The 55332-nt window shown below is 67.7% G+C and carries 54 protein-coding genes and 1 tRNA gene (1 of these 55 only partly in view); 21 read left to right on the top strand and 34 right to left on the bottom strand.

Annotation, left to right across the window (positions count from 1 at the left end):
• Positions 1–177: 177 nt before the first annotated feature.
• Positions 178–1656 (bottom strand): amidase, encoded by a 1479-nt coding sequence (locus QZM35_RS37175; protein ID WP_089424249.1) that lies wholly within the window; start codon positions 1654–1656, stop codon positions 178–180.
• Positions 1657–1737: 81 nt separating this feature from the next.
• Positions 1738–2430 (bottom strand): dienelactone hydrolase family protein, encoded by a 693-nt coding sequence (locus tag QZM35_RS37180; protein ID WP_089424250.1) that lies wholly within the window; start codon positions 2428–2430, stop codon positions 1738–1740.
• Positions 2431–2653: 223 nt separating this feature from the next.
• Between QZM35_RS37180 and QZM35_RS37185 the strand changes: the two genes are divergently transcribed.
• Both QZM35_RS37185 and QZM35_RS37190 read left to right on the top strand, forming a co-directional pair.
• A complete protein-coding gene (locus QZM35_RS37185) occupies positions 2654–3733 on the top strand; it encodes a nitronate monooxygenase family protein (RefSeq protein ID WP_089424251.1) in 1080 nt (359 codons plus the stop codon).
• A gap of 417 nt (positions 3734–4150) precedes the next feature.
• Complete coding sequence (locus QZM35_RS37190) at positions 4151–5293, top strand: branched-chain amino acid ABC transporter substrate-binding protein (RefSeq protein WP_089430459.1); 1143 nt, start codon at positions 4151–4153, stop codon at positions 5291–5293.
• A gap of 91 nt (positions 5294–5384) precedes the next feature.
• Here the strand turns inward: QZM35_RS37190 and QZM35_RS37195 are convergent, their stop codons facing one another.
• Entirely contained in the window at positions 5385–6602 is a 1218-nt protein-coding gene (locus QZM35_RS37195; protein WP_179255029.1) for an MFS transporter, read from the bottom strand.
• Positions 6603–6851: 249 nt separating this feature from the next.
• Here QZM35_RS37195 and QZM35_RS37200 point away from each other — a divergent pair, with 249 nt between their 5' ends.
• The 3 genes from QZM35_RS37200 to QZM35_RS37210 all read left to right on the top strand — a co-directional run bounded on the left by QZM35_RS37200 (position 6852) and on the right by QZM35_RS37210 (position 9569).
• Complete coding sequence (locus QZM35_RS37200) at positions 6852–7511, top strand: HugZ family protein (RefSeq protein ID WP_174976284.1); 660 nt, start codon at positions 6852–6854, stop codon at positions 7509–7511.
• 365 nt (positions 7512–7876) lie between these two features.
• Positions 7877–8170, top strand: coding sequence for an H-NS family nucleoid-associated regulatory protein (locus QZM35_RS37205; RefSeq protein WP_006491875.1), 294 nt, complete (start codon positions 7877–7879; stop codon positions 8168–8170).
• A 241-nt stretch (positions 8171–8411) separates the two neighbouring features.
• Entirely contained in the window at positions 8412–9569 is a 1158-nt protein-coding gene (locus QZM35_RS37210) for a cation diffusion facilitator family transporter (protein ID WP_089430462.1), read from the top strand.
• 48 nt (positions 9570–9617) lie between these two features.
• On the opposite strand, the gene QZM35_RS37215 is transcribed toward QZM35_RS37210, so the two are convergent.
• The 3 genes from QZM35_RS37215 to QZM35_RS37225 all read right to left on the bottom strand — a co-directional run bounded on the left by QZM35_RS37215 (position 9618) and on the right by QZM35_RS37225 (position 11468).
• Positions 9618–10088 (bottom strand): Lrp/AsnC family transcriptional regulator, encoded by a 471-nt coding sequence (locus QZM35_RS37215; RefSeq protein ID WP_011882933.1) that lies wholly within the window; start codon positions 10086–10088, stop codon positions 9618–9620.
• Between the two features lie 79 nt (positions 10089–10167).
• Entirely contained in the window at positions 10168–10827 is a 660-nt protein-coding gene (locus tag QZM35_RS37220; protein WP_089424255.1) for an exonuclease, read from the bottom strand.
• Positions 10824–11468 carry an MBL fold metallo-hydrolase gene (locus QZM35_RS37225; protein WP_043185095.1) on the bottom strand — a complete coding sequence of 215 codons (645 nt, stop codon included), beginning with the start codon at positions 11466–11468 and terminating at the stop codon, positions 10824–10826. The genes QZM35_RS37220 and QZM35_RS37225 overlap by 4 nt, the downstream gene beginning before the upstream one ends.
• Before the next feature lie 657 nt (positions 11469–12125).
• Here QZM35_RS37225 and QZM35_RS37230 point away from each other — a divergent pair.
• Positions 12126–12734, top strand: coding sequence for a septal ring lytic transglycosylase RlpA family protein (locus QZM35_RS37230; protein ID WP_089424296.1), 609 nt, complete (start codon positions 12126–12128; stop codon positions 12732–12734).
• A 108-nt stretch (positions 12735–12842) separates the two neighbouring features.
• Here QZM35_RS37230 and rsmI read toward each other — a convergent pair whose 3' ends face one another.
• On the bottom strand, positions 12843–13724 hold the full coding sequence (gene rsmI / locus QZM35_RS37235) for a 16S rRNA (cytidine(1402)-2'-O)-methyltransferase (RefSeq protein WP_089424256.1): 882 nt from the start codon (positions 13722–13724) through the stop codon (positions 12843–12845).
• A gap of 46 nt (positions 13725–13770) precedes the next feature.
• Between rsmI and QZM35_RS37240 the strand changes: the two genes are divergently transcribed.
• The 5 genes from QZM35_RS37240 to QZM35_RS37260 all read left to right on the top strand — a co-directional run bounded on the left by QZM35_RS37240 (position 13771) and on the right by QZM35_RS37260 (position 16229).
• Positions 13771–14199, top strand: a complete 429-nt coding sequence (locus QZM35_RS37240; RefSeq protein ID WP_174976294.1) for a YraN family protein — start codon at positions 13771–13773, stop codon at positions 14197–14199.
• Positions 14200–14325: 126 nt separating this feature from the next.
• Positions 14326–14910 (top strand): SIS domain-containing protein, encoded by a 585-nt coding sequence (locus QZM35_RS37245; protein WP_174976283.1) that lies wholly within the window; start codon positions 14326–14328, stop codon positions 14908–14910.
• A gap of 17 nt (positions 14911–14927) precedes the next feature.
• The gene (locus QZM35_RS37250) at positions 14928–15728 is read left to right on the top strand and encodes a BON domain-containing protein (RefSeq protein ID WP_089424297.1); all 801 of its coding nucleotides are present in this window, start codon (positions 14928–14930) and stop codon (positions 15726–15728) included.
• The gene (locus QZM35_RS37255; protein ID WP_089471954.1) at positions 15725–16087 is read left to right on the top strand and encodes a c-type cytochrome; all 363 of its coding nucleotides are present in this window, start codon (positions 15725–15727) and stop codon (positions 16085–16087) included. The genes QZM35_RS37250 and QZM35_RS37255 overlap by 4 nt, the downstream gene beginning before the upstream one ends.
• A 66-nt stretch (positions 16088–16153) precedes the next feature.
• Positions 16154–16229, top strand: a tRNA-Ala gene (locus QZM35_RS37260).
• Between the two features lie 120 nt (positions 16230–16349).
• Here QZM35_RS37260 and QZM35_RS37265 read toward each other — a convergent pair.
• The 4 genes from QZM35_RS37265 to QZM35_RS37280 all read right to left on the bottom strand — a co-directional run bounded on the left by QZM35_RS37265 (position 16350) and on the right by QZM35_RS37280 (position 19919).
• On the bottom strand, positions 16350–16661 hold the full coding sequence (locus QZM35_RS37265) for a hypothetical protein (RefSeq protein WP_089424259.1): 312 nt from the start codon (positions 16659–16661) through the stop codon (positions 16350–16352).
• A 126-nt stretch (positions 16662–16787) separates the two neighbouring features.
• Positions 16788–18191, bottom strand: a complete 1404-nt coding sequence (locus QZM35_RS37270) for an enolase C-terminal domain-like protein (RefSeq protein ID WP_301777753.1) — start codon at positions 18189–18191, stop codon at positions 16788–16790.
• Positions 18192–18252: 61 nt separating this feature from the next.
• Positions 18253–19593, bottom strand: a complete 1341-nt coding sequence (locus QZM35_RS37275) for an MFS transporter (RefSeq protein ID WP_301777754.1) — start codon at positions 19591–19593, stop codon at positions 18253–18255.
• A 128-nt stretch (positions 19594–19721) separates the two neighbouring features.
• Entirely contained in the window at positions 19722–19919 is a 198-nt protein-coding gene (locus QZM35_RS37280) for a hypothetical protein (RefSeq protein ID WP_301777755.1), read from the bottom strand.
• Here QZM35_RS37280 and QZM35_RS37285 point away from each other — a divergent pair.
• Positions 19909–20562 carry a DUF2239 family protein gene (locus QZM35_RS37285; protein WP_089424261.1) on the top strand — a complete coding sequence of 218 codons (654 nt, stop codon included), beginning with the start codon at positions 19909–19911 and terminating at the stop codon, positions 20560–20562. The genes QZM35_RS37280 and QZM35_RS37285 overlap by 11 nt on opposite strands.
• Entirely contained in the window at positions 20559–21890 is a 1332-nt protein-coding gene (locus QZM35_RS37290; RefSeq protein WP_089430469.1) for a carotenoid oxygenase family protein, read from the top strand. The genes QZM35_RS37285 and QZM35_RS37290 overlap by 4 nt, the downstream gene beginning before the upstream one ends.
• A gap of 19 nt (positions 21891–21909) precedes the next feature.
• Here the strand turns inward: QZM35_RS37290 and QZM35_RS37295 are convergent, their stop codons facing one another.
• The 4 genes from QZM35_RS37295 to QZM35_RS37310 are packed head-to-tail and all read right to left on the bottom strand — an operon-like array spanning position 21910 to position 26172.
• Complete coding sequence (locus QZM35_RS37295) at positions 21910–23076, bottom strand: ABC transporter permease (protein ID WP_301777756.1); 1167 nt, start codon at positions 23074–23076, stop codon at positions 21910–21912.
• A gap of 8 nt (positions 23077–23084) precedes the next feature.
• Entirely contained in the window at positions 23085–24239 is a 1155-nt protein-coding gene (locus QZM35_RS37300) for an ABC transporter permease (protein ID WP_089424264.1), read from the bottom strand.
• Between the two features lie 21 nt (positions 24240–24260).
• On the bottom strand, positions 24261–24959 hold the full coding sequence (locus QZM35_RS37305) for an ABC transporter ATP-binding protein (protein ID WP_089424265.1): 699 nt from the start codon (positions 24957–24959) through the stop codon (positions 24261–24263).
• A 7-nt stretch (positions 24960–24966) separates the two neighbouring features.
• Entirely contained in the window at positions 24967–26172 is a 1206-nt protein-coding gene (locus tag QZM35_RS37310) for an efflux RND transporter periplasmic adaptor subunit (RefSeq protein WP_089424266.1), read from the bottom strand.
• A 360-nt stretch (positions 26173–26532) separates the two neighbouring features.
• Here QZM35_RS37310 and QZM35_RS37315 point away from each other — a divergent pair, with 360 nt between their 5' ends.
• Positions 26533–26766: a hypothetical protein gene (locus QZM35_RS37315; RefSeq protein ID WP_089424267.1), complete on the top strand. Its 234-nt coding sequence runs from the start codon at positions 26533–26535 to the stop codon at positions 26764–26766.
• A gap of 82 nt (positions 26767–26848) precedes the next feature.
• On the opposite strand, the gene QZM35_RS37320 is transcribed toward QZM35_RS37315, so the two are convergent.
• The gene (locus tag QZM35_RS37320) at positions 26849–27610 is read right to left on the bottom strand and encodes a Mut7-C RNAse domain-containing protein (protein ID WP_089424268.1); all 762 of its coding nucleotides are present in this window, start codon (positions 27608–27610) and stop codon (positions 26849–26851) included.
• 9 nt (positions 27611–27619) lie between these two features.
• Between QZM35_RS37320 and QZM35_RS37325 the strand changes: the two genes are divergently transcribed.
• Both QZM35_RS37325 and QZM35_RS37330 read left to right on the top strand, forming a co-directional pair.
• Positions 27620–28576, top strand: a complete 957-nt coding sequence (locus QZM35_RS37325) for an NAD(P)-dependent oxidoreductase (RefSeq protein WP_226124041.1) — start codon at positions 27620–27622, stop codon at positions 28574–28576.
• A gap of 76 nt (positions 28577–28652) precedes the next feature.
• Complete coding sequence (locus QZM35_RS37330) at positions 28653–29294, top strand: LysE family translocator (protein WP_301777757.1); 642 nt, start codon at positions 28653–28655, stop codon at positions 29292–29294.
• An 87-nt stretch (positions 29295–29381) separates the two neighbouring features.
• Here QZM35_RS37330 and QZM35_RS37335 read toward each other — a convergent pair whose 3' ends face one another.
• Positions 29382–30677, bottom strand: coding sequence for an MFS transporter (locus QZM35_RS37335; RefSeq protein WP_301777758.1), 1296 nt, complete (start codon positions 30675–30677; stop codon positions 29382–29384).
• Positions 30678–30774: 97 nt separating this feature from the next.
• Here QZM35_RS37335 and QZM35_RS37340 point away from each other — a divergent pair, with 97 nt between their 5' ends.
• A complete protein-coding gene (locus QZM35_RS37340) occupies positions 30775–31704 on the top strand; it encodes a LysR family transcriptional regulator (protein WP_089430473.1) in 930 nt (309 codons plus the stop codon).
• A 184-nt stretch (positions 31705–31888) separates the two neighbouring features.
• Here QZM35_RS37340 and QZM35_RS37345 read toward each other — a convergent pair whose 3' ends face one another.
• The 7 genes from QZM35_RS37345 to QZM35_RS37375 form a co-directional block, all read right to left on the bottom strand.
• Positions 31889–32722 carry an OmpW family protein gene (locus QZM35_RS37345; protein WP_089424272.1) on the bottom strand — a complete coding sequence of 278 codons (834 nt, stop codon included), beginning with the start codon at positions 32720–32722 and terminating at the stop codon, positions 31889–31891.
• Positions 32723–32740: 18 nt separating this feature from the next.
• Entirely contained in the window at positions 32741–33991 is a 1251-nt protein-coding gene (locus tag QZM35_RS37350; RefSeq protein ID WP_089424273.1) for a DUF2957 domain-containing protein, read from the bottom strand.
• A 148-nt stretch (positions 33992–34139) separates the two neighbouring features.
• Positions 34140–35546: a DUF2957 domain-containing protein gene (locus tag QZM35_RS37355; protein ID WP_089424274.1), complete on the bottom strand. Its 1407-nt coding sequence runs from the start codon at positions 35544–35546 to the stop codon at positions 34140–34142.
• Between the two features lie 435 nt (positions 35547–35981).
• Entirely contained in the window at positions 35982–36932 is a 951-nt protein-coding gene (gene argC / locus QZM35_RS37360; RefSeq protein ID WP_301777759.1) for an N-acetyl-gamma-glutamyl-phosphate reductase, read from the bottom strand.
• Between the two features lie 142 nt (positions 36933–37074).
• Entirely contained in the window at positions 37075–37647 is a 573-nt protein-coding gene (locus tag QZM35_RS37365) for a flavodoxin family protein (protein WP_069246909.1), read from the bottom strand.
• Between the two features lie 213 nt (positions 37648–37860).
• Entirely contained in the window at positions 37861–38454 is a 594-nt protein-coding gene (locus tag QZM35_RS37370) for a YbhB/YbcL family Raf kinase inhibitor-like protein (protein ID WP_089424276.1), read from the bottom strand.
• A 255-nt stretch (positions 38455–38709) separates the two neighbouring features.
• Entirely contained in the window at positions 38710–39396 is a 687-nt protein-coding gene (locus tag QZM35_RS37375) for an orotate phosphoribosyltransferase (RefSeq protein WP_011350651.1), read from the bottom strand.
• A 460-nt stretch (positions 39397–39856) separates the two neighbouring features.
• Between QZM35_RS37375 and QZM35_RS37380 the strand changes: the two genes are divergently transcribed.
• Entirely contained in the window at positions 39857–42127 is a 2271-nt protein-coding gene (locus tag QZM35_RS37380) for an NADP-dependent malic enzyme (RefSeq protein ID WP_174976272.1), read from the top strand.
• 148 nt (positions 42128–42275) lie between these two features.
• On the opposite strand, the gene QZM35_RS37385 is transcribed toward QZM35_RS37380, so the two are convergent.
• Positions 42276–45866: an indolepyruvate ferredoxin oxidoreductase family protein gene (locus QZM35_RS37385; protein WP_301777760.1), complete on the bottom strand. Its 3591-nt coding sequence runs from the start codon at positions 45864–45866 to the stop codon at positions 42276–42278.
• 331 nt (positions 45867–46197) lie between these two features.
• Here QZM35_RS37385 and QZM35_RS37390 point away from each other — a divergent pair, with 331 nt between their 5' ends.
• Positions 46198–46392: a hypothetical protein gene (locus tag QZM35_RS37390; protein WP_301777761.1), complete on the top strand. Its 195-nt coding sequence runs from the start codon at positions 46198–46200 to the stop codon at positions 46390–46392.
• A gap of 132 nt (positions 46393–46524) precedes the next feature.
• Here QZM35_RS37390 and hppD read toward each other — a convergent pair whose 3' ends face one another.
• Positions 46525–47622: a 4-hydroxyphenylpyruvate dioxygenase gene (hppD, locus tag QZM35_RS37395; protein ID WP_089424279.1), complete on the bottom strand. Its 1098-nt coding sequence runs from the start codon at positions 47620–47622 to the stop codon at positions 46525–46527.
• 212 nt (positions 47623–47834) lie between these two features.
• Between hppD and QZM35_RS37400 the strand changes: the two genes are divergently transcribed.
• Positions 47835–48359 carry an Lrp/AsnC family transcriptional regulator gene (locus QZM35_RS37400; protein WP_011655746.1) on the top strand — a complete coding sequence of 175 codons (525 nt, stop codon included), beginning with the start codon at positions 47835–47837 and terminating at the stop codon, positions 48357–48359.
• Between the two features lie 60 nt (positions 48360–48419).
• Here the strand turns inward: QZM35_RS37400 and QZM35_RS37405 are convergent, their stop codons facing one another.
• From QZM35_RS37405 to paaA, 8 genes are all read right to left on the bottom strand, one after another.
• Entirely contained in the window at positions 48420–49067 is a 648-nt protein-coding gene (locus tag QZM35_RS37405; protein WP_039366876.1) for a GNAT family N-acetyltransferase, read from the bottom strand.
• 233 nt (positions 49068–49300) lie between these two features.
• A complete protein-coding gene (locus QZM35_RS37410; RefSeq protein WP_006482923.1) occupies positions 49301–49906 on the bottom strand; it encodes a TetR/AcrR family transcriptional regulator in 606 nt (201 codons plus the stop codon).
• 16 nt (positions 49907–49922) lie between these two features.
• Positions 49923–50747 (bottom strand): DUF1835 domain-containing protein, encoded by an 825-nt coding sequence (locus tag QZM35_RS37415; RefSeq protein WP_301777762.1) that lies wholly within the window; start codon positions 50745–50747, stop codon positions 49923–49925.
• 128 nt (positions 50748–50875) lie between these two features.
• On the bottom strand, positions 50876–51964 hold the full coding sequence (gene paaE, locus QZM35_RS37420) for a 1,2-phenylacetyl-CoA epoxidase subunit PaaE (RefSeq protein WP_089424282.1): 1089 nt from the start codon (positions 51962–51964) through the stop codon (positions 50876–50878).
• 5 nt (positions 51965–51969) lie between these two features.
• Entirely contained in the window at positions 51970–52530 is a 561-nt protein-coding gene (gene paaD, locus QZM35_RS37425) for a 1,2-phenylacetyl-CoA epoxidase subunit PaaD (RefSeq protein WP_301777763.1), read from the bottom strand.
• A gap of 32 nt (positions 52531–52562) precedes the next feature.
• Entirely contained in the window at positions 52563–53366 is an 804-nt protein-coding gene (gene paaC, locus QZM35_RS37430; protein WP_089430479.1) for a 1,2-phenylacetyl-CoA epoxidase subunit PaaC, read from the bottom strand.
• A 10-nt stretch (positions 53367–53376) separates the two neighbouring features.
• A complete protein-coding gene (gene paaB / locus QZM35_RS37435) occupies positions 53377–53661 on the bottom strand; it encodes a 1,2-phenylacetyl-CoA epoxidase subunit PaaB (protein WP_010092957.1) in 285 nt (94 codons plus the stop codon).
• A gap of 47 nt (positions 53662–53708) precedes the next feature.
• Complete coding sequence (gene paaA, locus QZM35_RS37440; protein ID WP_069246920.1) at positions 53709–54707, bottom strand: 1,2-phenylacetyl-CoA epoxidase subunit PaaA; 999 nt, start codon at positions 54705–54707, stop codon at positions 53709–53711.
• 199 nt (positions 54708–54906) lie between these two features.
• On the opposite strand from paaA, the gene QZM35_RS37445 reads away from it, so the two are divergent.
• Positions 54907–55332, top strand: partial view of an SGNH/GDSL hydrolase family protein gene (locus QZM35_RS37445; RefSeq protein WP_301777764.1) — the start only. 843 nt of this gene lie beyond the right edge of the window; 426 of the gene's 1269 nt are visible here — the first part of the coding sequence; its start codon is at positions 54907–54909; the stop codon falls past the right edge of the window.

Consider the following 55332-nt stretch of genomic DNA (forward strand, 5'->3'; position numbering starts at 1 on the left):
CTCACGGAACCCAGCGTGGCCGGACTCGTACTCCTCTGCAATGGATACCTTGAACTGCTCCGTGTACTTGCTCATGAAAAACACCCCAAAGGTTGGATCGATGTCCAACTTTTGGGGTGCAGTTCATTGTGCCGGCGGGGCTTTTTTTTCGATGTCGGCGGCGCGCGGCTGCGTGCGTCAGCGCTGCGCCTGCATCAGCGGCGGGCGGCGCTCGAACCACGGCCGCGCCTGTTCGAGCTGGCGGGCGAGCCGGAGCAGCAGCGCGTCGTCGGCATGACGCGCGGCGAACTGCACGCCGATCGGCAGCCCGCGCGCGTTCCAGTAGAGCGGCACCGACATCGCCGGCTGGCCGGTCAGGTTGAACAGCTCGGTGCAGCCGGCCCACGTGAACGCCTTTTCCGACGACCTCGCGAGCATCTCCTTCAGCAGCGGCTTCACCGGCAGCGCGGCGAGCACCTTCATCTGCGCCGCTTCGAGCGGCGTCGGCTGCAATTCGCCGATCTTCACCGGCGGGCCCGCGAGCGACGCGCACAGGATTGCGTCGTAGCGCGACACGAGGCCGGCCACCTGCACGGTGAGCTGGCGCTGCCATTCGAGCACGTCCGGCAGGCGCGTGCGCGCGAGGCGCCGGCCGATCACGGCCATCGCCCACGTCGCGGCCTCGAATTCGCCGCGCTTCGGCGTGCGGCCGGTCAGTGCGCGCGCGCCGAGCACCATCTCCTCGGCGATCGTTGCCCATAGCGTGAGGAAGGTTTCGGCCGCGCGCGCGTAGTTGACGTGCAGCGTCGCCGGCTCGACATGGTGGCCGAGCGATTCGAGCAGTGCGGCCGCGTCGTCGAGCGCCGCGCGCGTGTCGTCGGCGAGTGCCGGCGCGAGCATCGGGTCGAGCACGAGGCCGATCCGCAGCGGGCCGGGCGGCGTGTCGAGTTCGCCGAGGAATGTGCCGGGCGCGCCCGGTGGCAAGGTCTGGCCGGTCGTCACGTCGAGCAGCAGCGCGCTGTCGCGCACGCTGCGCGTGACCGCATGCTGGACGACCAGCTCGCCGTTCGACGGCAGGTCGACGAGTACCGGGTTGCGGCTCGGCTTCAGGCCGAACAGCCCGCAGCACGACGCCGGAATGCGGATCGAGCCGCCGCCGTCGGAAGCATGCGCGAGCGGCACGATGCCGGCCGCGACGGCCGCCGCCGCACCGCCGCTCGAGCCGCCGGGCGTGTGATCGAGATTCCACGGGTTGCGGCACGCGCCGAACAGTTCGGGTTCCGTGTACGGCATCTGGCCGATCTCCGACGTGTTGGTCTTGCCGAACACGTTGAGACCGGCCGCGCGGCTGCGCGCGATCACCGGCGAATCGTCGGCGGGCACGAAATACCGGTAGTGCCGGCTGCCCATCGACAGCGGCAGCCCGGCGACCGCCGCGCCGAGATCCTTCACGAGATAGGGAACGCCGGCGAACGGCGCGTCGGTGCCGCCGTCGGGTGTGGCGGCCGCGCGCTGGCGTGCGGCTTCGTAGTCCTGCAGCACGATCGCGTTGATCGCGCCGTTGACCGCTTCGGCCTGGCCGATCGCGGCGTCGAGCAGTTCGCGCGGGCTCGCCTTGCGTTCACGTACCAGTGTGGCGAGGCCGATCGCGTCATGCGCGAGATAGTCCGAGTGCATCGCTGTCATCCCCGTTGTGGTTCGTGGCGATGACAGCAGCATAACGCGGGCCCGGTGCGCGGGGCCCGCGGCCGGCCGTTTTTAGAGGTGCTCGGCGAGGAAGGTCAGCGTGCGGCCGTGCGCGAGCGCCGACGCGCGCTGGTTGTACGACGCGCGGTCCGTGCAGTTGAAGCCGTGCTCGGCGCCCGGATAGTCGTGGAACGACGCGTGGCCGTGGCCGGCGAAAGCGGCCTTCACCTGGTCGACGGCCTCGGGCGGGATCGCGTGGTCGTGTCCCGCGTAGTGGAACAGGATCGGCTGCTTGATCTGGCCGGCCAGATCGAGCGCGTTCTGGATACCGCCGCCGTAGTAGGCCACGGCCGCGTCGATCTTGCCGGTCGCGGCCGCGCGGTACGCGAGCTGGCCGCCGAAGCAGTAGCCGATCGCGGCAACCTTGCCGGCCACTTCCGGGCGCGCGCGCAACGCATCGGCGGCCGCGCCGATGTCCGCGACCGCGAGGCCCACGTCGGTCTTTTTCATCAGCTCGATGCCCTTGTCGCGATCCGCGCCTTCGTAGGTGAGCTCGACGCGCGGCTGCGTGCGCCAGAACACGTCCGGCGCGAGCGCGACGAAGCCGTCGGACGCGTACTGGTCGGCCACCGCGCGGATGTGCGCGTTCACGCCGAAGATCTCCTGGATGATGATGACGGCAGGGCCTTTGCCGCGCTTGGGCAGCGCGAGATAGCCGCCGAAGCTGTCGTTACCGGCGGGGATGTCGATCCATTGGGCAGTCACGTTCTGAACTCCTGGCGAACGGGGTGCGCGATGCGCGCCCCGGGGTGGAAGAGGGCGGCCTAGTGTGCCATCGATCGTGTGACGGTGCAGCGCATGCGCCCGCTTCTCGCGCAGCGATCGTTTCGATCTCGATTATTCATTTTTCGGCGCTGCGCCGCTTCGATAGAGTCGATGTGCCGGCCTTTACAAAGCGCTTTCGCGTATCGTCATCGAAGGATTCGCCATGTCTGCCCGTCTGTTTTCCACGCCCTTTTCCGAACGCTTCGGCCTGCGCCTGCCGCTCGTGCAGGCGCCGATGGTCGGCGCGACTACGACCGCGATGGTCGCCGCCGCGTCGAATGCCGGCGCGCTCGGCAGTCTCGGCGCCGCCGCGTTCGCGCCCGAGCGCCTCGCGACCGAAGTCGAAGCCATCCGCGCGGCGACCGATCGCCCGTTCGCGATCAACCTGTTCGTGCTGCCGGACGCGACGCCCGACGCGGCGACCGTCGCCCGCGCGCTCGCCGCGATCGACCCGCTGAACGCGGTGCTCGGGTTGCCGCCGGGCACCGTCCCCGCGCGCTATGCGCCCGACTTCCGCGCACAGCTCGATGCGCTCGTGGCGCTGCGCGTGCCCGTTGCGAGCTTCACGTTCGGCGTGCTCGATGCGGCCGACGTCGCGCGCCTGAAGGCGGCCGGCACCTACGTGATCGGCACGGCGACGCACGTGGCCGAGGGCCTCGCCTGGCAGGCGGCCGGCGCCGACGCGCTGTCCGCGCAGGGCGCCGAGGCGGGCGGCCATCGCGGCACGTTCATCGGTTCCGCCGACGATGCGCTGATCGGTACGCTCGCGCTCGTGCCGCAACTGGTCGACGCGACCGGCCTGCCCGTGCTCGCCGCGGGCGGCATCATGGACGGCCGCGGGATCGCGGCCGCGCTCGCGCTCGGCGCGCAGGGCGCACAGCTCGGCACCGCGTTCCTCACCTGCACGGAAAGCGCGATCGCGGCGGACTGGAAGGCGCGCCTGCTCGCGAGCACCGACACGTCGACGCAGGTCACGCGCGCGATCACCGGCCGCCACGCGCGCGGGCTGCGCAACACGCTGATGGCCCGGCTCGGCGAACGCGTGGCCGACGCCGCGCCGTACCCGGTGCAGAACGCGCTGACCCAGCCGCTGCGCCAGGCCGCCGCGCGCGCGAACGACGGCGACTACCTGTCGCTGTGGGCCGGGCAGGGCGCGCCGCTCGCGCGGCGGCGCGGCGATGCGCTGACGACGTCGCAGCTCGTCGCCGCGCTCGATGCCGAATGGCGTGCGGCGGCTGCCTGATGCGTTCATGTCGGACGACGAAACGCGCGTTGTCACGCGCGTTTCATTCAATGATCACGGGCACAAAATACCGAATCGAAATGCCCCCGGATTGTTTTAAAACGACCTTTCAGAAAGCCACCTGGAATTAGCGGAAACCCTTATCCGGCGGGGCTCACGGCGATATTCGAGTCGTCATTCCAAAGCGTGCATATCGGTAGTGTTACCACTACCCCAAAAAAGTCCCACAAATTAATTTGATCACCTACACTTGCGCGCAAGTACGGACGGGCGGCTGCTAAAAGCGGCGGTTTTCACGTGCTTGAGGCCAAGTGCATGAACGATGCAACCGGCGAATCGTCCAGTGATTGCAAACACAGGGATGGCAGCGGGGCACCGGGCGATGGCGTTTTATTGGGACCGAAACTGGAGACTTACATGAATATCAAGATGCAAAAGCTGTTGCCGATCACCGCGGCCGCGATGCTGTGCGCTGCAGCTGCGGGCAACGCAGCGGCCGATCAAGTCGTCAAGATCGGCCACGTCGCGCCCTTGACGGGCGGCATTGCACACCTGGGCAAGGACAACGAAAACGGCGCACGTCTCGCGGTTGAAGAGATCAACGCCAAGGGTCTCACGGTCGGCGGCCAGAAAATCACGCTGCAACTCGACCCGCAGGACGACGCGGCCGACCCGCGGCAGGCCACGCAGGTTGCGCAGAAGCTCGTCGACGACAAGGTCGTCGCGGTGGTCGGCCACCTGAACTCGGGCACGTCGATCCCGGCCTCGAAGATCTACAGCGATGCGGGCATCGTGCAGATCTCGCCGTCGGCGACCAACCCGGCCTACACGCAGCAGGGCTTCAAGACCACGTACCGCGTGGTGGCCACCGATGCGCAGCAGGGCCCGGCACTCGCGAACTACGCGCACTCGAAGGGCATCAAGAGCGTGGCCGTGGTCGACGATTCGACCGCGTACGGCCAGGGTCTCGCGAACGAGTTCGAGAAGAAGGCCAAGGCGCTCGGCCTGAAGGTGATGTCGCACGACGCGACGAACGACAAGGCGGTCGACTTCCGCGCGATTCTGACCAAGATCAAGGGCGAGAATCCGGACGCGATCATGTACGGCGGCATGGACGCCACCGGCGGCCCGTTCGCGAAGCAGGCGAAGCAGCTCGGCCTGCGCGCGAAGATCTTCGCGGGCGACGGCGTGTGCACGGAAAAGCTGGCCGACCTGGCCGGCGACGCGACCGACAACGTGGTGTGTTCGGAAGCCGGTGCTTCGCTCGAGAAGATGTCGGGCGGCGCGGCGTTCAAGGCGAAGTACGAGAAGCGCTTCGGCCAGCCGATCCAGATCTACGCACCGTTCACGTATGACGCCGTGTACATCATCGTCGATGCGATGAAGCGCTCGAACTCGGCGGATCCGGCGAAGATCCTCGCCGCGATGCCGGCGACGAACTACTCGGGCGTGATCGGCACGACGACCTTCGACTCGAAGGGCGACCTGCAGCACGGCGTGATCTCGCTGTACAACTACAAGGGCGGCAAGAAGTCGCTGCTCGATGAAGTGAAGATGTAACGATACAAGCGGTCAACAGAAGGGGTGAAAGCGCGCATGCGGCAACGCATGCGCGCTTTCTTTTTGGGCCGGCGCGTCGTGCCGCGCCCCGTCAGATCTTCAGCCGCGCGAGCACCTTCGGCGCGACGGCCGCGACGAGCGCCGCGCACAGCGCGACGACGGACAGGCCGATCGTCAGGTTCGACGCCTGCGCGACGGCGCCGATCACGACCGGACCGAACAGCATGCCGAAATACGCGAGGCCGGCCACGTGCGCGAGCCCTTCGGCCGCATGGATGCCTTTCACGCGCGCGGCGGCCGCGAACAGCACCGGCATCATGTTCGCGAGGCCGAGGCCCATCAGCGTGAAGCCGGTCAGCACCGTGGCCGAATACGGCAGCAGCAGCGCGCCGATCATCCCCGCGCAGGCGAGCGACGCGCTCGCGAACACGAGCTGCGGCGCGCCGAAGCGGGCGCGCACGGCGTCGCCCGCGAAGCGCGCGATGGCCATCCCGCCCGAGAACGCGGCATAGGCGGCGCTGGCGAGCGCGGGGCTCGCCACGACGACGTCGCGCATGTAGACCGTCGCCCAGTCGTACATCGCGCCTTCGGCGATCAGCGCGACGAGCGCGATGCCGCCGAGCATCCACAACGCCGGCGAGCGCCAGCGGTTGCCGCCGCCGTGCGCGTGTTCGTGATGCGGCACATGCGGGAGCACGGCCGGGCTGGCGACCACGAGCACCGTCGCGCTGGTCGCGGCCGCGAGCGCGAGATGCACGGCCGGCGCCATGCCGGCCGACAGCAGCGCGCCGCCGGCGGCCGCGCCGGCCATCCCGCCGATGCTGAACATGCCGTGCAGCGACGACATGATCGGCCTGCCGATCGCGATTTCGACCGCGCTGGCCTCGGCGTTCATCGCCACGTCGAGCGTCGCCATCGAGAAGCCGAACAGCGCGAGCACCGCCAGCAGCAACGGGTAGTCGGGCACGACGAGGATCAGCGCCGCGCAGGCCGACATCACGAGCCCGCCCGCGAGGCACGCGGTGCGCGAGCCGACGCGCGCGATCCAGCGCGCGATGGTCAGCATCGCGGCGATCGACCCGACGGCGACCGCGAACAGCGCGATCGACAGCAGCCCGGGGCTCAGCGCGAACTTGTCGCGCACGGTCGGCACGTGCACGCCCCACGACGCGAACATCATGCCGGCGACGAAGAACAGCGCCATCGATGCCGCGCGGGCCCGCTGGCGGGCCGGCAGCGACAGCACGCGATGCGCGTCGGGCGGCGCGGCGAACGGGGACGACGATTCGGGGGAGGAGGATTCGGACACGATGACGCTCATCAAAGGAAATGCACGGACGCACGCGGCGCCCGTCGGATTCGTCCGATTCTATCGAACCGCTTACGATCGTGCCGGGCGTTGGCCGTTCGGCCGATGATCCGGCGATTAGTCAGTGACCCGCGTTCGGCCGCATCGACTGCCCTGGCCGTTCGACCGATGCACGGCGCGCCGCGCCCGCGGGTAACATCGGAGCGCATGGCGTGCCCGGCGCGCCCCCCTTCGACCGCAGGAGTCCTCTTGAACATCGATCCCGCTCTCGCCGTGCATTTGCTGCACCGCTGCGCGCTCGGCACGCTCGCCACCCATTCGCGCGATCCGCAGGGTTTCCCGTATCCGACGGTCGTTCCGTTTGCACCCGATGCAAGCCATCGTCCCGTGATCCTCGTGAGCGGCCTTGCGGAGCACACGCGCAATCTGGCCGCCGATCCGCGCGCGGGCTTCCTCGTCGTCGATGCGCCCGACGGCGACGTGCTGAACGCCGAGCGCGCGACGCTGCTCGGCCGGTTCGTGCCGCTCGGCGACGATCCGCACGTCACCGCGCGCTACTGTCGTTATGAGCCGGATGCCGCGCGCTATCTCGCGCTGGGCGATTTCACGTTCTGGGCACTCGACGTCGAGCGGCTGCGCTATATCGGCGGGTTCGGGCGCATGGGCTGGGTCGACGGCACGCATCTCGATGCGCTGCCGCCGCTCGCGTTCGACGAGGAGCAGGCGTTATGGGACGCGTACGATGCCGGCGCGGCGCGCCGCGACGGGCTCGAATTGCTCGGCGTCGATCGCCACGGCGCCGACTGGCGACATGACGGCCGCCGCGTGCGTACGTCGTTCGATACGCCATTGGCCGATGCGGGCGAATGGCGCGAGCGGCTGATGGCGTGCGCGCGGGATGTGACGTGACGTCGCGGATACCGGCGGCTCCGCGCTTTGCCCGTTTAGCGAGGCGCGCCATCCGATTTTCGTAAAACTGTCGTCCGATGAAAGCTTCTATTTTTCAAATGCAGGGTAATTGCGTATGTTGATAGACCTAATAGCCAATCGCTAATGTCCTAATCTCTGTGTAGGAACGTAAAAATTTGAGAAAAGGCCGTGGCCGGTCAAAATGACACGTGTGAATTCCAATTGATCTCGGGATTTTCATGAATCCCGCTTCTATCAAATCTTTTTTGTGCTAATCTCTGCCTTCGAAAATCCGAGGCACATATATTTCATGAATGGTGAGCTGGCTGCAGACCGGCGCCATTGGTCAGATAGAAAGGGAAACTATGTCTTCTTACAAGGACCTGCTGGCCCAGCGGGAGAAGCTGGAGAAGCAAATCGAAGAAGCAAAGTCGCGTGAATACGCTGAAGTGCTGAATGACGTGAAGCAGAAAATTGCCGACTACGGCTTTTCGCTCGCCGAACTCGGTCTCAGCCGCGCGAAGGCAGGTAAGGTTGGCCGTCCGCGCGCAGGCGTTGCCGCGAAATACCGCGATCCGGAAACGGGCGCGACGTGGTCGGGCCGCGGCAAGCCGCCGCGCTGGATCGCAGGCAAGAACCGCGAACAGTTTGCGATTTAAACGTCCGTTTAAATAGCCTGCTCTTCAAAAGAGCCGCGTGTCCGTTAAGGAGCGCGGCTTTTTTGTTTTCTGCGCTCGCCGCGCACATGGCGTTGTCATGGAAATGTAATAATGGGGCGTGAATGAAAATACGACCCGTTCGCATAAGCGGTTGATTTAAATAAGAAATTTGTGGGTATTGGCGGGGTTCACGGGGCGCCCTTGATAGAATCGGGTATCGCTCACCGATATCTCATATTTCATGTCCACGTTTTCCGGCGACGCGCAGAGCGCAGATAAGCACGCGGTTGCACGCAAGAGCACGTTCGTCAGTATTGTGCTGAATGTCGTGCTTGCGACATTTCAGATCGTCGTCGGCGTGATTGCCCATTCGCAGGCATTGATTGCTGACGGGGTGCATTCGATTTCCGATTTGATCTCGGATTTTGTCGTGCTGGTTGCGAATCGGCATAGCGGCGCATCGCCGGATGCCGACCACAATTACGGCCACAGCCGCTACGAGACCGTCGCCTCGCTGTTTCTCGGCGCGATCCTGATTGCGGTTGGCGTCGGCATGCTCTGGCGGGCCGGCGACCGCCTCGTTAATCTCGAAAACATTCCGGCGGTACATTTTTCCGCGCTGCTCGTCGCGCTGACGGTGCTCGTGTCGAAAGAGGCGCTGTTTCGCTACATGTTGCGCGAAGCGCGGCGCGTCCGTTCGGCGATGCTCGTCGCGAATGCATGGCATGCGCGTTCGGATGCCGCGTCGTCGCTCGTCGTCGCGATCGGCATCGTCGGCAGCCTGGCCGGCGTGCGGCTGCTCGACCCGATCGCGGCGGCGATCGTCGGCTTCATGGTTGCGCGCATGGGCTGGACGTTCGGCTATGACGCGTTGCAGGACCTCTCCGACCGCGCGCTCGATACGACCGATACGGCCGAGATCCGCGCGCTGCTCGCGGCGACGCCGGGCGTGCGCGACGTGCACGACCTGCGCACGCGCAAGATGGGCGATGCCGCGCTCGTCGACGCGCACATCCTCGTCGATCCGAAAATCTCCGTCTCCGAAGGGCACTACATCGCCGAGACCGCGCGTGCGCGCGTGCTGACCGATGCACGCGTGCTCGATGCGCTGATCCACGTCGATCCCGAGAACGACGCGGCGCGCCGTCCGGCGCTCGCGCTGCCGCCGCGCGGCGAGATCGTGGCACGGCTCGAGGCCGCGCTCGCGCAGCGCGGGCTGCATGCGGCGGCCATCAACCTGCATTACCTGAGTACGGGGCTCGAGATCGACGTGACGCTTGCCTGCGATCCGCACGACACCGACGCGGCGCTGGCTGGAAGGCTCGACGCCGACGCGCTGAAGCGCGAGTTCGGCGCGCGCCGGATCGGCTTCACGCGCACGATGCCCGCGCATGCGTGACCCGCCGCGGGCACACGGGATAGAAGGCCGCCGGCGCGTGCTGGCGCGTTACAGCGGCAGTTGCGTGTCGAACTTGATCTCGCGCAGCACGACGCTCGTGCGCACCTGCGACACGGCGGGGATCTTGAAGATGCGTTCGTGCAGGAACACGTCGTAGGCCTTGATGTCCGGCGCGACGATCTTGAGGATGTAGTCGGCTTCGCCGGTCGTGCTGTAGCACTCGGTGACTTCCGGGCAGGTCGAGATCTCGCGCTCGAACTGCTCGACGCCGCCTTCGTTGTGGCGGGTCAGGTGCACGTGCGCGAGCGCGCAGACGTGCAGGCCGAGCTTCTCGCGATCGAGCAGCGCCGTGTAGCGCTGGATCACGCCCGACTGTTCCATGTCCTTGATGCGGCGCCAGCACGGCGTGCTCGACAGGCCGACCTGGTCCGAGATTTCCTGGACCGAGCGGCGCGCGTCGAGCTGCAACAGGCGAAGGATTTTTTGCGAAAAGGAATCGAGCGTCACCTGCGCCTCCATGCGGCAACTACAACACGCTGAATGTTAGAGGGCCGGGAAAGGAAAGGCAATCTGGCGTCGCGTTGTTGAGCGAGATTCGCTAATTTGCTCGCGGATCCGTGGGATTTTGTCCCGCGCCTGCGTTTTCCGACCGATCGGTGTCCGACACCGCGAGGCCCGCGAGCGCGGCCTGCTGGCGGCGCAGGTCGGCCAGCATGTTGCAGAACAGCGCGCCTTGCTCGATCGCGTCGTCGAGCGCGACGTGCGTGTGCGGATGGTCGTCGAACCAGTGCTTCGGAAAGCGCGGCTTGATCGCCTTGCGGTACGGCAGGCCCGTCATCGCGAACGCGAGCGTCTTGATGTCGAGCGCCGACCACGAGAACGGGCAGCGGCCCGCGAAGCGCATCATGTACCAGAACATGAACGTGAAATCGAAGCCCGCCGGCATCGCGACGAACACCGGCTTGCCGGGCAGCGCCTCGACCCAGTCGACGTACGCGAGCAGCGCCGCTTCGGGTGCCTGCAGATCCTTCCGGCACGCGGCCCATGCTTCGGGCTCGGTCTTCCACCACGCTTCCTGCACCGGGTGCGCCTGCGCGCCGGGCAGCGTGTCGAGATTGGCCGAGAACGTCGCGATCAGCTGCTTGTCCTCGGTATAGGCGGCCGACGCGAAGCTCAGCATCGAGTGCGGGCCGGGAATCGGGCCGTCGGCCTCGACGTCGGTGCTGACGTAGATTTCCGGGATGGCGGTCTGGTTCATCCGAATACCTTGTCGGACACGAACGGGTTGGTGCGGCGCTCGTCGCCGAACGTCGACACCGGGCCGTGGCCCGGCACGAACGTCACGTCGTCGCCGAGCGGCCACAGCTTCTCCTTGATCGACCGGACGAGATCCTCGTGATTGCCGCGCGGAAAATCGGTGCGGCCGATCGAGCCCGCGAACAGCACGTCGCCGACGATCGCGACGCGATGCGCGCGGCTGAAGAACACGACGTGGCCGGGCGTGTGGCCCGGGCAGTGATAGACCTCGAGCGTCTCGTCGCCGAACTGCACGGTGTCGCCGTCGTTCAGCCAGTGATCCGGCTCGAAGGTTTCGGCGGCCGGAAAGCCGAAGCGCTCGCTCTGCATCGGCAGCTTCTCGATCCAGAAGCGCTCTTCTTCCTGCGGCCCCTCGATCGGCACGCCGTAATGCGTCGCGAGCGTCTTCGCGCCCGCGCAGTGATCGATGTGCCCGTGCGTGAGCAGCACCTTCTCGACCTGCACGTTCTGCCGCGCGACTTCCTGTTCGATCCGGTCGAGATCGCCGCCCGGATCGACGACGGCGGCGCGGCCCGTTTTCTCGCAGACGAGCAGCGAGCAGTTCTGCTGGAACGGCGTGACCGGAATGAGCGTGACTTTCATGGAGGCACCGGCGGCTAAAAGGAGCGATTGTACCGGTCGCGCGTGCCGCCTGCCGGTCGCGCGACGCGCGTCGCGGCGGACGCCTCCGGGCATTCCCGGAGCATGTCGATTGTTACGGCCATAGTGAGAATCAATGGTCCCCGACGGGCGCTTTTCGAGACAACCTTTTGGTTTATGTATAATGCGCCCCATTGCACGTGAATTTCACGCAATTCGCTGGTGTTTCGGCCCCGTTAAAAAAGGGGCGTCGGAGGCACCGTCAAGCATCAGCCGCCGGGGAGTCCGGCGGTGTATCCAGCACCGAATATTCGGTGCTCACGTCTTGTCCGGCCGGGTGCTGCGCGCCCGCCTGCGGCCCTGCTGCCGCGCCGCCGGATGGGGCCTGTGCCGCCGTTCCTGTGAGTCGGTCGTTTCGACGCGCGCGAACGTGAAGCCATGTTCGATGGCGGCATGTGGGGTCTGGTCAGGCTGTTGGGGACAGGTTGCGCCAGACGTGAAAGCTAATCAGGACGGTTGCGGCCTAGACGAAAGCCGCGCCCATGCTAGCCGCCTGCTCGCATCCGAGCGGGGCGTGCACGCATTTGCCGTCCGGGCCGCATATCTGCGCCGTGAATCGGCGTGATGAAGGCGCGGCCCGAACCAGAAGGCGACACGTCGATGAATTTACGTTTTCCGAGTCGATTCGGGACCATTGCATTGTTTTTTGCGCTGACGGGCTGCGCGGTGCCACCCAGCCAGACCACCGGTAGCGCGAACCAGAAGAACGCCGTCGACAAGACGGCCGCCGCCGCGAAGGCGGATAGCGACAAGCAGCTGAACTTTGATTCCGCGCTGGCATCGATGCCGGCTGCCGACAGCAAGGACGCGAAGAAGTCGTCGCTGGCGGACGCCGAGCCGATCGACGGCAAGGATGTGTCCGATTTCCGCCAGACGGGCCGCGCATCGTGGTACGGGCGGGACTTCCACGGCCGCCGCACCGCGAACGGCGAGCGCTTCAACATGAATGCACTCACCGCCGCACACCGCACGCTGCCGCTGTCGTCGTACATCAAGGTGACGAACGCGTCGACCGGCAAGTGGGTCGTCGTGAAGGTCAACGATCGCGGGCCGTTCAAGCGCGGTCGTGTGCTCGACCTGTCGTATGCGGCCGCCAAGATGATCGGCCTCGTGCACGCCGGCACGGGCCGCGTGAAGATCGAAGGGCTGTCGCCGCAGGAAGCGCGCGAGGCACGCGACGAAATGTTCGCGTCGGTCTCGGCGAAGTAACGCAGCGGCTCGACCGCTCATGCAAAAGGGCTGCCCGCGGGCAGCCCTTTGTCTTTCCTGCGCGGCGCGATGCCGGCGCCGGCTTCCCGGTGCCGGCCGCCTCGCGTGTCAGCTTTCGTCCTTCAGCGCCAGCGCACGCGCATACAGCGTGTTGCGCGACGCGCCCGTCAGCGCGGCCGCGAGCTTGGCCGCGCTCTTCACCGGCACCTCTTCCAGCAGCAGCTTGAGCAGCGCGTCGTGCGCGGTGTCGTCGGCTTCGCCGCTCGTCGCCGGTGCGCCCTCGACCACCAGCACGAACTCGCCGCGCTGCCGGTTCGCATCGCCGGCGAGCCAGGTCTGTCCTTCGGCCAGGGTGCCCTGGAACAACTGCTCGTGTAGCTTGGTGAGCTCGCGCGCGATCAGCAGCCGGCGCGCGGGGCCGAATGCGTCGGCGAGTGCGGCGACGGTTTCGGCGATCCGGTGCGGGGCCTCGTAGAACACCAGTGCATACGGGTGCGATACCAGCGCCTGCAGCGCGGTCGCGCGCTGCTTCGTCTTCGGCGGCAGGAAGCCCGCGAACGTGAACGCGCCGGCCCAGTCGCCGGCCACGCTCAGCGCGGTCACGGCCGCGCTCGCGCCCGGCAGCGGAATCACCGCGAAGCCGGCGGCGCGCACCGCGTCGACGAGCCGCGCGCCGGGATCCGAGATGCCGGGCGTGCCGGCGTCCGATACATAGGCCACGCGCTCGCCGCCGCGCAGCAGTTCGATCACGCGTTGCGCGGCTTCGCGTTCGTTGTGCTCGTGCACGGCGACGAGCGGTTTCGAGATCCCGTAGCGGGCGAGCAGCTGGCCCGTGTTGCGGGTGTCTTCGGCCGCGATGCGGTCGGCGAGGCCGAGCACGTGCAGCGCGCGCAGCGTGATGTCGGCGGTGTTGCCGATCGGCGTGGCGACCACGTAGAGCGCGGCGTCCGGGTAGTGCTGCGTGTGCGCGAGTTCGAGGAGGGCAGTCATGGCAGGCAATGCGCGCAATCGCGGCGCAAGCGGAACAAGGACGGCATTGTGCCACGCGGCGCCGGCCCGGCCGGGCGACGGGCGCGGTTTGGTGCGCGCCGGCGACAACTTTTCGGATGCGGCGCGATCCAAACCGGTCGGCGCGGCATTCGAGCTGCGCGCGCGGCAGTTTCTCGAACGCCGCGGCCTCGGGTTCGTCGCGGCGAACGTGACGATGCGCGGTGGCGAGCTCGATCTCGTGATGCGCGAGCCTGACGGCATGCTCGTGTTCGTCGAGGTGCGCGCGCGGCGCAGCGTCCGGCATGGCGGCGCGGCCGCGAGCGTCGGCTGGCGCAAGCGGCGTCGCCTGGTGGCGGCCGCGCTCCAGTTCTGGGCGCGGCACGGCGCCGGCGCCGCGTGCCGCTTCGACGTCGTCGCGTTCGAGGCCGGCCGGCTCGCGTGGCTGCGCGACGCATTTCGTGCCGACGATGCGTAGCGGCGAGCTGTGACGAGATGTAAAGAGTTCTTGCCGGACCGCCGGAGAGGGTGCCGGAGTACGGTAAACTCGCCGCACCCACGATGTCGCGCGATGCGTGCCACGCGCCCAGTTCACCAGGAATCGATGTCAGTCGAACGTATTCAGCAACATTTCCGCGACAGCGCCGCGCTTCACGCCGAAGCGGCCGACGCGCTGTCGCTGCCGATCGCAGCCGCGGTCGATGCGATGTTCGCCGCGCTGGCGAACGGCAACAAGATCGTCGCGTGCGGTGACGGCCCTTCGGCCGCCGCCGCGCATTACCTCGCCGTGTCACTCGTCGGCGGCTTCGAGCGCGAGCGCCCGGGCCTGCCCGCGATCGCGCTGGCCACCGATGCGTCGCAGGGCGGCCTCGCGGGCGCGGTGTCCGCCGATCAGCTGTTCGCGCAGCAGGTGCGCGTGCTCGGCCAGACCGGCGACATCCTGCTGGTGCTCGATCCGACCGGCGCATCGCCGCGCGTGCTGGCGGCGATCGACGAAGCGCACGAGCGCGAGATGACCGTCGTCGCGCTGACGGGCGGCGACGGCCATGCGGTCGCCGCCGCGCTGTCCGATACCGATATTCCGATCAGCGTGCCCGCCGTTCGCGCGGCGCGCATCCACGAAGTCCATCTGCTGACCATCCACTGCCTGTGCGACGGCATCGACGCGATGCTGCTGGGTGAGGATTGAACGAAGGAGAGCCGTCGATGAATCAAAGCCGCGTCAAACAGACGCTCGTCAGAACCACGCTGCTCGCTGCGCTGACGGCGGGTCTCGCCGTGTCGCTGCAAGGTTGTGTGCTCGGGGTCGTGGGCGCAGCGGCCGGCGGCGGCGCGCTGATCGCGACCGATCGCCGTACGCTCGGTGCGCAGACGGAAGATCGCGAGATCCAGGTCAAGTCGCTCACGCAGATCAACAACGGGCTGCCCGATCAGTCGCACGTGAACGTGACGGTATTCAACCGCCGCGTGCTGCTGACGGGCGAAGTGCCGAACGATGCATCGAAGCAGCGCGCCGAGGAAATCGTGCGCGGCATCAACAACGTGAACGGCATCGTCAACGAGCTGTCGGTCGAGCCGGCGTCGTCGCTGTCGTCGCGCGCGAACGACTCGTACCTCGAAGGGCGCGTGAAGTCCGAGCTGATTGCGACGAAGGGCATCTCGTCGAACTACTACAAGGTCGTCAGCGAACGCGGCAACCTTTACCTGATGGGGCTCGTGACGGTCGACGAGGGCAATCGCGGCGCGGAAGCCGCCAGCCAGGTGCCGGGCGTCGAGAAGGTCGTGAAGGTGTTCCAGTACGTGAAGCCGCAGGACGCGCAGGCGCTGCAGAACGCGTCGCCCGCGAGCGGCGCATCCGGCGCGCAGGCTGCCGCCGCGCCGGCGGATACCGCGACGGTGGGCGCCGTGCCCGACGCGTCGGTGCAGTCCGCGCCGCTGCAGCCGCCCGCGCCGATCTCGAATTCGTCGAACGTGCACCCGGGCAACCCGAAGGCCCCGGCGCAATGAAGAACAGGCAGATGAAGCAGATGAAACAGTGGATGGTGCAGGGCGCCGCGGCCGCGGCGCTCGTGATTGGCGCGCTGGGCGTCGCGCATGCGGATGTCGGTGACGGCCTGAAGGTCGCGCGCGGCAACGCCTGCATGGGCTGCCACGCGGTCGACCGCAAGCTCGTCGGCCCGTCGTTCAAGGATATCGCCGCCCGCTACAAGGCCGATCCGCAGGCCGTGGCCAAGCTGTCGAAGAAGGTGAAGGAGGGCGGCTCGGGCGTCTGGGGCGCCATTCCGATGCCCGCGCACCCGCGCATGAGCGACGCCGACGTGCGTTCGGTGGTCGAATGGGTGCTGGCTGGCGCGCCGTCAAAGTAAGGTGTCAGGGGCGATTCAACCCCTATTGCCAAGCGCGGAAATGCGTGTGTATGATGGTTGACTGTTGGGGCGGTAGCTCAGCTGGGAGAGCGTCGCGTTCGCAATGCGAAGGTCGGGAGTTCGATCCTCCTCCGCTCCACCAACGGAATTCGAAGGGCTCGATCGCAAGATCGGGCCTTTTTGTTTGTGTGGGTCCGCGATGGCAGGCCGGGCCAGGCACCGTACTCGACGTGGCGGAGTGGGTCGACCGGTGGCCGGTCAGTCAGGTCAGCAGTTCGTGCGCGAGCCTGAACGTCGGCACCGCCAACGCGGCGAACGCCACCGTCATGACCGCGAGAATCACTGTTCTCTTCCGCAGCAGCGCGAAGATGACGAACGACAGCGCATAGAACGCGCAGGTCAGCAGGATGATCCACCAGAGCGCCGCGTAGCCGGCGCCGCCTTCGAAGTTCGATACGTTCCGCGTCATCAGCGTCGCGCCGTAACCGGCGGCGGTCATGCTCGCGGGCAGGCCCAGCACCGAATACAGGATGTAGACGACCAGCTGTCGCGGTGTCGGATCGGAAGACGTCATGACGGATGGTTCTTATTCGGGTGGACGGGCCGCCGAACCGGTCGCCACGCGGGCAGGTTCAGGCAGCCAGCAGGATGCGGGCGTTTCCGATGTTTGGCAACCACCCGCCGCTGCCCGCCGCCGCCTTCACCCCCGCCCGACACTCGGCCGCTTCGGATCGTACGTCCACCCCGGCACGAGATAGCGCATCGCGACCGCGTCGTCGCGCGCCGTGCCGCCCACTTGCCCATAAAGCGCATGCGCGGCCTCGACCTGCGCCATGTCGAGCTCGATCCCGAGCCCCGGCCGCTCCGGCACGGCCACCTGGCCCCCGACGATCTTCAGCGGCTCGCGCGTGAGCCGCGCATCGCCTTCCTGCCAGATCCAGTGCGTGTCGATCGCGGTGATCGTGCCGGGCGCGGCCGCCGCCGCATGCGTGAACATCGCGAGCGACACGTCGAAGTGGTTGTTCGAGTGCGAACCCCACGTGAGCCCCCAGTCGCGGCACAGCTGCGCAAGCCGCACCGAGCCCTGCATCGTCCAGAAATGCGGGTCGGCGAGCGGGATGTCGACTGCCTGCAGCCGCACCGCATGATCCATCTGCCGCCAGTCGGTCGCGATCATGTTGGTCGCGGTCGGGATCCCCGTCGCGCGGCGGAATTCGGCCATCACCTCGCGGCCCGAATAGCCGCCTTCCGGCCCGCACGGATCTTCCGCATACGCGAGCAGGTGGCCTTGTCCGCGGCATAGCGCGACGGCCTCGTCGAGCGACCACGCGCCGTTCGGGTCGAGCGTCGTGCGGGCGTCGGGGAAGCGCGTCTTGATCGCGGCGATCGCTTCCATCTCGTCGGCGCCGGCCATCACGCCGCCCTTCAGCTTGAAATCGGCGAAGCCGTAGCGATCGACTGCGGCCTCGGCCTGCCGCGCGATCGCGGCCGGCGTGAGCGCTTCCTCGTTGCGCAGCCGGAACCATGCATCCGACGCCTGCGCCTCGTCGCGATACGGTAGGTCGGTGCGGCCGCGATCACCGATATAGAACAGGTACGCGAGCATCGGCACCGCATCGCGCTGCTGCCCTTCACCGAGCAGCGCCGCGACCGGCACGTCGAGATGCTGGCCGAGCAGGTCGAGCAGCGCGGCCTCGATCGCGGTGATCACGTTGTCGAGCCGCAGGTTGATCTCGTGCGGCTGGCGCAGCACCGCGGCTTCGCCGGCCGACGTCACCTCGTGCCGGATCGTGCGGCCCGCACCCGCACCCGCGCCCGCGCCGGACAGCGTCGCGCGCACCACGTTGAGCGTCGCCTGGTAGCGTCCGATCGACTGGCCGACCACGAGATCCGTCATGCGCTCGAGCGCGTGGCGGATGCCTTCGCCGCCCGGCACTTCGCCGACGCCCGTGTGTCCGCTGCTGTCGTCGAGGATCACGAGGTTGCGCGTGAAGTACGGCGCGTGCGCGCCGCACAGGTTGAGCAGCATGCTGTCGCGGCCGGCGACGGGAATCACCTGCATGCGCGTGACGCGCGGGGTGCCGGCACGGCGGGAATCGGACATCGGCTCGCTCCTGGTTCCGGTGGGGCACGGGCCGCCGGCTGCGCGGCGCGGCCCGCGCCGTTCATTGAAGCTCGACGCGGCGGATCTCGCCGACGACGAACAGGTAGCAGATCACGGCGACGAGCGCGTGCGCGACCACGTAGACGAGCGCGCCGTTGAACGAGCCGCTGCGGTCGACGATGTAGCCGATCGCGATCGGCGTCGTGATGCTGGAGAGGTTGCCGCACGTGTTGAGCAGCGCGCCGCTCAGGCCCGCGATCTGGCGCGGCGCGGTGTCGGCGTTGACGGCCCAGCCGAGCGCACCGAGCCCCTTGCCGAAGAACGACAGCGCCATGAACAGCACGACGAGCACGTGCGAATCGGTGTAGTTGCAGACGATCATCGACATCGACAGCAGCATGCCGACCACGATCGGCACCTTGCGCGCGACCGACAGCGAGCGGCCCTGCTTGAGCAGCCCGTCGGACACGACGCCGCCGAGAATCCCGCCGAGGAACCCGCACACGGCCGGGATCGACGCGACGAGCCCCGCGTTGAGGATCGACATCCCGCGCGCCTGCACGAGATAGACGGGAAACCACGTGATGAAGAAATAGGTGAGCGCGTTGATGCAGTACTGCGCGACGTACACGCCGATCAGCATCCGGCTCTTCAGCAGCGCCTTCACGTGGCGCATCGACGGGCCGCCGTCGCGGCCGCCGGTCGCCTGGTCGATGTTGACGAGCGCGCCGCCTTCGGCGAGGTAGTCGAGCTCCGCGCGGTTGATGGTCGGGTGGTCCTTCGGGTCGTACATCGTGCGGTTCCACACCAGGACGAACGCGAAGCCGAGCACGCCCATCACCGCGAACACCGACTGCCAGCCGAACGCGTGCACGAGCCAGCCCATCAGCGGCGCGAACACGACGGTCGCCGCGTACTGCGCGGCGTTGAAGATCGCCGACGCGGTGCCGCGCTCGGGCGCAGGGAACCACGCGGACACGATCCGGCTGTTGGCCGGGAACGACGGCGCCTCGGCCGCGCCGACCAGGAAGCGCAGCCCGAACAGCAGCGCGAACGCGGCCGCGCCGCCGAAGAAGCCGATCCCGCCTTGCAGCAGCGTGAACAGCGACCAGAAGAAGATGCTGAATGCGTAGACGATGCGCGACCCGTAGCGGTCGAGCAGCCAGCCGCCCGGCAATTGCGCGATCACGTACGACCAGCCGAACGCGGAAAAGATGAAGCCCATCTGCACGTGGCTCAGGTGCAGCGCGCGGGCGAGGCTCGGGCCGGCGATCGCGATCGCCGCGCGATCCGCGTAGTTGATCGTCGTGACCGCGAACAGGACGGCCAGCACCAGCCAGCGCACGCGCGTGCGCCGGGCCGTTGCCGACGCGGACGCCGGCAGCGCGTGAAGCGGATTCATGACTGTCTCCTCCGAAGGGCGGAAGGTGCCGTCGTGCGGCAGGCGCGTCGGTGCGCGCCATTCGTATGGGGGCTGCCGGCCGGAGGCCGGACGCCGCTACCGCAGGGCAGGGCGTCCGGGCCATTCTGTCATGTCGAAATTTGCGCCTTCATGCCAATTGCTGACTTGATCGATTCAGCAATTGAATCGATCAGCCAATTGGCCCAAGGCCGTGCCATGGCTTGCTGGAATATTTTTACCCGGATGATATTGACATCCAATTTATACCCGTATAAAAATAGCGTCATTCCGATTCCAGCCCGCGGGGCGATCACGATGACCACCACCACACTGCTCCCTTCCTACACGGCCTTCGACGGCCACCGGCGGCTCGCGTCGGGGCCGCTCGCGACGGTCGCGCTCGCGGTCCGGCAGGCCGCCGGCGATGCGATGCCCGGCACGATCCTGATCTTCGACGATGCGACGGGCCGCTCGATCGACCTCGACCTGCGCGGCACGGCGGACGAAATCCGCGCGCGCTACGCACCGCCGTCGGGCGATACGGCCAGCGCCGCCGGCGAGCTGGCCGGCGACGGCGCGGGCGAACAGCGCGGCCGCGGCCGGCCGAAGCTCGGCGTCGTGTCGCGCGAGGTCACGCTGCTGCCGCGTCACTGGGAATGGCTGGCCACGCAGCCCGGCGGCGCGTCGGTCGCGTTGCGCAAGCTTGTCGAGGACGCACGGCGCACCCATGCGGAAGCCGACCGGCGACGCGACGCGCAGGCGCGCGCCTACCACTTCATGTCGGCGATGGCGGGCGACCTGCCCGGTTTCGAGGAGGCCGCGCGCGCGCTGTATGCGAACGACCTGACACGCGTCGCCGAGCTGATCGCCGGCTGGCCGGACGACGTGCGCGACCATGCGCTCGCGCTGGCACGCGGCGAACTGCCGCCGTCCACCGAAGACTGCCGACAGGAGCATCGGACGCCATGACCGCATTCGATCTGAATCGCGGCGCGATCGCGCCGGTTGCCGACGAGGTCGATCTCGTCGAGCTGCGCGTGACCGGCACGATCCCGCACGAACTCGCCGGCACGTTGCTGCGCAACGGCCCGAATCCGCCGGGCGGCCGTTTCGAAGGAAACGACATGCTGTCGTGGTGGCCGGAAGCCGCGATGCTGCACGCGATCGCGTTCGAAGGCGGCCGCGCGACCGGCTACCGGAACCGCTGGGCGCGCACGCAGCGCTGGGCCGCCGTGCATGCGCCTGAAGCGGCATCGCAGCTGCCCGACACCAACCCGAACGTGAACGTGCTGCAGCATGCCGGCGAATTGCTCGCGCTGGCGGAGGGCGGCGCGCCGTTCGCGATCACGGCCGCGCTCGATTCGCTCGGCGTGCCGGCGCGGCACGCGGGCCTCGGCGGCGGGATGACCGCGCATCCGAAGGTCGATCCGGCGACCGGCGAGCTGATTGCGTTCCGCGCGGACTGGCGCGCACCGTGGCTGCGCTACGGTGTCGCCGATGCGCAGGGCGTGCAGCGCGTCGATCTCGAGATCGCGCTGAACGCGCCGTCGATGATGCACGACCTCGCGATCACCGAAACCCGCAGCCTGCTGCTCGACCTGAACGTCGGCTACGACTTCTCGCTGCTGAAGCAGGGCCACCGGATGCCGCTGCGCTGGCACGACGACCGGCCCGCGCGCATCGGCGTGCTCCCGCGCCACGGCGGCGCGGTGCGCTGGTTCGACGTCGAGCCGTGCTTCATCTTGCATGTCGTGAACGCGTACGACTGCGACGCGTCGTGCATCGTGCTCGATGCGGTGCGCTATCCGTCGTTCCTGCGGCTCGACGCGGGCAAAGGCCGCTTCGCTGACAACCCGGTCGGCGAGCTGTGGCGCTACGTGATCGATACGGCGAACGGGCTGATCGACGAAGGGCCGCTCGCCGACGGCGGCATCGAGATGCCGCGCATCAACGAAAGCCGGACGGGGCGCCGCTACCGCTACCTGTATGCGGTCGAGCAGCCGAATCCTGTGGAAATGCGCGGCGTGATGCGCTTCGACCACGCGAGCGGCACGACGACGCACTACGCGGTGCCGCCCGGCGACCAGAACAGCGAGCCGGTGTTCGTGCCGCGCCCGGGCGGCGCGAACGAGGACGACGGCTCGCTGCTGGTGATGGTCTACCGCGCGGCGACCGATACGAGTGACGTCGTGATTCTCGATGCGCGCGCGATCGACGCGGGGCCGGTCGCCACCGTGCACCTGCCGCGCCGCGTGCCGGCCGGGTTCCACGGCGCGTGGGTGCCGCGCGAACGTTGAACGTGAGCGGCGGCGCGCGTCACTGCGCGCGCAGCGCGTCGACGATTTTCAGCCGCGCGGCGCGCATCGCCGGCAGGAACCCGCCGACGAGCCCCATCACCAGTGAGAACAGCAGCGTCTTCACGACGATCGCGGGCGTCAGCACGAAGCGGAACGACAGGTCGGCGAAGGTTTGAAAGTTGGTCGTCGAGAACGACGCGAACTGCATCAGCGACGCGCACGCGAGCCCCGCCACACCGCCGACGAAGCCGAGCAGCAGCGCTTCCAGCAGGAACGCGGCGAGCACGTTCGTGCGCTTGAAGCCGAGCGCGCGCAGCGTGCCGATCTCGGCGACGCGGTTCGCGACCGACGCATACATCGTGATCATCGCGCCGATCATCGCGGCGATCGAGAAGATCGTCGACAGCGTGATGCCGAGGATGTTGATGAACGTCGACAGCGCCCTCGACTGATCGCCGTAGAAGGTCTGTTCGCGTTTCGCCTCGTCGGTGAGGCGCGGGTCGACGTCGATGTCGGCCTTGAAGCGCGCGAAGCCGTCGGCACTCGGGATGCGCAGCACCATCGACGAATAGCTGGTGCGCCGGAACGACTGCATCAGCTGGTCGACGTCGCCCCAGATCTCCGAATCGAAGCCGCTGCCGCCCGCGTCGAAGATGCCGACGATGGTCCAGTCGCGCTGCGCGAAATGCAGGCTGTCGCCGAGCTGCGTGCCGCTGAAGCCCTTCGCGATCGCGCTGCCGACGATGATTTCCGACGAGCCGGGCGCGAACATGCGGCCGGCGACGAGCTTCACGTGCGGGCGCAGCGCGAGGCCGGACGGCGACACGCCGCGGATCACGACGTTCGACGGCTTGCCGGTCGAGGTCTTCACCAGCGAGATCAGCACGACCGCTTCCTTCGATACGAGCGGCCGGCCGTCGGGGCCGAGCGCGACGGCCGGGTGCATCTCGAGCGCGTTGGCCTGCTGGTGGTCGATCGAACTCTGGATCTCGGTTTCGGCGCCCTTGCGGATCACCACCGCGTTGTCGGGTTCGCCGGTCGACACGAGCGTCTTCGTGAGCCCCGCGTCGAGCATCTGCACCGTCGCGAACACGAAGATCACGAGCGCCATCCCGCCGGCGGTCAGCGCGGTGGTGAGCCGTCGGGTCCACAGGTTGCGAGCGATGTAGTTGAGCGGGATCGCCATGGGCCAACCTAACCGATTGCCCGGAGGCCTTCGACGACGCGCACGCGCGCCGCCTGCCACGCCGGCACGATCGCCGCCGCGAAGCCGACCGCGACCGAGCACGCGGCCTGCAGCACGACCGTCTCGGTGGACACCTTGAACACCGGGAAGATGCCGCCGGCCGCCTGCTTGAAGAGACTCGCGGCGGGCGGCGTCGCGAGGATCCCGAGCCCGCCGCCGGCCACCGCGATCACGACCGATTCGCCGAACACGATCAGCGCGAGGAAGCCGGGGCCGAAGCCGAGCGCCTTCAACGTCGCGTATTCGGCCGTGCGTTCGCGCGCGCTCATTGCCATCGCGTTGGCCATCACGGCCATGATGATCAGGATCACCACATACGACACGAGGCGGATCGCCGCGATGATCTGGTTCGACATCGCGACGAAGCCGAGCTGGAACGCCTGCTCGGTTTCGGTCAGCGTCTCGGCGAGCGAGTTCTTGAACACCGCGTCGACGTGGCGCGCGATCGACGCGCCGTCGTCGGGGTTCGCGACGCCGAGCACGAATACGCCGACCTGGTCGGCCTGCTTCGGCGTGCGCTGGCGCACCGTCTCGTTCAGGTATTCCCAGTGGAACACCAGCTGCCGCGTGATCGTCGAGTCGTCACGGCCGTCCAGGATGCCGCGCACGACGAAATCCCACGTGCCCGGGTAGATCGTGCCCTTCAGCGGGATCACGTCGCCGATCTTGAAGCCGAATTGCGTCGCGAGCTGGCGACCGACGAGGCAGCCGCGGCGGTCGCGATCGTAGTCGGCGCGCTGCTGCGCCGGGATGATGAATTCCGGGTACAGGTCGAGATAGTTGTCCGATACGGCGAAGCTCGCGAAGAAGTTCTTCGGGTCGCGGTAGATGCCGCCGAACCAGTTCGAGCGGACCACGGCCGTCACGCCTTCGACGCCGCGGATCCGGTTCTCGTAGCTGACAGGCAGCGGAAACACGAGCGAGATCGCGTTGCGCGTGACGAGCCGCCCGCTGGACGCGGCGGCCGCGCCCGCGTACCACGCGTCGACCACGGTGTGCAGCAGCCCGAACGCGAGCACGGCGATGGTGAGCCCGAGCACGGTCAGCAGCGTGCGCAGCCGGTGCCGCATCGCATTGCGCGCGATCAGCTTCAGCACGTACATTGCGCGCGCTCCCGCAGCCGGTCAGCCGGCGTGCCCATCGATCAGCTCCCCTTTTTCCAGATGCACGAGCGAGCGCGCGGCGCCGGCCGCATGCGCGTCGTGGGTCACCATGATGATCGTCTTGCCGAGCTCGGCGTTCATCCGCTGCAGCATCGCGAGCACGTCGGTGGCCGACGTGCGGTCGAGGTCGCCGGTCGGCTCGTCGGCGACGATCAGCACCGGATCGGTGATCAGCGCGCGCGCGATCGCGACACGCTGCTGCTGGCCGCCCGACAGCTCGGACGGGTAATGGCTCGTCCGGTCGCCGAGGTTCACCATGTCGAGCACGAGCTCGACCCGTTCGCGCCGCTCGCGGCGCGACAGGTGCGTGAGCATCAGCGGCAGCTCGACGTTCTCGAACGCGGTGAGCACCGGCATCAGGTTGTAGAACTGGAAGATGAAGCCGACGTTCGCCGCGCGCCATTCGGCCAGTTGCGCCTCCGCGAGCAGCGAGATGTCGAGCCCGCCCACGCGCAGCTCGCCGCTGTCGGGCCGGTCGATGCCGGCCACCAGGTTCAGCAGCGTGCTCTTGCCGGAGCCGGACGGCCCCATCAGTGCGACGAAGTCGCCTTCGCCGATGTCGAGCGTGATGTCGGTCAGCACGGGCACGATCTGGTTGCCGCGCCGGTACGACTTCGCGACGTGGCTAAGCTCGACGAGGGGCGGCTGGGCGTCGTTCACGCGTGCGCTACTTCTTCGCGACGGTCACTTTCGCGCCGTCCTGCAGCTTCGCATCCGGCGCGAGCACGACCGTGTCGCCGGGCTTCACGCCGGTGAGCGCGACGAGTTCGCCGATCCGCATGCCGCGCGTCACGGGCACGGCGCGCACCACATCGTCCTTCACGACGAACACGACCGGCCGCCCGTCGCGCTCCACGACCGCGCTGGCCTGCACGGCCGTCACGGGCTGCCGGTCCTGTGCCGACACGGGCTTCGACAGGAACGCGATCTTCGCGCTCATGTCGGGCAGCACGCGGTCGTCGCGGTCGACGAAGCGCACCTTCACGAGCACGGTGGCCTTCGAGCGGTCGACGGTCGGCACGATGCGCGACACGCGGCCCGCGAACCGCATGTCGGGCAGCGCGTCGAGCTGGACCTCGCACGGCTGCTCGGCGCGGATCTTCGCGATGTTCGATTCGGCGACGTCGGCCTCGACCTCGAGCGTGTCCATGTCGGCGATCGTCACGACCGCGCCCTTGCTGTCCGACGCGGACGAGAACGGCGTGATGTTGTCGCCGACGTTCGCGTGCTTCGCGAGCACGATGCCGTCGAACGGCGCGCGGATCACCGTCTGGTCGACTGCCACCTGCGCGGCCTGTGCGTTGGCCTCGGCCGATGCGATCGCGGCCTGGTCGCTGTTGAGCGTCGCGCGCGCCTTGTTCACACGGGCCGTGTCGGTGTCGAGCTGCGCGGCCGGCACGGCGCCCTTGGGCGCGAGCGCGGACGTGCGGCGCAACGCGATCTCCGCATCCTTCAGTTCCGCCTGCGCGACGCCGAGGTTCGCGCGGGACACCTGCACCTGCGCGCGCGCCTGCGCGAGCGATGCGCGCACGTCGTTGCTTTCGAGCCGCGCGATGATCTCGTCCTGCTTCACGCGCGTGCCTTCGAGCACGCCGAGCCATTCGACGCGCCCCTGGCCCTTCGACGCGACCGCGGCCTTGCGCTGCGGCACGACGTAGCCGGTCGCATTGAGCTGCGTGTCGTTCTGGTACGGGTAGGCGGACGTGACGGCGGTGGTTTCGACGGCCGGCCGGCCGGTGAGCGCGAGGCCGGCGGCAATCGCGCCGATGACGAGCGCGGCGGCCACCGCGTAGCGGAGCCACCGGCGACGGCGGGGCGCCGGTGCGAGCGGACGCCGGTCGATTTTCAGTTTGTCCAGATTGTGATCGGGCAATTTGAGCGCCTCGAGACGGCGGCGGTCTGGCGACCGGCCGCGATCCGGTTTCCGGGGAAAGGGACGGATGGACGCCAGTATAAGCGTCGCCCCGACGGTGCGCGAGCCGGATTGCAGCGTCGCCGCGGCGGCCGCCGGACGGGGCGCCGCCCCGGGGATACGCGTGCTCCCCCGGGGAAACCCGAGGGGCGCAAGCAACGTGTCAACTTGCCGCGAACACGGTGCGTTATGGAACCAGTGCGTCAGGTTTTGTCGCGACGGCACGGCGCAAGCCGGCCTTGCGGCCTGGGGCTCCGATGCGAATGCCTCGCATCTTTACTGACCGGTACGTTTGATTTTTTCTCTGCTAAAGGAAGAACAATGAAGAAGACGCTCGCTTCGATCATCGCCGCAGCATTCGCACTCGCATCGGTTTCGGCATTCGCACAGGCGTCCGCGCCGGCAGCCGACACGTCGGCAGCCGCTCCGGCACCGGCCAAGAAGGATCACAGCAAGCCGAAGCACCAGCTGAAGCGCCACGGTTCGGCCAAGGGCAAGGCGAAGGCCGAAGCTGCATCGGCAGCCGGCACGAACGACGCAGGCGCGCAGAACTAAGAAGCGCGTTGCGCTGCGGCCGGCACCGCCGGCCGCCAGTCGCGAGACCCCGCATGTTCACGCATGCGGGGTTTTGTTTTTTTCAGGCCTCGTGTTCATCGGCCGGCGGCGGCGGCGGCGCGCGCATCGCGTCGACCACCGTGCGCATGCGCCGCCAGTGCGAGCCTTCCCAGAACACGCGCCGGCACACGTCGCACGCGGCGAAGCGCCGGTGCCGCAGCCGGACGCCGGCCGGCACGCGTGGCGCGGCAGCGGCCGCGTCGAGCGGATGCAGCGGCGCATTGCAGCGCAGGCACAGCCGGAATGGCCGCATGTGCGGCGCGAGATCGAGCCGTTCGAACAGTTCGCGCAGCTGGTCGGCCGGCTGCAGCGCGTGCAGGTAGCAGCCGCGCGCGACCGCGCGCCGCTTGAGCAGCTCGCGGTCGCGGGTCAGCACGATCCGGCCCTCCCGCGCGGCGAGCGCCGCGAGCTCGTCGTCGCGGTAGTGGTTGTCATAGCAGGTGTCGAAGCCCGCGAGGCGCAGCAGTTGCGCGAGGCCGCCGAGATGCGCGTCGGCGACGAAGCGCCATTGCGCGGGCGGCGCGGTGGCCCCGTTCACGGCAGCCGGCTGTGCGCGTTCCGGAAAAGCCTCGACCCGGTCGCCGTCGTCGAGCGGCCGGTCGAGCGCGGCCGGCGCATCGTTCACGCACAGCCGGCCGATTTCGGTATGCGGCACGCCGAGCGCCTCGATCGCGTGCTTCACCGTCGCGTCGCGCGCACATGCGTGCCCGAACGCGCGGTCGCGCTGGGCGCGCGGGAGAAAGGCGTTCAGTTCGTCGTGGAAGCGGAAGGTCGCGGTCGCCATGCGGGCAGTATGGCACCGCGCCTGGCCGGCCGCGTGCCCTGCAGGCGCCACGCATCTGTGTTTAACTCCCCGCTTCACGGAGCGAAGGAGCGGGAAATGGATCTCGGATTTATCGGGCTGGGTGAAATGGGGCAGGCAATCGCGACGAACCTGCTGAAGGCCGGGCACACGGTGCGCGTCTGGAACCGGTCGCGCGAGCGCGCCGAGCCGCTCGCGGCCGTCGGCGCGCAGATCGTCGACACGCCGGCCGACGCGTTTCGCGGCGACGCGGTGTTCTCGATGCTGGCCGACGACGCCGCGGCGCGCGCGATCTTCGACGACGCACTGCTCGCCCAGGCGCCGCGCGGCCTGATCCACGTCAACATGGCGACGGTGTCGGTCGCGCTGGCCGAATCGCTCGCGCATGCGCATGCGTCGCGTGGCATCCATTACGTCGCCGCGCCGGTGATGGGCCGGCCGGACGTCGCGGCCGCCGCGCGCCTGACGATCATGGCGGGCGGCCCGGCCGAGGCGATTGACCGCGTGCAGCCGCTGTTCGACGCGATCGGCCAGAAGACCTGGCGGTTCGGGTCGTTGCCGCAGCACGCGAACGTCGCGAAGATCGCCGCGAACTTCACGCTCGCGTCGGCGATCGAGACGCTCGGCGAAGCGTCTGCCTTGCTGGGCGCGCACGGCGTCGCGATGCGCGACTTCCTCGACGTGATCACCGGCAGCGTGTTTCCGGGCCCCGTCTACGAAGGCTACGGCTCGATGATCGCCGAGCGGCGCTACGAGCCCGCGCGCTTCAAGGCGCGCCTCGGGCTGAAGGACGTTCGCCTTGCGCTGGAAGCGGGCGACGCCGTGTCGGTGCCGCTGCCGGTGGCGAGCGTTGTACGCGACAACCTGCTCGACGCGCTGGCGCACGGCGGCGGCGAGCAGGATTTCGCGGTGCTCGGCGAAGTCGCGCTGCGCCGAGCGGGCCGCTGAGCCGTCGCGCGACAGAAGTCCGGCGCACCGGCATAATCGACGTTTCCTTTTTCCTTGCATCGACGCAGAGGCGGGCATGAACTTGCATACGTGGTGGCTTTTCGTGGCGACGGTGTTCGTCGTGTCGGCGATTCCGGGCCCGAACATGCTGCTGGTGATGACGCACGGCGCGCGGCACGGGTTGCGGCGTTCGACGTGGACGATGGCCGGCTGCCTCACCGCGCTGGTGCTGATGCTGTCGGTGTCGGCGGCGGGCCTCGGTGCGGTGCTCGAAGCGTGGCCGGCGATGTTCAACACGTTGCGCTTCGCGGGCGCGGCCTACCTGATCTACCTCGGCGTGAAGGCCTGGCGCGCACGCGTCGACGACGAGCAGCCGGCCGCCGACGTCGACACCGTGTCGCGCCAGGCCGCGCCGGCATCGCGCGGGACGCTGTTCCGCAACGGCTTTCTGGTCGCGGGCAGCAACCCGAAGGCGATCCTGTTCGCGGCTGCGCTGCTGCCGCAGTTCATCAACGCGGCCAAGCCGACGCTGCCGCAGTTCGGCATTCTCGTCGTCACGTTCGCGGTGATCGAGGTGAGCTGGTATCTCGTCTACGCGTCGTTCGGCACGCGCATCGGCGCGACGCTGAAGAGCCAGAGCGTGGCGAAGATCTTCAACCGGCTGACGGGCGGGTTGTTCGTCGGCTTCGGCGCGATGATGGCGCTGGTCCGTCACTGATTTCGCACTGACACCGGCGGACCGAACGCCCCGTTCCTCTCAAGAGGGCGGGGCGTTCTGCTTTTCGGGCCTCCGTCACTCGCTTGCTTAAGCACGCGGGCGCGTCCATGCCGCCGCGCCGGCGCCGCGTCCGGCCGTGAGCCCGAAGACGGCGGCCGCGCCGGCGAACGCAAACCCCACGCCGCACACCGCGCTCCACCCGCCCGAGGCCCACGCGCTGCCTGCGAGCGCCGCGCCGAGCGCGCCGCCGATGAAGAACAGCCCGACGAACAGGCCGTTCAGGCGGCCGCGCGCGGCCGGGTTCAGCAGGTTGATCGCGCGGCGGCCGATCGTCTGGTCGACGATGACGCCCGCGTCGAGCAGCGCGGCGCCGCCGGCCAGCAGCGCGAGCGCGAGGCCGCGATGCAGGTGTGCGTCGAAGCCGAACCAGCCGGCGCCCGCGATCCCGAGCAAGACGAGCGCCACGAGCATCGTGACGTGCGCGATCCGCTGCGCGGCCGGGCCATGCCCATGGTCGCCGGCACGGCCCGCGAGCGGCGTGACGATCGCGCCGCTCGCGCCGGCGAACGCGAACAGCGCAATGCCGTGCAGGTCGAGGCCGAACGGCGGCTGCGCGAGCCGCAGCCCGACGGCGGTCCAGAATGCGCTGAACGCGGCCATCGCGAGCGCGGCCGACAGCGCATGCCGGCGCAGCACCGGCTCGTCGGCCAGCAGGCGGCCCATCGACGCAAGCAGCGTGCGGTAGCCGGCCGAGATCGACGGTGTGCGCGACGGCAGGCGCAGCGCGAGCACCACGGCGATCGCGGCATTCGCGAGCGCGGCCAGCACATAGAACCCGCGCCAGCCGGCCGAGCCCGCGATCAGGCTCGCGAGCGGCCGCGACAGCAGGATGCCGAGCATCAGCCCGCTCATCACGTTGCCGACCGCGCGACCGCGCTGCGCCTCGGGCGCCATCGACGCGGCCATCGGCACGAGCATCTGGATCACGCTCGACGCGGCGCCGGCCACGAGCGTCGCCAGCAGGAATACGGTGCCCGACCGCGTGAACGCCGGCAGCGCGAGCGCGGCCGCGCACGCGGCCAGCGTCGTGACGATCAGGCGGCGGTTCTCGAGCAGGTCGACGAGCGGGACGAGCAGCACGAGCCCGGCCGCGTAGCCGAGCTGCGGCAGCATCGCGACGAGGCCGGCCAGGCCGGGCGGCAGGTGCAGGTCGGCGCTGATCGGGCCCGTCAGCGGCTGCGCGGCGAACAGGTCCATCACGATCACGCCGACCGTCGCGGCGAAGAACAGCGTCATGCCGGCGCTCAGCGCGGGCGGCGTGCCGGCCGGCGCGCTGACGGGCGGGCGCGCGGTGGCGGGGCAAGGGTTGGCAGGGCAGTTCATCGGAAGCCTGGCGAGTGGGTCGAAGAAGTCCCCATCGTAGGCGCCCGATGTTTATGCGACAATTGAAATATCTCTAACATGATTATGCGAGTTTGTTTTGAATACGCGTGATCTCCAGGCATTCGTCGCGGTGGTCGACAGCGGGTCGATGGTCGCCGCGGCCGCGAAGCTCCACCTGACGCAGCCGGGCCTGACACGGCGGGTGCAGAACCTCGAAACGCTGCTCGGCATGCCGCTGCTGGAGCGGCAAAGCAAGCCGCTGAAGCCGACCGCCGCCGGGCGCGACGTCTACGCGCTCGCGCGCAACGTGCTCGGCGCGGTCGACGAGCTGATGGCGGCGGGCGCGCCGGACAGCGAGCCGTCGGGCGAGCTGCGCATCGGCGTGCCGCCGTTCCTGTCCGAGCTGGCGCTCGAGCAGCCGATCGACCGGCTGCGTGACGCGTTTCCGCGCCTCACGCTGCGGGTGACGGCCGGCTGGTCGCCGGCGTTGATGCAAGGCGTCGAGCGGGGCACGCTCGACGTCGCGGCCGTGATGGTGCCGGCCAGTTCGACGCTGCCCGACACGTTCACGTCGACGCTGATCGGCACGCAGCCGACGGTGCTCGTTGCCGCGCGCGACTACCCGCTGCCGGACGGTCCGCTGTCGATCGACACGCTGTCGGGTTTTCCGTGGGTGCTGAGCCAGGACGGCTGCGGGATGCGTTCGGCGCTGAGCCGCATGCTCGGCGCGGCCGGGCTGCCGTTCGACGTCGCGGTCGAGGCGTTCGGCTCGGAGCTGCAGTTGTCGCTCGTCGCGCGCGGCGCGGGCATCGGCATCGCGGCGCCGAACGCGCTGGCGCGCAGCGCGCATCGCGATGCGCTGAGGGTGGTGGAAACGGTGGGGCTGGAGACGCGGATCAACGTGTGGATCGTGCACGGCGCGCTGCCGGGCCGGCTCGTGCGGCCCGTCGCGCTGCTGCGCGATGCGCTGGGCGAAGTGCTCGACCGGGTAAACAAGGCGGGGTCAGATGCGGTAAAGGCGGTCTAGAGGCGACATTCGAGGGAAAATCCTTATTTTCTCTACGGAAATGTTGCATTGCGGAAACTGTTTCGCTATAGTTGCACCTGTCTCCTCCATGTCTCCTCTGATATGGATTCAGCCCGCCTCTTAGGCGGGCTTTTTTTTGCCTGCGATTTTGTCGCGGCCGTCCATTCGTCGTCCGTCGCTGCGCTCAGAACTTGTACGTCATCCCGACGTAGCTGATGATCGGGTCGGCCTTCAGGTCCGATTTCGACTCCGAGAGCACCGTGCCGTCGGCCGCCTTGATCGTCACCGTCGACGTCGTCTTCAGCGGGATGTACGTGACCGACGCGATCAGCCCGAAATGCTCCGTCATGTTGTACTGCAGGCCCGCGTTGAACACCGGCTGCCATGACGACGACGCCTTCGCCTCTACCGATGTCGTACCCGGCTTGCCCGCGCCCGCCGCGAGAACCGCGCCGAGATTGTCCTGCGTCTGCTTGATGAAGTTCGTGTTGAGCTGCAGGTCGCTGAACCAGTTGTACGACACGCCGAGGCCGAGGAACGGCCGGAACTTCGCGTTCGCGGCCCCGAAGTAGTACTGCAGGATCGCCGCCGGGCTCCACTGCCGCACGCTCTTCACGATCGGGTTGACCGAGCCCAGCCCGATGTTCTGCGTGCCGAGCGCGCCGGCCGGGCCCGGCGGCTTGATCGTGCCCTGGCCCGACACCTTGAACACCGGCGGCACGCCGGCCACCGATGTCACCGCGATATGGTCGGTCAGGAAGTGGCTGACCGTCAGGCCGACGGTGTCGGCGCCGCTCGTGTGCAGTCCGGTGCCCGGCGACGTGAACGACGGCGGTAGCCGCAGCGGCGTGTTGATCGGCGTCGGCGCGACGTTGGTCGTCATCGGCGTGCTGCTCTGCTGCGGCATGATGTGGAACCAGCCCAGCGTCACGACGTTGCTGCCGGCGCTCTGCGCGTGCGCCGCGAGCGGCGCCACGGCGGCGGCGCCGGCCGCCGCGCAGAGAAGGGTCTTCTTCATCACGGCTCTTCCCTCCGCTTACTGGACGAATGCGCCGATCGTGAAATACGGCGTCGATCCCGCGTTGTCGAGGAAACCGAACACGCCACCCGTGAAGATGAACTTGCCGGTCGGCGACGTGCTGCCCGAGCCCGTGTGAATCGTCGTGACCGTGCCCGGCACCTTCTGCGTGTAGTCGAGATCGAGCGCGGTCGCGAGCGAGGCCTGCGACGCGTTGAACGGATCGAGCAGCGTGGCCTGCTTGTCGATCAGCGCGGTGGTGCGGTAGTCGAACTGGCTGTCGACGCCGATGTACTCGCCGTTCTGCGAGCCGAGCGCGACGGCCGTCTGCGGCGCGAGGATCGAGATGCTCGATTCGTCGTCGGCGGTGAGGCCCGGCACGCCGTTGGCGTCCGGCGTCGGGTTCGGGTTCGCGACACCCGTGCGCACGAGGATCGGCACGAGCTGGTTGCGCAGCTTGCCGACGATCATGAAGCCCTTGCCCTGCGGCGTCGCCGACAGCGTCGGCTTCAGCTGGCTCGCGTAGTTGTTCGACTGGAACGCGCCGCTGCCGTCGGCCGACTGCACGAAGTTCGTGCCCTGCTGCGCGCAGGCGCCACCGGCGAACTGGCCGGTCGTGTCGCACTTGGTCCACGTGCCGTCCGCGTTGATCGTCACCTTCGCGTCGATCGACGCCGGCGCGAACTTCTGCGACGGCACTTCGCCGAAGCCGACGTGGCTGTACGTGCCCGCGACCTTCGTGATGTCGGTTTCGATCGACGAGAAGCCGATGAACGGGTAGTACGGGAACTTCGTATCAGGCACCGCGGCCTGGCCGAGCACGCCGTCGAACTGGATTTCCTTGCCGGGGATCGTGCCGCCCGCGACGCCGAAGCCGACGAAGATGCGTGCCGGACGCGACGCATCGAGGCTCGCGCCGTTCAGCCGGAACGCGCACTGGTTCAGCTTGTTGGTCGGCAGCAGCGTTTCCTGCGTGAGCGTGCCGCTGTCGACGGTGCCGGCGCGGGTCGGCGTGACGGTGCCGGTCTTTTGCGGGACGGCCGATTCGACGTAGGTGACCTGCCAGGTCATCTTGGTCGTGTCGAGCTGGACTTTCGCGAGCTCGCCGCTGCCCGCGCCGCCCGTGAACACGGTGTTGTAGTCGAGCGTGGCGGGGCAGAGCCGGTCTTCGACGAGCGGGGGCGGGTTGTCGCCGCCGCTGCCGCTGCCGCCGCAGGCGGAAAGAAGGGGGGCGGCAAAGGCCGCCGCCAGAATGAGGTTGCGCTTCATGTTGCTCCTCCAGATTTGTCTTGTGCGGCGGCCAGCTCCCTGTCGGCCGCTTCTGTTGGTCGTACTCGTCCTGCTTGCGCCGTGCCGAGCGCCTTCGTGCCTTCCCTGCGTCACGCGGCGGCGGCAGGCCGCCGCCGCGCCCTCGTCGCTACTTGCTGATCTGCGCGCCCACGCCGAAGTACGGGGTCGACGATGTCGTCGAATTCGCCGACGTCGGCGTGACGCCGCCGTTCACCGTGCCCTGGATCAGCGCCGCATACAGGCCGCCCGTCGCGATTACCACGCCCGATGCGGCCGAGCCGCTCTTCGGAATCGTCGTCGCGTTCAGCAGGCCCGGCGTCGCCTGGCCGTAGTCGAGCGTGAAGCCGTCTTCCTCGGCCTGCGTGCTCGGGTTGATGAACGACGCGTTGCTGCCGCGGATCAGGGCCGCCGTGTACTTGAAGTTCGAATCCGCGCCCGCGTAACCGCCGTCGATCGCGCCCGACGTGATGGCCGTCGCCGCGCCGAGCACCGCGATGCCCGACTCGTCGTCGACCTGCGCATCGAGGTGCAGCGGCGGCGTGCCGAGGTTCACGTTGCCCGTGCGTACGATCACCGGCACCGTCGCGCCGTTGAGCTGGCCGATCACCATGTGCGCGGTCGCCGACTTGCCGGTCGCGCCGGTCGGCAGCTGCGTCTGCGGCAGTATCTGCGGGGCCTTCGTGCTGTCGAAGTAGCCGCCGTTCGCGCTCGCCTTCCACGGGTCACCGGTCGTCTGGCAGCCGCCTGAGCCGCTCGACGTGCACGCGCCGTTCGCGTCGAACGTCTCGCTCGAGTTCGAACCCTTCGTCGCGTAGTTGCTCGACGGCACGAGGTGGTAGAGCAGCGCGTTGTACGTGCCCGGCAGCTTCGAGATATCCGTCGTCGTGTTCGCGAAGCCGAGGAACGGATAGAAGTCGAAGTGTCGCTTCGGCACCTGGCCGATGTTCTGGAGCACGCCCGGGATGATCGTCAGCCCGTCGTACTGGATCGTCGCGCCCGGAATGCCGCCGCCCGCGACACCCATGCCGACCAGCAGCATCGGCGGGTTCGCCTGGTTGAAGTCGGCGGCCGTCGAGTACGTGGCGCCGCTCGGCGCCTTGCCCGTGCCGGGCGTCAGGATGAACGCGCAGCGCGTCTGCTCCGCGGTCGGCAGCACGCCGGTCGGCGGGTGCATGACCGCGCCGGTGATCGTCGTGCCGACGCGGCTCGGCGTGACCGTGCCGGTCGCGAGCGGAATCGGCGATTCGAGCCACTTGAGCGTGTAGGTCATCGCCACCGCGTCGATGTTGACGCTGACGATCTCGCCACTACCGGCGCCGCCGAGGTACGTGCTCTTCACGATGTCGGCGTTGGCCGGGCACAGCGCACCGTTGATGGGCTGTGACGGCGGCGGCCCTTGCGTGCCGCAGCTGGATCCGGAACATTGGGGTGCATTGATCGGCGCGGGTGCGCCGCCGTCCCCCCCACCACATGCAACCAGGAAAGGGGCAATGGCAAAGGCCGTTGCCACCCCCTTCGATAAGGTGTGCGACATGCCGCTGTCTCCAATCGTTTAATTGTGCGAGCTAATGTCGCCGCCTTGATTTTTGCTGTCAATTGATGAACCCGTCTAAAAAAGGCGATTGAAACGGATGTCACGTATTGAATCCTTGTCCGACAAGGAATTCGGTAAGAATTAAAACGTGAGACGGGCTGCCGAAAGCGGCTGGAGTGGGGGATGTGCGACGCCGGACAGGCCGGCGCAGAGCCTTCCTGCGTATAACGGCAGCGTTTAAAGCGGCGGTATCCGGTTTATCCCTATTCGGGATTGACTGGATAAAGAGGGGGTGGGATTAATTCACTGGTAATCGCGCAATGGAAAGCTTGTAAATATTTGTAAATGCGCGATCCGGAATTTTTTATATATTGCCCGGCAGGGGTAAATAAAAAGCCGGCCAGTGGCCGGCTTTGCATTGCATGCGATGGTGAATCAGCGTTTGAGACCTGCGTCCTCGGCCGCGCCGATGCTCAGGTTCATGCACTGGATCGCCGCGCCCGATGCGCCCTTGCCGAGGTTGTCGAGGCGCGCGACCGTGACGAAGCGCTCCGCGTTGCCGAACACGAACAGGTCGACCCGGTTCGTGTCGTTGTTCGCCTGCACGTCGAAGAAGCCGCCGTCGAGGTTCGCGTCCGCATCGAACGGCGCGACGCGCACGAATGCTTCGTCCGCGTAGTACTCGGCGAACACGCGCTGCACGTCCTGCGGCGTCGTGCGCTTCGCGAGCTGCTCGGGCGTGAAGTAGGTCGTCACCGCGAGACCCTTCAGGAACGGCCCGACGATCGGCGTGAAGATCGGCGGGGTCGCGAGGCCCGTGTGCGCGGCCATTTCCGGCAGGTGCTTGTGCGTGAGGCCGAGCGCATACGGGCGCGGGCTCGCGAGCTTGCCGCCCGGCGTGGCGTTTTCGTAGTCGGCGATCATCGACTTGCCGCCGCCGCTGTAGCCGGTGATCGAGTAGCTGTGCGCGGCGAACGTCGGTGCGACGATGCCTGCATCGACGAGCGGACGCATCGCGAGCACGAAGGCCGACGCGTGGCAGCCCGGCACGGCGATGCGCTTCGACGTGCGAATCTTCTCGCGCTGCGCGCGGGTCAGTTCCGGCAGGCCGTACGCCCAGTCGGCGCTGGTGCGGAACGCGGTGCTCGCGTCGATCAGCGTCGTGTTCGGGTTCTCGACGAGCGACGCCGATTCGCGCGATGCGACGTCCGGCAGGCACAGGAACGTGACGTCCGACGCGTTGATCAGGCGGCGGCGCTCTTCGACGTCCTTGCGCTTCGCTTCATCGATGCGCAGGATCTCGATGTCGCTGCGTGCCGACAGGTATTCGAAGATCTTGAGGCCGGTCGTGCCTTCCTGGCCGTCGACAAAAACTTTGGTGCTCATTTCGCTCTCACTGAATGAAACGGGGGCCCGCGCCCTGAATCCGACATTTTAAGACGTCATCCGGCGGGCCTGCACCGCGCGGGGCGAAAAAAAGACGGCCGGCGGGCCGTCTTGTGTCCCTTTGTCGCCCGCCGGAGCGTGCTCAGCCGCGGCCGGCGACCCACCGGGCGGTCGCTTCGGCAACCCGCCGGCCGAATGCCTTGCCGGTCTCGAGGTCGCCCGGCAGCGGGCCTTCGTCGGGCGTCGAATCGGCCGGCGACTGCGCGAGCAGGCCCGTCGAGCCGCCCAGGTAGTTGATGTCGTTGCGCGTGGCCGCCTTCGAGTTGGCCGGCATCAGGCTCGTGCCGACCCACACCATCCCATGCTGCATCGACAGCGTGACGAAATATTGAATCGTCGAGAACTTGTCGCCGTTCATCGTCGCGGAGTTCGTGAAGCCCGCGGCGATCTTGTCCTTCCATTTCTGCGTGAACCACGCTTTCGACGTCGCGTCGGCAAACTGCTTGAACTGCGCCGACGGGCCGCCCATGTAGGTCGGCGCGCCGAAGACGATCGCGTCGGCCGCGTCGAGCGCGGCCCAGCCCGCGTCGTCGACGTCGCCGACGGCGAGCAGGCGCACGGTCGCGCCGGCTTCCTGCGCGCCCGCGTGCACGGCCTCGGCCAGTTTCTGCGTGTGACCGTAGCCGCTGTGATAGACGATGACGATATTCGACATGAAGCGTTCTCCGGAAAGGAACGGGAACGGCGGACCGCAGGCTCGCCGCGTCACGCGTCGCCGGTGGGCGGCGCGACGGATGCGCGGCATGGCGCCGCGACCGGTGACGACGAGTCTAGCAAGCCGAAATGACGGGAAAGCACATGAGTGCGGAGGACGGCATTTCGCGGCGGCGGCAATCGCAGTGCGGCGGCGCGTCACGCCCGCCGCCCGTTACTGCCCGTAGTTGACCGTGAGTTGCGCGGTGCCGATCGCCAGCGTACCGATCTCGTGCTCGAACATCGGCGCGGGTCGGCCCTGCGCGACGCGCAGGTCGTCGCCCTTGAGCGCATAGACGGTGATCACGTAGCGGTGCGGCTTGCCCGGCGGCGGGCACGGGCCGCCGTAGCCGTCGATCCCGAAGTCGTTGCGCGCCTCGCTCGCGCCGATGCGCCGCAGGAACCCGGACGCGCTCGCGTCGGCCGGCAGGCTCGTGACCGTCGCCGGAATGCCCGCGACGGCCCAGTGCCACCAGCCGTGCCCCGGCGCATCGGGATCGAAGACCGTGACCGCATAGCCGCGCGTGCCGGGCGGCGGGTTGTGCCAGGTGAGCTGCGGCGAGTGATTGCCGCCCTTGCAGTCGCCGCGGTCGAACACGTTCGCGGCGCGGACGCGCCCGCCCGGCGTCAGGTCGTCGCTCGTCACGGTGAACGGGCCTTCCGCATGCGCGGGCAGGGTGGAGAGGACGGCGGCGTAGAGGAGGGCGACGAGGAACGGCGACGGGCGACCCGATGGCGCAGGCGGAGTGATCCGGCGATCCACACGCATATGGCGCTTCTCCCGTCACGTGGTCCGGACCGATGCGTCCGGCGTTGTTGGCGTAGTGCGTTGCCTGCGCAGCTGATGGCAGCGATGGATCAAGTCTAGCATTAGGGTTCGATGAGCGATGCACGCCGCGACGCGTGGTCGCGATCGTTTCCCGCGCGAATCGGCGGACGCAAAATCGACGGACGAAAAAAAGCCGCCCGCGATGAAGCGGGCGGCTCGTTCAGCGAGGACGCCGGCCAGCGGGCCGGCGCGGCGTCAGTCCTTCGGGGACGTCGCGCCGCCGTGCGCCGCCGACCACTCGGCCGGTGCGTGCAGGAATTTCTCGACTTCGTCGAGCGTCTTCGTCTCGAAGTAGCCCGAGGCCTTCGCGACGCGCAGCACGTCCCACCACGTGGCGAGCGCGTGCAGGTCGACGTCGATGTCCTTCAGGACCGACACGCTTTCCTTGAAGATGTTGTAGTGGAACAGCACGAAGCAGTGATTCACCGTCGCGCCCGCGGTGCGCAGCGCGTTGACGAAGTTGATCTTGCTGCGGCTGTCGGTCGTCAGGTCTTCCACCAGCAGCACGCGCGAGCCTTCTTCCAGATGGCCTTCGATCTGCGCGTTGCGGCCGAAACCCTTCGGCTTTTTGCGCACGTACTGCATCGGCACCATCATCCGGTCGGCGATCCAGGCCGCGAACGGGATGCCGGCCGTCTCGCCGCCCGCCACCGCGTCGATCTGCTCGAAGCCGATGTCGCGCGTGATCGTCGTTTCAGCCATTTCCATCAGCGCGCGGCGCACGCGCGGATACGAAATCAGCTTGCGGCAGTCGATATAGACGGGGCTTGCCCAGCCGGACGTGAAGATGAACGGTTTTTCTGCGTTGAAGTGCACTGCCTGTACTTCGAGCAGGATTTTGGCGGTCGTATCCGAGATCGACTGACGATCGTAGCCTGTCATGGGCATTCCTTGGGTGATGAGCGAAGAGCGGGCGCGGGCCCGGTGGCGCAGCAAGGGGAACCTGCCCAGGGGGCCGGGGCGCGATCGGAGGGCCAATCGCATCGCTGCGCGCGTAGCCGGCTATTTTACCCGATTCAGGCCGGTTTTCGGCGGAATTCGCGCGGGTTCGCCGCGCGGCTCACCACCGGCGAAACAAGCGGGGCCGGATCGCTCGCACGCTGATGCGGAGGATGCGGCGCTGCACCAACATGCGTCATTTAGGGGGTGTACACTAGGCGGCCCTTAGAAATCGTTCAGTACTTTGTACTTTCCTCTTGCCACCCGCCAAGGTTCGATGGCGTGCCGACCCGGCGCGTCGCGTGCCGTCTCGCAGTCGACCACCCCCTCGATTCAAGCAGACGCGGCCGAAGGTGCTGCGTACTGAACCGTCAATATTTCGCATGTCTCTCGCAGGTCAATCATGGACGAACAACTGAAGCAGGCCGCACTCGCTTATCACCTGAACCCGAAACCCGGCAAGATTTCGGTCACCCCGACCAAGCCGCTGTCGAACCAGCTCGATCTGTCGCTCGCGTATTCGCCGGGCGTCGCCGCAGCGTGCGAAGCGATCCACGCCGATCCGCTCGACGCGCAGAAGTACACGTCGCGTGGCAACCTCGTCGGCGTCATCACGAACGGCACCGCCGTGCTCGGCCTCGGCAACATCGGCCCGCTCGCCGCGAAGCCGGTGATGGAAGGCAAGGGCTGCCTCTTCAAGAAATTCGCGGGCATCGACGTGTTCGACATCGAACTGTCGGAGTCCGACCCCGACAAGCTCGTCGAGGCGATCGCAATGCTCGAGCCGACGCTCGGCGGCATCAACCTCGAGGACATCAAGGCGCCGGAATGCTTCTACATCGAGCAGAAGCTGCGCGAGCGCATGAAGATCCCCGTCTTCCACGATGACCAGCACGGCACCGCGATCATCGCGTCGGCCGCGATCCTGAACGGCCTGAAGGTCGTCGGCAAGAAGCTGTCCGACGTGAAGCTCGTGTGCTCGGGCGCGGGCGCCGCGGCGATCGCGTGTCTGGACCTGCTGGTGAACCTCGGCCTCACGAAGTCGAACATCCTCGTCGCCGATTCGAAGGGCGTGATCTACGAAGGGCGCGGCAACCTCGATCCGTCGAAGCAGCGCTATGCGGCGACCACCGACGCACGCACGCTCGCCGACGCGATCGTCGGCGCGGACGTGTTCCTCGGCTGCTCGAGCGCGGGCGTGCTGAAGCAGGACATGGTCAAGACGATGGGCGACCGCCCGCTGATCCTGGCGCTCGCGAACCCGGAACCGGAAATCCGCCCGGAAGACGCGAAGGCCGTGCGCCCGGACGCGATCGTCGCGACCGGCCGTTCGGACTACCCGAACCAGGTCAACAACGTGCTGTGCTTCCCGTTCATCTTCCGCGGCGCGCTCGACGTCGGCGCGACGACGATCACGGAAGAAATGAAGCTCGCGTGCGTGCGCGCGATCGCCGAGCTGGCACAGGAAACCGACCAGAGCGAGGAAGTCGCGAAGGCGTATGAAGGCCACTCGCTCGAATTCGGGCCGGACTACCTGATCCCGAAGCCGTTCGACCCGCGCCTGATCATCAAGATCGCGCCGGCCGTCGCGCAAGCCGCGATGGACTCGGGCGTCGCCACCCGCCCGATCCAGGACATGGACGCGTACCGCGAGCAGCTCGGCGCGACCGTCTACCGCACCGGCATGGTGATGCGTCCGGTGTTCGCCACCGCGAAGCAGAAGCAGGCCCGCATCGTGTTCGCCGAGGGCGAAGACGAGCGCGTGCTGCGTGCCGCGCAGTTCGTGCTGCAGGAAAAGATCGCGAAGCCGATCCTCGTCGGCCGTCCGTCGGTCATCGACATGCGTCTCGCGAAGATCGGCTCGAAGCTGAAGGCCGGCACCGATTTCGAGATCGTCGATCCGGAAGACGATGCGCGCTACCACCGCTACTGGCAGGCGTATCAGGAGATCGGCGCGCGCGACGGCGTGACGCCGGAAGTCGCGAAGGCCGCGATGCGCAAGTTCAATACGCTGATCGGCGCGATGCTCGTGCACCTGGGCGACGCGGACGGGATGATCTGCGGGATGATCGACACGTTCCACAGCCACCTGAAGTTCATCGAGCAGGTGCTGGGCCGTGCGAAGGGCGCCGAGCACTTCGCGGCGATGAACCTGCTGATGCTGCCGGGCCGCAACCTGTTCGTGTGCGATACGTACGTGAATGAGCTGCCGAGCGCCGACCAGCTCGCCGACATGACGATCCAGGCCGCGGCCGAGATCGAGCGCTTCGGCATCGTGCCGAAGGCTGCGCTGCTGTCGAACTCGAACTTCGGCAGCGCGCCGTCGGCGTCGTCGCGCCGGATGGGCGAAGCCCGCAAGCTGATCGTCGAACGCGCACCGAACCTGGAAGTCGACGGCGAAATGCACGGCGACGCGGCGCTGTCGGAACTGATCCGCAAGCAGGCCTTCCCCGGCACGACGCTGTCGGGCGAAGCGAACCTGCTGATCATGCCGAACGTCGAAGCGGCGAACATCGCGTACAACCTGCTGAAGATGGTCGGCGGCGAAGGCGTGACGGTTGGCCCGTTCCTGCTCGGCGCGGCGAAGCCGGCCCACATCCTGACGCCGGCCGCGACCGTGCGCCGGATCATCAACATGACGGCCGTTGCCGCCGCGAACGTGAACACGAAGTAAGTCCACGCCCGCGTGTGCCGCGCTTCGCGCGCGGCGCAATGAAAAACGCCATGGAACCTGCGTTCCGTGGCGTTTTTTTTCGTGAAGCGACGTGAGCGGATAGCCGCTCGCCGGCGGGCATCCGGCCGCGAATGCCCGCCGCGCGTCGTTACGCGACCTGCTGGTGCGACTGGCCGCCGGCCGGCGAACGCCACTTCGCGAGCAGCGTGTCCCATTTCACACGTACCGCGCGCAGGTTGTTCTCCTTCACGTGGCCATAGCCGCGAATGCCGTCCGGCAGCGCCGCGAGCTCGACGGCGAGCGGGCGGTTGGCCGCGTTCAGCTTGGCGAGCACCTCGCCGATCAGCGCTTCGTACTCGCCGATCAGCGCGCGTTCGGTGCGACGCTCGTCGGTACGGCCGAACGGGTCGAGCCCCGTGCCGCGCAGGAACTTCGCTTTCGCAAGCAGCCGGAACGCCGACATCATCCACGGGCCGTACGCCTTCTTCACGAGATGGCCGTGGGCGTCCGTCTTCGCGAACAGCGGCGGCGCGAGGTGGAATTTCAGCTTCCAGTCGCCTTCGAACTGCGCGGTCAGGCGCGCGAGGAATGCCGGATCGGACTGCAGCCGCGCGACCTCGTATTCGTCCTTGTACGCCATCAGCTTGAACAGGTTGCGCGCGACCGCTTCGGTCAGCTGCTCCTGCGCCGTGTCGCCGTCCGCCAGCGCACGCTCGGCCGCGCGCACCTTGTCGACGAACGCCGCATAGCGTGCTGCGTACGCGGCATTCTGGTACGCGGTGAGGAATTCCACGCGCTTCGCGATCAGCGCGTCGACCGCCTTTTTCGTGTGCAGCGAAATCACCGTGGCGCCTTGCACGGGGCGGGCGTCGCCGGCCGCGGCCTGCTTCACGCTCGCCAGGTCGTGTGCGGCGCGGCGGCCCCAGTCGAAGGCCGCGCGGTTCTTCTCCACCGATACCGCGTTCAGTTCGATCGCGCGCACGAGCGACGCGAGCGTGAGCGGCAGCCAGCCCTTTTGCCACGCGTAGCCGAGCACGAACGGGTTCGTGTAGATCGCGTCGCCGAGCAGCGCGACCGCGAAGCGGTTCGCGTCGATGAAGTCGACGGCTTCGCCCGCCGCCGCGCGGATGTCGTTCTCGGCGGACAGGCCCGGGAACGCCCAGTTCGGGTTCTTGATGAACTCGGCGGTCGGCGTCTGCGCGCTGTTGACGACCACGCGCGTCGTGTCGTGGCGCATGCGCGACGTGCACTCGTCGCCGGCCGTGACGATCGCGTCGCAGCCGATCACGAGGTCGGCCTCGCCCATCGCGATCCGCGTCGCGTGGATGTCGGTCGGCGCGTGCGAGATCTGCACGTGGCTCATCACGGCGCCGCCCTTCTGCGCGAGGCCGGTGACGTCGAGCACGGTCACGCCCTTGTTTTCCAGGTGCGCGGCCATCCCGAGCAGCGCGCCGATCGTGACGACGCCCGTGCCGCCGACGCCGGTGACGAGCACGCCGTATGCGCGGTCGATGTCCGGCAGCGTCGGTTCGGGGATCGGCGGCAGTGCGTTGCCGTCGACCGACACGGCCTTCGGCTTCTTCAACTGGCCGCCCTCGACCGTGACGAAGCTCGGGCAGAAGCCCTTCACGCACGAGAAGTCCTTGTTGCAGCTCGACTGGTTGATCTGGCGCTTCGTGCCGAATTCGGTTTCCAGCGGCTCGACCGACAGGCAGTTCGACTGCACCGAGCAGTCGCCGCAGCCCTCGCACACCGCGTCGTTGATCACGACGCGCTTGGCCGGGTCCGGATACGTGCCGCGTTTGCGGCGGCGGCGTTTCTCGGTCGCGCAGGTCTGGTCGTAGATCAGGATCGTCGTGCCTTCGATCTCGCGCAGCTCGCGCTGCACGTCGTCGAGCTGGTCGCGGTGATGGATCGTCACGCCCGGCGCGAGCAACGCCTTCTGGCTGTCGTACTTCTCCGGCTCGTCGGTGACGATCACGATCTTCTTCGCGCCTTCGGACGCGAGCTGGTGCGTGATCTGCGGCACCGTCAGCACGCCGTCGACCGGCTGGCCGCCCGTCATCGCGACCGCGTCGTTGTAGAGGATCTTGTAGGTGATGTTCGCCTTCGACGAGATCGCCGCGCGCACGGCCAGCAGGCCCGAGTGGAAATAGGTGCCGTCGCCGAGGTTCGCGAACACGTGCTTCTCGTCCGTGAACGGTGCCTGGCCGATCCACGGCACGCCTTCGCCGCCCATCTGGCTGAAGGTGCTCGTGCTGCGGTCCATCCACACGGTCATGTAGTGGCAGCCGATGCCGGCGATCGCGCGCGAGCCTTCCGGCACGTTGGTCGACGTGTTGTGCGGGCAGCCCGAGCAGAACCACGGCTTGCGCTCGGTCTGCACGTGCGGCTTCGCGAGCGCCATTTCCTTCGCGTTGATCACGGCGAGGCGCGCGGCGATGCGCGCACGCACGTCGGACGGCAGCTCGAACTTCTCGAGGCGCGTCGCGATCGCCTTCGCGATGATCGCGGGCGACAGCTCGTAGTGCGCGGGCAGCAGCCAGTTGCCCATCGGCACCGACCATTCGCCGCCAGCGCCGTCCTTCTCGTCGAACTTGCCGAACACGCGCGGACGTTGCCCATCGGGCCAGTTGTACAGCTCTTCCTTGATCGCGTATTCGAGGATCTGGCGCTTTTCCTCGACGACGAGGATTTCGTCGAGCCCGCGCGCGAACGCCTGCGCGCCCTGCGCTTCGAGCGGCCACACGCAGCCGACCTTGTAGAGCCGGATGCCGATCCGCGCGCAGGTTTCGTCGTCGAGGCCGAGGTCGGTCAGCGCCTGGCGCACGTCGAGGTACGCCTTGCCGCCGGTCATGATCCCGAAGCGCGCGCTCGGCGAATCGATCTCGATGCGGTCGAGCTTGTTCGCGCGCACGTAGGCGAGCGCCGCATACCACTTGTAGTCGAGCAGCCGCGCTTCCTGCACGAGCGGCGGGTCGGGCCAGCGGATGTTCAGCCCGCCTTCCGGCAGGATGAAGTCGGTCGGCAGCACGATCTCGGTGCGATGCGGGTCGATGTCGACCGATGCCGACGATTCGACGACGTCCGTCACGCACTTGAGCGCGACCCACAGGCCCGAGTAGCGGCTCATCGCCCAGCCGTGCAGGCCGAAATCGAGATATTCCTGCACGTTGGACGGGAACAGCACCGGCAGCCCGCAGGCCTTGAAGATGTGTTCGGACTGGTGCGCGAGCGTCGACGATTTCGCCGCGTGGTCGTCGCCGGCGAGCACCAGCACGCCGCCATGCTGCGACGAGCCGGCCGAGTTTGCGTGCTTGAATACGTCGCCCGTGCGGTCGACGCCCGGGCCCTTGCCGTACCACATGCCGAACACGCCGTCGTGCTTCGCGCCGGGGTACAGGTTCACCTGCTGCGAGCCCCACACGGCGGTGGCGGCGAGATCTTCGTTGAGGCCGGGCTGGAAGACGATCTGGTGGGCGGCCAGGTGCTGCTTGGCTTTCCAGAGCGACAGATCGAGGCCGCCGAGCGGCGAACCACGATAGCCGGAGATGAAGCCGGCGGTATTGAGACCGGCGGCGCGATCGCGTTCCTGCTGCAGCATCGGCAGGCGCACGAGGGCCTGGATGCCGCTCATGTACGCGCGACCGCGCTCCAGTGTGTATTTGTCGTCAAGCGTGACGGACTTCAGCGCGGCTTCTAGCGACGCGCGTTGGTCTGCGTCTAGCGGGGCATTCATTAACTGTCTCCTCCACCCAGTTTGGGATCACCAAAACTCGACTGCTTCGGGCGTCTTGTGGACGCGTCGGCAGTGGCCGGCATATTGGCCGGTTTTAAGCGATGGTAGCACTGGGGCAAACCCGCCGCCCATCGGTTGGAATGCCGGGGGATTGCGGCGCTGCGTCAAAAAAAACAGGGCGGAACCATGCGTTACATCATGTAAAAGCATGTAAAGCCGGCCCCATCTTCGTGCAAACGCCGTTAATCTTGTCGGCCTGCCGGAGGTGCCCGGCCGCGTTGGCTTGTTCCGACGCAATCGGGGAGGCGCCGGCAGTTTTACAGGAGGTGCAATGAACACACGTCATATCCAGAGTTTCCTGATCGTGTCCGCCGCGTTTTTCTCGATGACCGGCCCGGTGCACGCGCGAGGCGCGAGCGCACTGGCGGCAGCCGGCGCGCAGATGCAGCAGATCGTGCCGGCCCAGGACGCCGTCGCGCAGCCGTCGGCCGAGCGCGCCGTCGAGTCGAAGGCGAACGTGCGTTGATCCGCTCGCGCGGCCTGCGGGCCGCGCCGGAATGCAAAAAGGGCGGGAATCCTCGGATTCCCGCCCTTTTTCTTTGCGCCGCCGGATCGTGCGGGCCGCCGGGTTGCCCCGAGCAGCCGCCCGCCGGATGTGTCAGGCCTTGTCCTGTACGACGCCGCGGCGGATCTGGTCGAGTTCGATCGATTCGAACAGCGCCTTGAAGTTGCCTTCGCCGAAGCCCTGGTTGCCCTTGCGCTGGATGATCTCGAAGAAGATCGGCCCGATCTGGTTTTCGGTGAAGATCTGCAGCAGCAGGTCGTCGCGTGCGCCGTCGATCAGGATCTTGCGCTTCTTCAGTTCGTCCAGCGATTCGCCGTGGTTCGGCACGCGGCGGTCGACCAGTTCGTAATACGTGTCGATCGTGTCGAGCAGCTTCACTTCCTTGCTGCGCAGGCCATCGACCGCCTGGTAGATGTCGGTGGCGCCGAGCGCGATGTGCTGGATGCCTTCGCCGTGATACGCGTCGAGGTATTCCTGGATCTGGCCGGCCGTATCCGAGCCTTCCTCGTTGATCGGGATGCGGATCTTGCCGCACGGCGACGTCATCGCCTTCGACTTCACGCCCGTCACCTTGCCTTCGATGTCGAAGTAGCGCACTTCGCGGAAGTTGAACAGGCGCTCGTAGAACTCGGCCCATTCCTGCATGCGGCCGCGATGCACGTTGTGCGTCAGGTGGTCGATGTAGGTGAGGCCGTGGCCGACCGGATTCGGGTTCGCGCCGGCGATCGGCTCGAAGTCGACGTCATAGATGCTGATGTCGCCGATGGCGCCCGGTTGCGCGCCGTTCTTGCCGCGCCAGCGGTCGACGAAGTAGATCAGCGAATCGCCGATGCCCTTGATCGCCGGGATGTTCAGCTCCATCGGGCCGGTCTTGTTGTCGAAGCCCCATGCGCCGAGTTCCAGCGCGTGCTGGTACGCCTTCGCGGCATCCTGCACGCGGAACGCGATCGCGCAGATCGACGGGCCATGCAGGCGCGCGAAGCGTTGCGCGAACGAATCGGGTTCGGCGTTGATGATGAAGTTGATGTCGCCCTGGCGGTACACCGTCACATCCTTGTGGCGGTGGCGCGCGATCGCGGTGAAACCCATCCGTTCGAACAGTTGTCCGAGCGCTTTCGGGTCCGGTGCCGTGTATTCGATGAATTCGAAGCCGTCGGTGCCGACGGGGTTGTCCCAGTTCGGGATCTGCATGGCGTGTCTCCTGTGGGGGCGATCGGCCGGGGCGACGTGCGCAGGCCCGGCCTGGTTCGATGTCGAACGTGGCACACGCGGTGGCGTGCGCGACGCATCGGTACGTGCGACAAAGTGTAGCGGGCAGTCGCGAGCGTAAACTTGCGAACTTAATTACCGGAACCTACGATGGCGCAATTTCCAGTCTCAAATCATTCATTGGAGGGCAGAAGATGGCGCAAGCCGAATTGGATGCCATCGACCGGCGGATTCTCGCGATTCTTCAGGAGAACGGGCGCCTGTCGAACCAGGAGATCGCCGAGCGCGTGAACCTGTCGCCGAGCCCGTGCCTGCGGCGGATCCGGCGGCTCGAGGAGATCGGCGTGATCACCGGTTATGTCGCGCTGCTGGATCCGCAGAAGCTCGGGCTCGACCTGCTCGCGTACGTGAGCGTGCGGCTCGAGAAGCGCGGCGGCCTGGCCCCGGTGCGGGCCGACGAAACGTCGGCGCGGGCAGGCGCGACCCATGCGGAGCTGTTTCGTGCGGCCGTGCAGACCTGGCCGGAAGTGGTCGCGTGCCACGCGATGACGGGGGACATGGATTACCTGCTGCGCGTGCAGGTCGAGGACATGGCGCATTTCTCCCGCTTCGTGCAGGAGCATCTGCTGCATCACCCGTCGGTGATCGACGTGAAGACGAGCTTTTCGCTCGAATGCTTCAAGGAGACGACGGCGTTGCCGATTCGTTCGGTGCGCTAGTGCGCGGCGGGGAAGGGAGGGGGGCCGGGCGCGCGGCAGGCGCGGCCCGGCTGGCCGACATTACGCCGTCAGCGCGGCGGGCATCAGCGATTCGATGAACTTCGTGGTGCGGCGCGCCTGGCGCTTCATCGCATAGTCGAACACCGCGGCCTGTTCCTGCAGCATCTCGGCGATGATCGTCGAGTGGTCGGCCGGCGGCAGCGACAGGTACGCATCGGCTTCGCCGTACGCGTACTCGATCCGCATCCCGGATTTCTTCGCGATATGCATCATCGTCGCGTTACGCGACAGGCAGTGCATGTACAGCATCGTCACGTGCGTGTTGCGGCTGCGGATCGCCGCGCGCTCGAACAGCTTCGAGCCGACGCCGCGGCCGCGTGCGCTTTCGAGCACCGACACGCCGAATTCGGCCGTGCGCTTGTCGCCCTCGGCCGGCAGGTAGGCCAGGTGGCCGACGCCGATCAGTTCGAGGTCGTGGTCGAACACGCCGAACACGGTGTCGCGGCCGAAGTCGATCGTGCGGACATAATTCTCGATCACGTGGTCGGGCACCATCTGGCCGAAGCGCAGCAGGCGGTCCTCTTCGTCGAGCGAGAGAAAGTGGGTGAGCATCTGCTCACGGTCTTTGGAAGCCAGTTCCCTGACGAGAACCGGCGCACTGCCGACCGTGCCGACAACTTCGGCAGGGCCGTTGAATTGCGTGTTCATCGTGGGTTCCTCAGTGTGGGTGCACAAGCGGGTTGTGCAATGCAACAGCATTTTACCCGAGCGAGGTTGGGGAAAACCCGTATTTGACGTTATTTGTGCCGAGGGGAAATTCTAAAACCGCTTAGTTCATTCTGTAAGTTATTGATTTTAAGCGAATTTAAAATTCATCATATGAAATGCGCGGCGGGCAGCCGCAGTGTACCCGTCGCGCAACGCATGCTGCTGCGCGTCAATCAGGCGGCCGTCGACAGCCCGCGTTCGATCAGGTCGATCACCTGCTCGGCGAAGTCGCGGTAGCCGAGGCGGCCGCCCGGCTTCAGCCATGTGAACGTCCAGTTGATCATCCCGAACACCATCATCGTCACGGACGTCTGGTTTTCCTTCGAGATGCGGTCCGGGTACGCGCGTGCGAGCTGTCGCGTGAACGCCGCGACGATGTCGCGCTGGCGGTCGAGCACGATTTCGCGCTGCGCGTCCTCGAGATACTTCACGTCGTTGAGCAGCGCGACGTGCCGGCTGTGCGACGTCTCGTACTCGGCGAGGAACGCACGCACGAGCTCGGCGAACGCGTCGCGCTCGCTGAGCCCGCGTCGCTGGCTCGCCCCTTCGACCTCGGCGATGATCAACATCAGCCGTTTCGTGTAGCGGTCGAGCAGGTCGAACAGGATCGCTTCCTTGCTCTCGTAATAGTGATAGAGGCGCGCCTTCGACGTGCCGCTCGCGGTTGCGAGATCGGACATCGACGTGCTCGGGTAGCTCGTCTGCGCGAATTTCTCGGCGGCCAGGTCGAGGATCTGCTCGCGCTGGGATTCGTGGTCGGGCGCTCGGGTACGGGCCATGGTCGAATGGGGAAGATTAGCGGTGCGCGGTGGCCGTGCGGGCCGCGCGCACCTGCGTGGAAGAGAGGGCGTCGGGCGCGTCGTCCTGCAGTTCGAGCCGGCCGGCAGCCGCGAGTTCGCGGCAGCGCCACCAGGCGATCGAGTCGCTGACGAACAGCCCGCCGCGGTCGGCGTCGGCCATGATGCTGCCGACGAGGCGCGCCGCAGGCCGCCAGTCGGCTTCCGCACGCGCGACGATCAACGCGTCGAGATCCTCATAGTAGCCGCTCTTGATGGTGTTGCTGACCCAGTAGCGCAGCTCGGCGTTCAGGTGCTTCGCCTCCTGCCATTCGAGTGCGAGGCGGCCGATGCGCAGCACCGAGATCGGCGCGGCCACCGGGCGCTTGCGCGCCAGCTCGGCCGGCGAGAACATGCCGGTCGCACACGCCTGGTCGGTGCGCGACAGCGCCGCGCGCTGGGCCGAGTCGAGATCGGCGGCCGACAGCCGCACTTCGTTCAGGCGTTGCGGGACGTTGCGCAGGTGATAGGCGACGCGGCGCAGCAGCAGCTTGTCGCCGACGCTCGGCGCATGCCACACCACCACCTGGCCGGTATCCGTCGCGAGCTGGTCGAGGCGCGCGAACTCGCCTTCGATCTCCGCGTTCCAGTCGGGAATCTGCTCGCCGAGCACGCGCTGCCAGAAGGCGGCGCGCGTGTCGGGCGTCTCGTCGGCGCCCTTGAGCGGCCCGACGCCGAGATCGTCGAGCAATCCGACGACGCGCTCGTCGCGTCCGGCTTGCGCGAGTGCCTCGCGCAGCGACGCGGCGGCGGTGCCGCCCTGAATCACATGAATGGTACTCATCGGCCTGTCGTCAACAAAAGAAAACCGCCGGCCGGGCGGACGTTGCGATGTCCAGCCGGCCGGCGGCCCCTAGTGTAAGCGAGATGTGTGACGGCGAGAAACCGCCCGGAGCCGCGACGCGACGTCGCTCAACGCTCGTCGTAGCTCACGACGACCTTGTCGCTGATCGGGTGGCACTGGCACGTGAGCACGAAGCCGTCCTTCACTTCATGTTCTTCGAGCGTGTAGTTCTTCTCCATCCGCACTTCGCCCTCGAGCACCTTCGCGCGGCACGTGCAGCACACGCCGCCCTTGCACGCGTACGGCAGCGCGAGGCCCGCGCGCAGGCCGATATCGAGCAGGCTCACGCCTTCGTACGGCAGGCGCAGCTTGCGCTTCTTGCCGTCGAGCACGATTTCCAGGTCGGCGGCCGGGGTCTGGTCGGTGATTTCGACGACCGGCGCACCGGCTTGCGGCAGCGGCGTGCCGAAGCGCTCGACGTGCACCTTCGCCTGAGGCACGCCGGCCGCCTTCAGCGCGGCCTCGGCCGCATCCATCATCGGCGCGGGGCCGCAGATGAACGCCTCGTCGATCGCGTCGGCCGGCATCAGCGTATCGAGGAATTCCGCGCATTTCGCCTGGTCGAGCACGCCGTTGAACAGCGCGACGTCCTGCTGGTCGTCCGACAGCACGTGATAGAGGACGAAGCGGTTCATGTAGCGGTTCTTCAGGTCCTCGAGCTCCTCCGCGAACATGATCGCGTCGACGCTGCGGTTGCCGTAGATCAGCGTGAACGTGCTGCGCGGCTCGAGTTCGAGCGTCGTCTTCACGATCGCGAGCACCGGCGTGATGCCGGAGCCGCCGGAAAACGCGACGTACTGCTTGCCGTGATCGGCGTTCAGGTGCGTGAAGAAACGGCCGTCCGGCGTCATCACGTCGATCGTATGACCCGGCTTGAGCGAGTCGAACGCGAAGTTCGAGAAGCGGCCGCCGCGCACCCGCTTGATGCCGATGCGCAGTTCGCCGTCACGGTCGTAGTCGGTCGTGCCGACGCAGATCGAATACGAGCGGCGCGTTTCCTCGCCGTCGATGTGGGTCTTCAGCGTGACGAACTGGCCCTGCGTGAAGCGGTACGCGTCGCGCAGTTCGGGCGGCACATCGAAGGAGACGGAGACGGCGTCGGCGGTCTCGGGCCGCACGTCGCGGATACGCAGCGGATGAAATTGCGGGGTCGCCATATCGATTAATAAGGTTTGAAGTAGTCGAAGGGTTCGCGGCAGTCGACGCAGCGATACAGCGCCTTGCAGGCCGTGGACGCGAATTGCGCGAGACGCTCGGTACGGGCGGAGCCGCAGCGCGGGCACGCGGGTGCCGCGACCGGTCGCGGCACGAAGCGCACGACGTTTTCCCGCGACGCGGCGGTGCCGCACTGGCCGACCGGCGGCGCGATGCCGTACGCGAGCAGCTTGTCGCGCGCTTCCTGCGTGATCCAGTCGGTCGTCCACGCGGGCGCGAGCACGGTCTCGATCCGGTGCGCCGGAAGGTCCGCGGCCTGCAGCGCGGCGGCGATGTCCTCCGCGATCTGCGACATGGCCGGGCAGCCCGAGTAGGTCGGCGTGATCACGACCTCGAGCTGGCCGTCGTCCGCGCGGCGGACGTCGCGCAGGATGCCGAGCTCGCGGATCGACACGACCGGGATCTCGGGGTCGGGCACGGCTTCGAGCACGTCCCATGCACGGGCGAGCAGCGGGTCGGCGTGGCGCGCGATGGGCACGGCGTTGGCGGGGGCGGTCTGGACGGACATCGTCGGGCTCCGTTGGGCGTGGGGGCGGCCGGTTACCAGCTCGCGCCGGGATGCTGGCGTGCGAGGCTCTGCATTTCGGCGAGCAGGTAGCCCATGTGCTCCGAGTGCTCGCCCTGCTTGCCGGTCGTCACATGCTGCACGGGTGCCGGCAGCGTGAGCGTCGCTTCCGCGAGCGCATCATCCACGTCCGCGCGCCACGCTGCTTCGAGCGTGGCCGGCGCGGGGGCGATGCCCTCGGCGGCGACCGCGTCGTCGATTGCATCGGCAGCGAAGAATTCGCGCGTGTACGGCGTCAGGTAGTCGAGCGCGTTCTGCGCGCGGCGGTGCGATTCGTCGGTGCCGTCACCGAGGCGAACCAGCCACTCGCGTGCGTGCTGCACGTGATAGCGGGTTTCCTTCACCGATTTCGCGGCGATCGCGGCGAGCTGCGTGTCGGTCGACGTTTCGAGTGCGGTCCAAACGTGCAGCATCAGCGCCGAGTACAGGAAGTTGCGCACGATCGTGACCGCATAGTCGTTGTCGGCGTGCGCGGTGCCGGCGATCGGGCCGTAGTGCGGCAGCTCGGCGAGCGTGAAGTTTGCGAACTCGCGCTCGGTGCGGAAGTACGCGTAGTCGTCCTCGGTCTTCGTCGCGCCGGTCAGCTGGCGCTCGAGTTCGGCCGCGTGCGTGTACAGCATGCGCGCCTGGCCGATGAGGTCGAGGCTCATGTTGGTGAGCGCGATGTCTTCCTCGAGGATCGGGCCGTGGCCGCACCATTCGGCGTTGCGCTGACCGAGGATCAGCGTGTTGTCCGCGAGGCGCAGCACGTAGGAGAGGTGTTCGGGCGTGATCGTCATGGCGCGGGCGTTACATGTGGTTGACTTCGTCGGGCAGCGTGTAGAACGTCGGGTGGCGGTAGATCTTGTCGCCCGCCGGCTCGAACAGCTCCGCCTTCTCGTTCGGATCGGACGCGGTAATGGCCGACGACGGCACCACCCAGATGCTCACGCCTTCCTGGCGGCGCGTGTAGACGTCGCGCGCCATGCGCAGCGCCATCGACGCGTCGGCGGCGTGCAGGCTGCCGCAATGCTTGTGATCGAGCCCCTGCTTGCTGCGCACGAACACTTCCCAGATCGGCCATTCCTTGTTCATCACTTTCTCCTCAATCCTCAATCCTGAATTCGATGGTGTGCCGCCGCTCAGGCGGCGTGCTGTTCGGCGCGCGCGCGGCGCTTGGCTTCGTGGGCGAGTGCGGCTTCGCGCACCCATGCGCCGTCCTCGTGCGCTTTCACGCGGGTCGCGAGGCGTTCCTTGTTGCACGGGCCGTCGCCGTTGACCACGCGCCAGAATTCGTCCCAGTCGATCGTGCCGTAGTCGTGATGGCCGCGCGCCTCGTTCCACTTCAGGTCGGGGTCGGGCAGCGTCACGCCGAGCACCTTCGCCTGGTCGACCGTCGCGTCGACGAACTTCTGCCGCAGATCGTCGTTCGAGATCCGCTTGATGCCCCATTTCGCGGACTGGTTGCTGTGAACCGAATCGGCGTCGCTCGGGCCGAACATCATCAGCACCGGCCACCACCAGCGGTTCACGGCCTGCTGGACCATCGCGCGTTGCGCGTCGGTGCCCTTCATCATCGACAGCAGCGCGTCGAAGCCCTGGCGCTGGTGGAACGATTCTTCCTTGCACACGCGGATCATCGCGCGCGCGTACGGGCCATACGTGCAGCGGCACAGCGGGATCTGGTTCATGATCGCGGCGCCGTCGACGAGCCAGCCGATCACGCCGACGTCGGCCCAGGTGGGTGTCGGGTAGTTGAAGATGCTCGAGTATTTCGCCTTGCCGGCGAGCAGTGCGTCGATCAGCGAATCGCGCGACACGCCGAGCGTTTCGGCCGCGCTATAGAGATAGAGGCCGTGGCCGGCTTCGTCCTGGACCTTCGCGAGCAGGATCGCCTTGCGCTTCAGGCTCGGCGCGCGCGAGATCCAGTTGCCTTCGGGCAGCATGCCCACGACTTCCGAGTGCGCGTGCTGCGAGATCTGGCGAACCAGCGTCTTGCGATAGGCATCGGGCATCCAGTCCTGAGGTTCGATCTTGCCGTCGGCGGCCATGACCGCATCGAACCGCGCCTGCTCGGGCGACTCGGCTGCGGCATCGAGCGGCGCGACGTTGCCGGGGATGTCGAGGGATTGCGTGTACATGGCGAGGCTCTCGTCCGGGTGAATGTGTGCGAAGTATAAACCAACCGACCGGTCGGTTAATAAATTTCTTGCGGATTTGCGGCGAGACTCGGGTAAACGAGCGACGTCGGGGCGCGATCGGACGGCGTGACGGCGATCCGGCGCGTGGGGTTCGCGTCTTCTGCGGCACAATGCCCGCTTTCCGACGAGGATTTTGCCGATGTCATTTCGAAGCAGTATCGCCGCGGCCGTGCTGGGTGCCGCCGTCTTTGTCTCGCCGCTCGTGGCATCGGCCTCGGCCGCGCCGGCTGGATGGGTGGCGGCGTGGGCGACCGCGCTGCAGCCGATCCCCGACCTTGCCGCACCGCCGCCGCTCTATCGCGCACCCGACGTGTCCGGACGGGCCGTGCGCCAGATCGTCTATCCGACGGTGTCGGGGCGTGCCGCGCGGATCCGCGTCAGCAATGCCTACGGACATGCGCCGCTGGTCGTCGAAGCGGCGAGCCTCGCGCGCGCCGGCGAAGGGGCGGCGCTTGCTGGTGCGGCGGCGCCGGTCCGGTTCGGCGGCAAGGCGTCGGTGACGCTTGCGCCGGGCCAGGAACTCGAAAGCGATCCGGTGGCGATCGATGTGGCGGCCGGGTGGCCG

The sequence above is a fragment of the Burkholderia sp. AU45274 genome, from assembly GCF_030482505.1.
GTDB lineage: Bacteria > Pseudomonadota > Gammaproteobacteria > Burkholderiales > Burkholderiaceae > Burkholderia.

Excerpts from the sequence above, each read along its gene's own strand:
- QZM35_RS37175 (WP_089424249.1), bottom strand. The coding sequence starts at position 1,656 with ATGCACTCGGACTATCTCGCGCATGACGCGATCGGCCTCGCCACACTG.
- QZM35_RS37185 (WP_089424251.1), top strand. The coding sequence starts at position 2,654 with ATGTCTGCCCGTCTGTTTTCCACGCCCTTTTCCGAACGCTTCGGCCTG.
- QZM35_RS37190 (WP_089430459.1), top strand. The coding sequence starts at position 4,151 with ATGAATATCAAGATGCAAAAGCTGTTGCCGATCACCGCGGCCGCGATG.
- QZM35_RS37205 (WP_006491875.1), top strand. The coding sequence starts at position 7,877 with ATGTCTTCTTACAAGGACCTGCTGGCCCAGCGGGAGAAGCTGGAGAAG.
- QZM35_RS37210 (WP_089430462.1), top strand. The coding sequence starts at position 8,412 with ATGTCCACGTTTTCCGGCGACGCGCAGAGCGCAGATAAGCACGCGGTT.
- QZM35_RS37215 (WP_011882933.1), bottom strand. The coding sequence starts at position 10,088 with ATGGAGGCGCAGGTGACGCTCGATTCCTTTTCGCAAAAAATCCTTCGC.
- QZM35_RS37220 (WP_089424255.1), bottom strand. The coding sequence starts at position 10,827 with ATGAACCAGACCGCCATCCCGGAAATCTACGTCAGCACCGACGTCGAG.
- QZM35_RS37225 (WP_043185095.1), bottom strand. The coding sequence starts at position 11,468 with ATGAAAGTCACGCTCATTCCGGTCACGCCGTTCCAGCAGAACTGCTCG.
- QZM35_RS37230 (WP_089424296.1), top strand. The coding sequence starts at position 12,126 with ATGAATTTACGTTTTCCGAGTCGATTCGGGACCATTGCATTGTTTTTT.
- rsmI (WP_089424256.1), bottom strand. The coding sequence starts at position 13,724 with ATGACTGCCCTCCTCGAACTCGCGCACACGCAGCACTACCCGGACGCC.
- QZM35_RS37245 (WP_174976283.1), top strand. The coding sequence starts at position 14,326 with ATGTCAGTCGAACGTATTCAGCAACATTTCCGCGACAGCGCCGCGCTT.
- QZM35_RS37250 (WP_089424297.1), top strand. The coding sequence starts at position 14,928 with ATGAATCAAAGCCGCGTCAAACAGACGCTCGTCAGAACCACGCTGCTC.
- QZM35_RS37255 (WP_089471954.1), top strand. The coding sequence starts at position 15,725 with ATGAAGAACAGGCAGATGAAGCAGATGAAACAGTGGATGGTGCAGGGC.
- QZM35_RS37265 (WP_089424259.1), bottom strand. The coding sequence starts at position 16,661 with ATGACGTCTTCCGATCCGACACCGCGACAGCTGGTCGTCTACATCCTG.
- QZM35_RS37270 (WP_301777753.1), bottom strand. The coding sequence starts at position 18,191 with ATGTCCGATTCCCGCCGTGCCGGCACCCCGCGCGTCACGCGCATGCAG.
- QZM35_RS37275 (WP_301777754.1), bottom strand. The coding sequence starts at position 19,593 with ATGAATCCGCTTCACGCGCTGCCGGCGTCCGCGTCGGCAACGGCCCGG.
- QZM35_RS37285 (WP_089424261.1), top strand. The coding sequence starts at position 19,909 with ATGACCACCACCACACTGCTCCCTTCCTACACGGCCTTCGACGGCCAC.
- QZM35_RS37290 (WP_089430469.1), top strand. The coding sequence starts at position 20,559 with ATGACCGCATTCGATCTGAATCGCGGCGCGATCGCGCCGGTTGCCGAC.
- QZM35_RS37295 (WP_301777756.1), bottom strand. The coding sequence starts at position 23,076 with ATGGCGATCCCGCTCAACTACATCGCTCGCAACCTGTGGACCCGACGG.
- QZM35_RS37300 (WP_089424264.1), bottom strand. The coding sequence starts at position 24,239 with ATGTACGTGCTGAAGCTGATCGCGCGCAATGCGATGCGGCACCGGCTG.
- QZM35_RS37315 (WP_089424267.1), top strand. The coding sequence starts at position 26,533 with ATGAAGAAGACGCTCGCTTCGATCATCGCCGCAGCATTCGCACTCGCA.
- QZM35_RS37320 (WP_089424268.1), bottom strand. The coding sequence starts at position 27,610 with ATGGCGACCGCGACCTTCCGCTTCCACGACGAACTGAACGCCTTTCTC.
- QZM35_RS37325 (WP_226124041.1), top strand. The coding sequence starts at position 27,620 with ATGGCACCGCGCCTGGCCGGCCGCGTGCCCTGCAGGCGCCACGCATCT.
- QZM35_RS37330 (WP_301777757.1), top strand. The coding sequence starts at position 28,653 with ATGAACTTGCATACGTGGTGGCTTTTCGTGGCGACGGTGTTCGTCGTG.
- QZM35_RS37335 (WP_301777758.1), bottom strand. The coding sequence starts at position 30,677 with ATGAACTGCCCTGCCAACCCTTGCCCCGCCACCGCGCGCCCGCCCGTC.
- QZM35_RS37345 (WP_089424272.1), bottom strand. The coding sequence starts at position 32,722 with ATGAAGAAGACCCTTCTCTGCGCGGCGGCCGGCGCCGCCGCCGTGGCG.
- QZM35_RS37350 (WP_089424273.1), bottom strand. The coding sequence starts at position 33,991 with ATGAAGCGCAACCTCATTCTGGCGGCGGCCTTTGCCGCCCCCCTTCTT.
- QZM35_RS37355 (WP_089424274.1), bottom strand. The coding sequence starts at position 35,546 with ATGTCGCACACCTTATCGAAGGGGGTGGCAACGGCCTTTGCCATTGCC.
- argC (WP_301777759.1), bottom strand. The coding sequence starts at position 36,932 with ATGAGCACCAAAGTTTTTGTCGACGGCCAGGAAGGCACGACCGGCCTC.
- QZM35_RS37365 (WP_069246909.1), bottom strand. The coding sequence starts at position 37,647 with ATGTCGAATATCGTCATCGTCTATCACAGCGGCTACGGTCACACGCAG.
- QZM35_RS37370 (WP_089424276.1), bottom strand. The coding sequence starts at position 38,454 with ATGCGTGTGGATCGCCGGATCACTCCGCCTGCGCCATCGGGTCGCCCG.
- QZM35_RS37375 (WP_011350651.1), bottom strand. The coding sequence starts at position 39,396 with ATGACAGGCTACGATCGTCAGTCGATCTCGGATACGACCGCCAAAATC.
- QZM35_RS37380 (WP_174976272.1), top strand. The coding sequence starts at position 39,857 with ATGGACGAACAACTGAAGCAGGCCGCACTCGCTTATCACCTGAACCCG.
- QZM35_RS37385 (WP_301777760.1), bottom strand. The coding sequence starts at position 45,866 with ATGAATGCCCCGCTAGACGCAGACCAACGCGCGTCGCTAGAAGCCGCG.
- QZM35_RS37390 (WP_301777761.1), top strand. The coding sequence starts at position 46,198 with ATGAACACACGTCATATCCAGAGTTTCCTGATCGTGTCCGCCGCGTTT.
- hppD (WP_089424279.1), bottom strand. The coding sequence starts at position 47,622 with ATGCAGATCCCGAACTGGGACAACCCCGTCGGCACCGACGGCTTCGAA.
- QZM35_RS37400 (WP_011655746.1), top strand. The coding sequence starts at position 47,835 with ATGGCGCAAGCCGAATTGGATGCCATCGACCGGCGGATTCTCGCGATT.
- QZM35_RS37405 (WP_039366876.1), bottom strand. The coding sequence starts at position 49,067 with ATGAACACGCAATTCAACGGCCCTGCCGAAGTTGTCGGCACGGTCGGC.
- QZM35_RS37410 (WP_006482923.1), bottom strand. The coding sequence starts at position 49,906 with ATGGCCCGTACCCGAGCGCCCGACCACGAATCCCAGCGCGAGCAGATC.
- QZM35_RS37415 (WP_301777762.1), bottom strand. The coding sequence starts at position 50,747 with ATGAGTACCATTCATGTGATTCAGGGCGGCACCGCCGCCGCGTCGCTG.
- paaE (WP_089424282.1), bottom strand. The coding sequence starts at position 51,964 with ATGGCGACCCCGCAATTTCATCCGCTGCGTATCCGCGACGTGCGGCCC.
- paaD (WP_301777763.1), bottom strand. The coding sequence starts at position 52,530 with ATGTCCGTCCAGACCGCCCCCGCCAACGCCGTGCCCATCGCGCGCCAC.
- paaC (WP_089430479.1), bottom strand. The coding sequence starts at position 53,366 with ATGACGATCACGCCCGAACACCTCTCCTACGTGCTGCGCCTCGCGGAC.
- paaB (WP_010092957.1), bottom strand. The coding sequence starts at position 53,661 with ATGAACAAGGAATGGCCGATCTGGGAAGTGTTCGTGCGCAGCAAGCAG.
- paaA (WP_069246920.1), bottom strand. The coding sequence starts at position 54,707 with ATGTACACGCAATCCCTCGACATCCCCGGCAACGTCGCGCCGCTCGAT.